Origin of the sequence: Janthinobacterium sp. NKUCC06_STL, from assembly GCF_019345455.1 — a bacterium.
Taxonomy (GTDB): Bacteria; Pseudomonadota; Gammaproteobacteria; order Burkholderiales; family Burkholderiaceae_D; genus Janthinobacterium; species Janthinobacterium rivuli.
The window spans coordinates 1-56991 of the sequence record NZ_JAHKQY010000014.1; the positions used below are offsets into that span (position 1 = coordinate 1).

At 62.9% G+C, this 56991-nt stretch carries 52 protein-coding genes and 2 tRNA genes (1 of these 54 only partly in view); 30 read left to right on the forward strand and 24 right to left on the reverse strand.

Annotation, left to right across the window (positions count from 1 at the left end):
* Window positions 1–288: 288 nt before the first annotated feature.
* The gene (locus KO539_RS27800; RefSeq protein WP_219313392.1) at window positions 289–1065 is read right to left on the reverse strand and encodes an enoyl-CoA hydratase; all 777 of its coding nucleotides are present in this window, start codon (window positions 1063–1065) and stop codon (window positions 289–291) included.
* A 76-nt stretch (window positions 1066–1141) separates the two neighbouring features.
* Between KO539_RS27800 and KO539_RS27805 the strand changes: the two genes are divergently transcribed.
* Both KO539_RS27805 and KO539_RS27810 read left to right on the forward strand, forming a co-directional pair.
* Window positions 1142–2443: an MFS transporter gene (locus KO539_RS27805; protein WP_374106498.1), complete on the forward strand. Its 1302-nt coding sequence runs from the start codon at window positions 1142–1144 to the stop codon at window positions 2441–2443.
* 136 nt (window positions 2444–2579) lie between these two features.
* A complete protein-coding gene (locus tag KO539_RS27810; RefSeq protein ID WP_219313394.1) occupies window positions 2580–3017 on the forward strand; it encodes a universal stress protein in 438 nt (145 codons plus the stop codon).
* Between the two features lie 32 nt (window positions 3018–3049).
* Here the strand turns inward: KO539_RS27810 and KO539_RS27815 are convergent, their stop codons facing one another.
* A complete protein-coding gene (locus KO539_RS27815; protein WP_035828600.1) occupies window positions 3050–4249 on the reverse strand; it encodes a murein transglycosylase A in 1200 nt (399 codons plus the stop codon).
* Window positions 4250–4325: 76 nt separating this feature from the next.
* Here KO539_RS27815 and KO539_RS27820 point away from each other — a divergent pair, with 76 nt between their 5' ends.
* The gene (locus tag KO539_RS27820) at window positions 4326–4472 is read left to right on the forward strand and encodes a hypothetical protein (protein ID WP_167468630.1); all 147 of its coding nucleotides are present in this window, start codon (window positions 4326–4328) and stop codon (window positions 4470–4472) included.
* Window positions 4473–4495: 23 nt separating this feature from the next.
* Here the strand turns inward: KO539_RS27820 and apaG are convergent, their stop codons facing one another.
* Window positions 4496–4870 (reverse strand): Co2+/Mg2+ efflux protein ApaG, encoded by a 375-nt coding sequence (gene apaG, locus KO539_RS27825; protein WP_035828598.1) that lies wholly within the window; start codon window positions 4868–4870, stop codon window positions 4496–4498.
* 166 nt (window positions 4871–5036) lie between these two features.
* Between apaG and rpe the strand changes: the two genes are divergently transcribed.
* From rpe to KO539_RS27860, 7 genes are all read left to right on the forward strand, one after another.
* Window positions 5037–5711: a ribulose-phosphate 3-epimerase gene (gene rpe / locus KO539_RS27830; protein ID WP_034753544.1), complete on the forward strand. Its 675-nt coding sequence runs from the start codon at window positions 5037–5039 to the stop codon at window positions 5709–5711.
* Complete coding sequence (locus tag KO539_RS27835) at window positions 5711–6415, forward strand: phosphoglycolate phosphatase (protein WP_219313396.1); 705 nt, start codon at window positions 5711–5713, stop codon at window positions 6413–6415. Before rpe ends, KO539_RS27835 begins: the two co-directional genes overlap by 1 nt.
* A 269-nt stretch (window positions 6416–6684) precedes the next feature.
* Complete coding sequence (gene trpE / locus KO539_RS27840; protein ID WP_176390744.1) at window positions 6685–8181, forward strand: anthranilate synthase component I; 1497 nt, start codon at window positions 6685–6687, stop codon at window positions 8179–8181.
* A gap of 1 nt (window position 8182) precedes the next feature.
* Window positions 8183–8746: an aminodeoxychorismate/anthranilate synthase component II gene (locus KO539_RS27845; protein ID WP_219313398.1), complete on the forward strand. Its 564-nt coding sequence runs from the start codon at window positions 8183–8185 to the stop codon at window positions 8744–8746.
* 65 nt (window positions 8747–8811) lie between these two features.
* Window positions 8812–9855, forward strand: coding sequence for an anthranilate phosphoribosyltransferase (gene trpD / locus KO539_RS27850; protein WP_176390745.1), 1044 nt, complete (start codon window positions 8812–8814; stop codon window positions 9853–9855).
* Window positions 9856–9888: 33 nt separating this feature from the next.
* Window positions 9889–10689 (forward strand): indole-3-glycerol phosphate synthase TrpC, encoded by an 801-nt coding sequence (gene trpC / locus KO539_RS27855; RefSeq protein ID WP_219313400.1) that lies wholly within the window; start codon window positions 9889–9891, stop codon window positions 10687–10689.
* A gap of 20 nt (window positions 10690–10709) precedes the next feature.
* Window positions 10710–11174 (forward strand): hypothetical protein, encoded by a 465-nt coding sequence (locus tag KO539_RS27860; protein WP_219313402.1) that lies wholly within the window; start codon window positions 10710–10712, stop codon window positions 11172–11174.
* On the opposite strand, the gene KO539_RS27865 is transcribed toward KO539_RS27860, so the two are convergent.
* From KO539_RS27865 to dkgB, 9 genes are all read right to left on the reverse strand, one after another.
* Window positions 11125–12327 carry a GGDEF domain-containing protein gene (locus KO539_RS27865; RefSeq protein WP_235211790.1) on the reverse strand — a complete coding sequence of 401 codons (1203 nt, stop codon included), beginning with the start codon at window positions 12325–12327 and terminating at the stop codon, window positions 11125–11127. The two genes, KO539_RS27860 and KO539_RS27865, sit on opposite strands and share 50 nt — an antisense overlap.
* A gap of 187 nt (window positions 12328–12514) precedes the next feature.
* Window positions 12515–14407 carry a M61 family metallopeptidase gene (locus KO539_RS27870; RefSeq protein ID WP_257626518.1) on the reverse strand — a complete coding sequence of 631 codons (1893 nt, stop codon included), beginning with the start codon at window positions 14405–14407 and terminating at the stop codon, window positions 12515–12517.
* 48 nt (window positions 14408–14455) lie between these two features.
* Window positions 14456–15034: an NTP transferase domain-containing protein gene (locus KO539_RS27875; protein ID WP_219313403.1), complete on the reverse strand. Its 579-nt coding sequence runs from the start codon at window positions 15032–15034 to the stop codon at window positions 14456–14458.
* A 13-nt stretch (window positions 15035–15047) separates the two neighbouring features.
* Window positions 15048–17321: a xanthine dehydrogenase family protein molybdopterin-binding subunit gene (locus KO539_RS27880; protein WP_219313405.1), complete on the reverse strand. Its 2274-nt coding sequence runs from the start codon at window positions 17319–17321 to the stop codon at window positions 15048–15050.
* A gap of 10 nt (window positions 17322–17331) precedes the next feature.
* Entirely contained in the window at window positions 17332–17790 is a 459-nt protein-coding gene (locus tag KO539_RS27885) for a (2Fe-2S)-binding protein (RefSeq protein ID WP_219313407.1), read from the reverse strand.
* A gap of 132 nt (window positions 17791–17922) precedes the next feature.
* Entirely contained in the window at window positions 17923–18639 is a 717-nt protein-coding gene (locus KO539_RS27890; protein ID WP_035824412.1) for a DsbC family protein, read from the reverse strand.
* A gap of 159 nt (window positions 18640–18798) precedes the next feature.
* The gene (locus tag KO539_RS27895; RefSeq protein WP_257626519.1) at window positions 18799–20007 is read right to left on the reverse strand and encodes an FAD-dependent monooxygenase; all 1209 of its coding nucleotides are present in this window, start codon (window positions 20005–20007) and stop codon (window positions 18799–18801) included.
* Window positions 20008–20109: 102 nt separating this feature from the next.
* Entirely contained in the window at window positions 20110–21039 is a 930-nt protein-coding gene (locus KO539_RS27900; RefSeq protein ID WP_219313409.1) for an LLM class oxidoreductase, read from the reverse strand.
* A 10-nt stretch (window positions 21040–21049) separates the two neighbouring features.
* Complete coding sequence (gene dkgB / locus KO539_RS27905) at window positions 21050–21874, reverse strand: 2,5-didehydrogluconate reductase DkgB (RefSeq protein ID WP_219313410.1); 825 nt, start codon at window positions 21872–21874, stop codon at window positions 21050–21052.
* Between the two features lie 186 nt (window positions 21875–22060).
* Here dkgB and KO539_RS27910 point away from each other — a divergent pair.
* A tRNA-Phe gene (locus tag KO539_RS27910) sits at window positions 22061–22136 on the forward strand.
* A gap of 253 nt (window positions 22137–22389) precedes the next feature.
* Window positions 22390–23403, forward strand: a complete 1014-nt coding sequence (locus tag KO539_RS27915) for a hypothetical protein (protein ID WP_219313412.1) — start codon at window positions 22390–22392, stop codon at window positions 23401–23403.
* Between the two features lie 155 nt (window positions 23404–23558).
* On the opposite strand, the gene KO539_RS27920 is transcribed toward KO539_RS27915, so the two are convergent.
* The gene (locus tag KO539_RS27920) at window positions 23559–24098 is read right to left on the reverse strand and encodes a DUF2058 domain-containing protein (protein ID WP_034753528.1); all 540 of its coding nucleotides are present in this window, start codon (window positions 24096–24098) and stop codon (window positions 23559–23561) included.
* A gap of 264 nt (window positions 24099–24362) precedes the next feature.
* On the opposite strand from KO539_RS27920, the gene KO539_RS27925 reads away from it, so the two are divergent.
* Window positions 24363–24668: a PsiF family protein gene (locus KO539_RS27925; protein WP_219313415.1), complete on the forward strand. Its 306-nt coding sequence runs from the start codon at window positions 24363–24365 to the stop codon at window positions 24666–24668.
* A 47-nt stretch (window positions 24669–24715) separates the two neighbouring features.
* Here KO539_RS27925 and KO539_RS27930 read toward each other — a convergent pair whose 3' ends face one another.
* A complete protein-coding gene (locus KO539_RS27930; RefSeq protein WP_219313417.1) occupies window positions 24716–25435 on the reverse strand; it encodes a hypothetical protein in 720 nt (239 codons plus the stop codon).
* 35 nt (window positions 25436–25470) lie between these two features.
* Window positions 25471–26772: a transcriptional regulator PtsJ gene (ptsJ, locus tag KO539_RS27935; RefSeq protein ID WP_219313520.1), complete on the reverse strand. Its 1302-nt coding sequence runs from the start codon at window positions 26770–26772 to the stop codon at window positions 25471–25473.
* Window positions 26773–26864: 92 nt separating this feature from the next.
* Between ptsJ and KO539_RS27940 the strand changes: the two genes are divergently transcribed.
* From KO539_RS27940 to KO539_RS27950, 3 genes are all read left to right on the forward strand, one after another.
* Window positions 26865–27692: a YggS family pyridoxal phosphate-dependent enzyme gene (locus tag KO539_RS27940; RefSeq protein ID WP_219313418.1), complete on the forward strand. Its 828-nt coding sequence runs from the start codon at window positions 26865–26867 to the stop codon at window positions 27690–27692.
* Window positions 27693–27780: 88 nt separating this feature from the next.
* Window positions 27781–30042, forward strand: a complete 2262-nt coding sequence (locus KO539_RS30640) for an EAL domain-containing protein (RefSeq protein ID WP_219313420.1) — start codon at window positions 27781–27783, stop codon at window positions 30040–30042.
* Window positions 30043–30134: 92 nt separating this feature from the next.
* Window positions 30135–32525, forward strand: a complete 2391-nt coding sequence (locus tag KO539_RS27950; RefSeq protein WP_219313422.1) for a S9 family peptidase — start codon at window positions 30135–30137, stop codon at window positions 32523–32525.
* Window positions 32526–32570: 45 nt separating this feature from the next.
* On the opposite strand, the gene KO539_RS27955 is transcribed toward KO539_RS27950, so the two are convergent.
* The gene (locus KO539_RS27955; RefSeq protein WP_219313424.1) at window positions 32571–33566 is read right to left on the reverse strand and encodes a cytochrome-c peroxidase; all 996 of its coding nucleotides are present in this window, start codon (window positions 33564–33566) and stop codon (window positions 32571–32573) included.
* A 208-nt stretch (window positions 33567–33774) separates the two neighbouring features.
* On the opposite strand from KO539_RS27955, the gene KO539_RS27960 reads away from it, so the two are divergent.
* On the forward strand, window positions 33775–34215 hold the full coding sequence (locus KO539_RS27960) for a hypothetical protein (protein ID WP_051959357.1): 441 nt from the start codon (window positions 33775–33777) through the stop codon (window positions 34213–34215).
* 20 nt (window positions 34216–34235) lie between these two features.
* Here the strand turns inward: KO539_RS27960 and KO539_RS27965 are convergent, their stop codons facing one another.
* A complete protein-coding gene (locus KO539_RS27965; protein WP_257626521.1) occupies window positions 34236–35006 on the reverse strand; it encodes a hypothetical protein in 771 nt (256 codons plus the stop codon).
* A 119-nt stretch (window positions 35007–35125) separates the two neighbouring features.
* On the opposite strand from KO539_RS27965, the gene KO539_RS27970 reads away from it, so the two are divergent.
* The 11 genes from KO539_RS27970 (at window position 35126) to gdhA (ending at window position 48374) form a co-directional block, all read left to right on the forward strand.
* Window positions 35126–35201, forward strand: a tRNA-Phe gene (locus KO539_RS27970).
* 286 nt (window positions 35202–35487) lie between these two features.
* Entirely contained in the window at window positions 35488–35838 is a 351-nt protein-coding gene (locus KO539_RS30645; RefSeq protein WP_219313426.1) for a collagen-like protein, read from the forward strand.
* A 123-nt stretch (window positions 35839–35961) separates the two neighbouring features.
* A complete protein-coding gene (locus KO539_RS27980) occupies window positions 35962–38346 on the forward strand; it encodes an acyl-CoA dehydrogenase (RefSeq protein ID WP_219313428.1) in 2385 nt (794 codons plus the stop codon).
* 180 nt (window positions 38347–38526) lie between these two features.
* Window positions 38527–39468 carry a hypothetical protein gene (locus KO539_RS27985; RefSeq protein WP_219313430.1) on the forward strand — a complete coding sequence of 314 codons (942 nt, stop codon included), beginning with the start codon at window positions 38527–38529 and terminating at the stop codon, window positions 39466–39468.
* A 129-nt stretch (window positions 39469–39597) separates the two neighbouring features.
* Window positions 39598–40959, forward strand: coding sequence for a tRNA 5-hydroxyuridine modification protein YegQ (gene yegQ, locus KO539_RS27990; RefSeq protein WP_219313432.1), 1362 nt, complete (start codon window positions 39598–39600; stop codon window positions 40957–40959).
* A gap of 183 nt (window positions 40960–41142) precedes the next feature.
* Entirely contained in the window at window positions 41143–42390 is a 1248-nt protein-coding gene (locus tag KO539_RS27995) for a DUF819 domain-containing protein (RefSeq protein ID WP_219313434.1), read from the forward strand.
* A gap of 328 nt (window positions 42391–42718) precedes the next feature.
* Complete coding sequence (locus KO539_RS28000) at window positions 42719–43441, forward strand: Stf0 family sulfotransferase (RefSeq protein ID WP_219313436.1); 723 nt, start codon at window positions 42719–42721, stop codon at window positions 43439–43441.
* Between the two features lie 51 nt (window positions 43442–43492).
* The gene (locus KO539_RS28005; protein WP_219313438.1) at window positions 43493–44533 is read left to right on the forward strand and encodes a polysaccharide pyruvyl transferase family protein; all 1041 of its coding nucleotides are present in this window, start codon (window positions 43493–43495) and stop codon (window positions 44531–44533) included.
* A gap of 1 nt (window position 44534) precedes the next feature.
* Window positions 44535–45836 carry a Rieske 2Fe-2S domain-containing protein gene (locus KO539_RS28010; RefSeq protein ID WP_219313440.1) on the forward strand — a complete coding sequence of 434 codons (1302 nt, stop codon included), beginning with the start codon at window positions 44535–44537 and terminating at the stop codon, window positions 45834–45836.
* Window positions 45833–46822 carry a glycosyltransferase family 2 protein gene (locus tag KO539_RS28015; RefSeq protein WP_219313442.1) on the forward strand — a complete coding sequence of 330 codons (990 nt, stop codon included), beginning with the start codon at window positions 45833–45835 and terminating at the stop codon, window positions 46820–46822. Before KO539_RS28010 ends, KO539_RS28015 begins: the two co-directional genes overlap by 4 nt.
* Window positions 46823–47030: 208 nt before the next feature.
* Window positions 47031–48374 (forward strand): NADP-specific glutamate dehydrogenase, encoded by a 1344-nt coding sequence (gdhA, locus tag KO539_RS28020; RefSeq protein ID WP_219313444.1) that lies wholly within the window; start codon window positions 47031–47033, stop codon window positions 48372–48374.
* Between the two features lie 112 nt (window positions 48375–48486).
* Here the strand turns inward: gdhA and KO539_RS28025 are convergent, their stop codons facing one another.
* Window positions 48487–49044, reverse strand: a complete 558-nt coding sequence (locus KO539_RS28025) for a flavin reductase family protein (protein ID WP_219313446.1) — start codon at window positions 49042–49044, stop codon at window positions 48487–48489.
* A gap of 175 nt (window positions 49045–49219) precedes the next feature.
* Here KO539_RS28025 and KO539_RS28030 point away from each other — a divergent pair, with 175 nt between their 5' ends.
* Window positions 49220–49849, forward strand: coding sequence for a head GIN domain-containing protein (locus KO539_RS28030; RefSeq protein WP_035824377.1), 630 nt, complete (start codon window positions 49220–49222; stop codon window positions 49847–49849).
* A gap of 42 nt (window positions 49850–49891) precedes the next feature.
* The gene (locus tag KO539_RS28035) at window positions 49892–50692 is read left to right on the forward strand and encodes an enoyl-CoA hydratase (RefSeq protein WP_219313448.1); all 801 of its coding nucleotides are present in this window, start codon (window positions 49892–49894) and stop codon (window positions 50690–50692) included.
* A gap of 1 nt (window position 50693) precedes the next feature.
* Here the strand turns inward: KO539_RS28035 and KO539_RS28040 are convergent, their stop codons facing one another.
* The 6 genes from KO539_RS28040 to KO539_RS28065 all read right to left on the reverse strand — a co-directional run.
* Window positions 50694–51431, reverse strand: coding sequence for an AIM24 family protein (locus KO539_RS28040; RefSeq protein WP_099378587.1), 738 nt, complete (start codon window positions 51429–51431; stop codon window positions 50694–50696).
* Between the two features lie 3 nt (window positions 51432–51434).
* Window positions 51435–52076: an AIM24 family protein gene (locus tag KO539_RS28045; RefSeq protein ID WP_034753503.1), complete on the reverse strand. Its 642-nt coding sequence runs from the start codon at window positions 52074–52076 to the stop codon at window positions 51435–51437.
* Between the two features lie 17 nt (window positions 52077–52093).
* Window positions 52094–52711 (reverse strand): AIM24 family protein, encoded by a 618-nt coding sequence (locus KO539_RS28050; RefSeq protein ID WP_035828590.1) that lies wholly within the window; start codon window positions 52709–52711, stop codon window positions 52094–52096.
* Window positions 52712–52868: 157 nt separating this feature from the next.
* Window positions 52869–56033 carry a S8 family serine peptidase gene (locus KO539_RS28055; RefSeq protein WP_219313450.1) on the reverse strand — a complete coding sequence of 1055 codons (3165 nt, stop codon included), beginning with the start codon at window positions 56031–56033 and terminating at the stop codon, window positions 52869–52871.
* A gap of 1 nt (window position 56034) precedes the next feature.
* The gene (locus tag KO539_RS28060; protein ID WP_219313452.1) at window positions 56035–56850 is read right to left on the reverse strand and encodes an NF038120 family PEP-CTERM protein; all 816 of its coding nucleotides are present in this window, start codon (window positions 56848–56850) and stop codon (window positions 56035–56037) included.
* Window positions 56851–56978: 128 nt separating this feature from the next.
* Window positions 56979–56991, reverse strand: the end of a protein-coding gene (locus tag KO539_RS28065; RefSeq protein WP_219313454.1) for a hypothetical protein. It continues 182 nt past the right edge of the window; only the last 13 of its 195 coding nucleotides appear in the window; its start codon lies beyond the right edge, outside the window; the stop codon is at window positions 56979–56981.

Sequence of the window (56991 nt, forward strand, 5' to 3'; positions counted from 1 at the left end):
TTTCATTATTTCTTGTGAACATTTGATATTTTAAGTTAGACGCCAATCCGAAGATTGACGCTGCACTTACATCAAATGCCCACACTTATCGACTGTTAATTGTTAAAGAACGGTATTCGGTGCTACTTTCGCGCTATCGACAAAGCGTTGTGTTTGTCAGCTGCGAAGAAGGAAGAGTATGAAGCAATTTGCTACGTCCGTCAACTCCTTCTTTTCTACTACCCAGCCCCTGAAGGCCGTCCCTTTTGTGTCGCAAACCAGTGCGTCTCATCGGGGAGGCGAATCATATCAAAGACCGTCGAAGTTTGGCAAGCGCTTTTCCAGGAAAGCGTGCATGCCTTCTTTTTGTGCAGGCGTACCGAAGGCGGCCTGGAACAGCCGGCGCTCATAGGCGACGCCATCGGTCAGGGTAGTTTCAAAAGCGCGGTTGACGCAATCCTTGATCATCATGGCCACCGAGGTCGGCATGGCGGCAATGGTCCTGGCGGCAGCCAGGGTTTCTTCCAGCAATTTATCGGCTGGCACCACGCGCGATACGAGGCCGATGCGTTCCGCCTCGGTGGCATCGATGGTACGCGCCGTCAGCAGCAGGTCCATGGCCTTGGCCTTGCCGATGGCGCGCGGCAAGCGCTGCGTACCGCCCGCGCCTGGCGTGACGCCGACCTTGATTTCCGGCTGGCCGAATTTGGCGCTGTCGGCGGCGATCAGGAAATCGCACATCATGGCCAGTTCGCAGCCGCCACCGAGCGCATAGCCAGCCACCGCGCCCACCACGGGTTTGCGCACGCGCAAGATATGCTCCCAGTTGCGGCTGATGTAGCCTTGGGTAAAGGTGTCCGGATAGGTGTAATCGGCCATGGCCGCGATATCGGCGCCGGCGGCAAATGCTTTTTCGCTGCCCGTGAGCACGATGCAGCCGATATTCTCGTCCGCATCGAACTTCAGCAAGGCGTCGCCCAGCTCATTCATCATGTTGTCGTTCAAGGCATTGAGCGCCTTGGGGCGGTTCAGGCGGATGATCGCCACTTTGTCCTGGATGTCGATGATCAGGTCTTCGTATTGCATAGTGTCTCCTCTCGATGAACGGTGCAACGATTGTAGCGGCTAACGGCAGCGGCGCGGCAGGTGCGCTGCTATTATTGTGAGTCCGATCATCTTTATCGAGCAGCGTATTTTCTCTCCCCTCTTCCAGTACTGCGCCCGTTACCTGCGCGGCGACGGCAGCGCCGCCAGCGTCAATTTCCGTCGCTTGTGGTTCAGCAACGGCCTCAATTGCTTCGGCGCCCAGATCACCTCGCTGGCCCTGCCCCTGTGCGCGGTACTGTTATTGCATGCGACGCCGGAACAGATGGGCGTGCTGGTCGCCTTGCAGGCACTGCCGTTCGCCCTGTTCGGCTTGCCCGTCGGCGTACTGCTGGACCGGCGCAGCAAGCACCCGATCATGCTGTTCAGCGAAAGCATGTCCGGCCTGGCCTTGGCCAGCGTGGCCGTTGCCTATTGGTGCGGCGTGCTGTCGATGCCATGGTTATATATAGTGGGGTTCATCATCGGCACGGGCTTCGTCGTCGGTGGCGGCGCCGAACAGGTGTTTCTGACTTTCCTGGTGGGCCGCGACGGCTTGATCGATGCGCAATCGAAATTTGCCGCCACCGAATCGGCTTCGCGCCTGATCGGCCCCGGCCTGGCCGGCGTGCTGGTGCAAGTGCTGTCCGCGCCTGTCGCCATCCTGTGCACGGCTTGCGGCTATCTGGTTTCCGTCTTTAATTTGCGCGCCATGAGCGTACGCGATCCGCGGCCAGCACCGTCAAGCAAGCACGCCTTGCGCGACATCGCCGATGGCTTGCTGTTCGTCTGGCGCGAACCGCTGCTGCGCGCGCTGGCCTGGGGCGCCGGCATCTGGCACTTTTTGTTTTACGCCAGCATGGCTTTGACGGTGCTGTTCGCCACGCGCGACCTGGGCATGAGCCCTGGCGTGCTGGGCATGACGCAGATGCTCGGTGGCGCCGGCGTCTTGCTCAGCGCCTTCATCGTCAAGCCACTGACGCGCCGCTACGGCGCCGGCCGCACCATCCTGATCGGCCTGGCATCAACCTCGCTCTGCTTTGCCCTGACACCCACGATACCCGCCGCGCTGTTTGGCAGCGCGGCCGCCAGCGCCGTGGCCTACGCCATATTGATGTTCTTTTTCGATTGCGGCGTGATGCTGTTCTTTATTCCCTACCTGGGCTTGCGCCAGAAGGTCACGCCCGACCCCATGCTGGGCCGCATGACGTCGACCATGCGCTTCCTGACGGTGGCGACGGCGCCGCTGGGCGCGCTGGCCGCCGGCTGGGTAGCGGAACACTTTGGCGTGCGCAATGGTCTGGCTTGCATCGCGGCAGGCAGCATTGTGTTGACGGTCGCGATGGTGTGGGGCACGCCGCTGCGTAGCGTGCGCACCTGAAGCGGTGAACGGGCATACACTGGCAAAAGATTGCTTTGGGACACTATTCACGCCAAAGCCTGTGAGGTTTGATTTACATCAAGGTTTTAATTGATGTAAATCCATAAGCTGTCTTATATCACTTGAGGAGCACGCTATGTATAACACCATCTTATTTCCTACCGACGGTTCGCCGTTGTCCGACAAAGCCGCCGAGACCGCCCTCGCCTTCGCCCAATTGAACAAAGCCAAGCTGGTCGCCATCAGCGTGGTGCAACCGTTCCCGTTCTCGCCGATGGCCGACGGCGGCATCGTGCTCGACGCCAGCCTGTATGAACAGCAGATGCAGGAAGCGTCGCAACGCGCCATCGACAAGATCGGCGTAGCGGCAAGCGCCGCCGGCGTGCCTTTCGAAGGCGTGGTGGCCGTGTCGCCGAGCCCGCATGATGAAATCGTCAATGCGGCGCAAACCTACCATTGCGACATCATCCTGATGGCTTCGCATGGCCGCAAGGGCTTGAACAAGCTGTTCGTGGGCAGCGAAACGCAAAAAGTGCTGGCGCATACCCATCTGCCAGTCATGGTCTTGCGCTAAGCGACACCACGAACTGCCCGGCGCCGCTTTCCCTAGCGCGCCGGCGCCTGTTTCGGCAACAACACCCACACGGCGCCGCTCTGCTTCATGCGGCCCGCATTCTCGGCCGCTTCCGCGCCAAAACCAAAGAAATAATCGACCCGGATCGGCCCGCGAATGGCGCCGCCCGTATCCTGCGCCATCACCAGGCGCTGCATGGGAATCTCGCTATTGGCTTGCGTGGTGGACAGGAACACGGGCGCACCCAGCGGCAGGAAGCGCGAATCGATGGCCACCGAGCGCTGCGGCGTCAGCGGCACGCCCAGCGCGCCCTTTGGCCCCACTTTCGGATCGGGCAGGCGCTCTTCCTTGAAGAACACATAGCTGGGATTGGCGTTGAACAATTCATCCTTGCGCGTGGGGTGGCCGGCGATCCACGCCTTGATGCCCTGCGCGGACGCCTGGCTCAGGGTCAGCTCGCCCTTGTCGACCAGGTAGCGGCCGATCGATTTATACGGGTGGCCGTTTTGATCCGCATAGGCCACGCGCACGGTTTCCTGCGTATCGGTCAGCTGCACGCGCCCCGATCCCTGTACTTGCAGGAAGAAGGCCTCGACTTCGTCATCCACCCACAGCAATTCCTTGCCCGTGACGGACGTGGCGCGCTCGATGTCGGCGCGGGTGGCGTACGGCACCACCTTCTTGCCGACCAGCTTGCCCCGCAAGCGCATGTTTTTCAGTTCCGGATACACGCCGGACAAATCCACCGAGACCAGGTCATCGGGCACCTTGTACAGCGGTGTCTGGTATGGGCCGCCGCGCTTGCGCGCGCCGTGCAGCAAGGGTTCGTAGTAACCGGTCACCAAGCCAGTATTGGCGCCATCGGCGGCCACCACTTGATTGGGCACAAAGAAAGTCTCGAAAAACAGGCGAATGGCCTTGTCGCTGTCCGCATTCACCTGGCGCGCGATCGTGCACGATTCCTTCCAGTCCGGACGCTTGACCAGCACGCCGCACGATGCCATGAACGCGGGCCAGGCGGCGCGCATGTCGTCGCGGGCCCAGCCAGGCAAGGCGGCAAACTTGGCCGGCACGAAGGTGGGCGCCGCCACATCCGTGGCATCCTTGGCGTCGGCCGGCTTGGCCGGAACCGGCTTGACGACGGTCGGCGCGATGGGCGGCGCCTTGCCGCTGGCAGCGGGCGGCGCGGGCGGCGTGGTACAGGCGGAGAGAGCAAGCGCGACGGCGCCGATTGAAACGGGTAGACTACCGCGTGTCAACAGACGGCGGGTAAATACTAAGCTGCGGGTAAATAACATAGGAGTGCGTATGTGGATCTTGATGATAGAGGCGCTGGTGGCGTTCTTCTTGCTGGCATTTATAGTCTGGTGGACCATGTATTCGGGCAAAAAGCCCGCACCGCCGGCGCGCAAGCAGCTCAGTGAAGAACAGGACGCCACTGAAAAACTGAAGTAAGGGGGCAAGCCCCCGGCGTTTCCTTAATGCAGGGTGCGCGGCACCGACAGCACGAATTCGGGAATCAAAGCTTCAAACTGATGACCATCTTCGGCCACGCAAAAGTATTCGCCGTGCATCGAGCCTTGCGGTGTGCCCAGCATGGTGCCGCTCGTGTATTCGAACTGCTCGCCCGGCTGCAGCAGCGGCTGGTGGCCGACGGCGCCCAGGCCGCGCACCTCTTCCACCTTGTTGTTCGCATCCGTGATGACCCAGTGGCGCGAAATCAGTTGCGCGCCCGCCGTGCCCGTGTTGACGACGCGGATCGTGTAGCTGAACACGTGCCGCCCCTGGTCCGGTGCCGATTGCTCGGGCAGGTATTGCGTCTTGACCGTTACCGTAAATTCATAAGTCGCCATCGTCATTCCTATTCAGACATTGCCAGTCATATTGTGTGTCGCGCGCGACGCATAGGCCATCGCGCGATGCGTATTCTGTGTTTCCCCATGCTTCAATGAGGCATGGTAACGGCGTCAGGCGTAAAATAGCGCATCTTCGCATTTTCTATCCTTTGGCTACTTCACCATGACAACATTCCGTATCGCTCCCAGCATCCTGTCCGCCGACTTTGCCCGCCTGGGCGAGGAAGTGCGCAACGTCGTTACCGCCGGCGCCGACATCATCCACTTCGACGTGATGGACAATCACTACGTGCCGAACCTGACCATCGGCCCGCTGGTATGCGAAGCGATCCGCCCGCACGTGCAAGTGCCCATCGACGTGCACCTGATGGTCAAGCCTGTCGATCGCATTATCCCGGATTTCGCCAAGGCTGGCGCGAACATCATCACCTTTCACCCGGAAGCGTCGGATCACGTCGACCGCTCCTTGCAACTGATCCGCGACAATGGCTGCAAATCGGGCCTGGTATTCAACCCCGGCACGCCGCTGCACTACCTGGAACACGTGATGGACAAGATCGACATCATCCTGATCATGTCCGTCAATCCCGGCTTCGGCGGCCAGTCCTTCATTCCGCAAGCCTTGAAAAAAATCGCCGAAGCGCGCCGCATGATTGACGAATCGGGCCGTGACATCATGCTCGAAGTCGATGGCGGCATCAAGATCGACAACATCGCCGCCGCCGCCGCCGCTGGCGCCGACACCTTCGTCGCCGGCTCGGCCATCTTCGGCAAGCCCGACTACAAAGCTGTCATCGACGCCATGCGCGCCGAGCTGGCAGCCGTCAAGGGCGCCTGATGCAAGCGGGCACGGTGAAAGACCACGTACTGGCTGGCGTGCGCGCCGCCATCATCGACCTCGATGGCACGATGCTCGACACCGTGCCCGATTTTCATGTCGCCATCAATGGCATGCGCGCCGAACTGGACCTGGCGCCCATCAGCGCCGACGCCATCAAGCTGATGGTCGGCAAAGGCTCGGAAAACCTGATCCGCACCGTGCTGGCGCTCGACTTCGATGCGGCCGGCGTGGAACAGCATTTCGAGCAGGCGATGGACGGCTACCAGCGCCACTACCTGGCCATCAACGGCCAGTTCAGCACCCTGTACCCGGACGTGGAAGCGGGACTGGCGGCGATGCAGGCGGCGGGCCTGCGCCTGGCCTGCGTCACCAACAAGCCCATCGCCTTTGCCCTGCCCCTGCTGAAACTGAAAAACCTCGACCAGTATTTCGAGATCGTCTACGGCGGCGATTCGCTGCCGAAGAAAAAACCGCACCCGATGCCGCTGCTGCAAGTGTGCGCGGACTTCGACCTGGCGCCATCCAAAGTGGTGGCCATCGGCGACTCTTCGAATGACGCGCAAGCGGCCAGGGCTGCGGCTTGCCCCGTCTTGACGGTACCGTATGGCTACAATCACGGACACTCTATACACGATACCGATTCCGATGGTATAGTAAAGACACTGCTCGAAGCAGCCCGTTTTATTAGCATGCAAAACTAACCGGCATACTGACCAAACCCAACACCATATCGTGAACACGTTTCTCATCAAAAAACACAATGTCACCCAAACCGGCTCGATTGAGGCCTGGCTTTGGCGACGCTGGCAATCCTGGCAGGCCTAAGGGCCGAGCCGTTACGATTGCTGCCGGCTGCACACGCGTCCTTTGCGCATTTTGCGCAAGTTCCATGTACCGGCAAGTTTTTTGATAACCCACCGCAGGGTTTGTGCACTATGCACACTCATACCCTGACGGCATGGAGAGAAACATGACCGAACTCGAATTCAAATCGCTGGCCCAGCAAGGCTACAACCGCATCCCCCTGATCGCGGAAGCGTTCGCCGACCTGGAAACGCCGCTCACCCTGTACCTGAAACTGGCACAGGCCCAACAAGGTGGCAAGAATACCTTCCTGCTCGAATCCGTCGTCGGCGGCGAACGCTTCGGCCGCTATTCCTTCATCGGCTTGCCCGCCACGACCGTATTGCGCAGCTATGGCAAGCGCACGGAAATCGTCAAGAACGGCGTCGTGATCGAAGAGCACGAAGGCAATCCGCTCGACTTCATCGAACAGTTCCAGTCGCGCTTCAAGGTGGCCCTGCGCCCCGGCATGCCGCGCTTCTGCGGCGGCCTGGCCGGCTACTTCGGCTACGACACCGTGCGCCACATCGAGAAAAAGCTGGCCGGCGGCGCGCCGAAAGATGACTTGAAGCTGCCCGACATCCAGCTGATGGTGACGGAAGAACTGGCCGTCATCGACAACCTGTCCGGCAAGCTGTATTTGATCGTTTACGCCGACACCACGCAGCCCGAATCGTTTTCGAAAGCGCAGCAGCGCCTGAAGGACTTGCGCATGATGCTGCGCCGCGGTGTCGATGCGCCCGTCACCAGCGCTTCCGTGCGCACGGAAACCATCCGCGACTTTTCCAAGGAAGACTACCTGAAGGCCGTCGCCAAGGCGCATGAATACGTGATGGCGGGCGACCTGATGCAGGTGCAAATCGGCCAGCGCATCCGCAAACCGTATGTCGATTCGCCGCTGACCCTGTACCGCGCCTTGCGTTCGCTCAACCCGTCGCCGTATATGTACTTCTATAATTTCGGCGACATGCAAATCATCGGCGCCTCGCCGGAAATCCTGGTGCGCAACGAGAAGACGGCGGACGGCGGCAAGAAAGTCACCCTGCGCCCCATCGCTGGCACCCGTCCGCGCGGCGCCACGCCAGAGCGCGACGCCGAACTGTCCGCCGAGCTGCTGGCTGACCCGAAAGAGATCGCCGAGCACGTGATGCTGATCGACCTGGCGCGCAACGACATCGGCCGCATTGCCGAGACGGGCAGCGTGCAAGTCACCGACCGCATGGTCATCGAAAAATACTCGCATGTGCAGCACATCGTCTCGAACGTGGAAGGCACCCTCAAGAAGGGCCTGTCGAACCTGGACGTGCTGCGCGCCACCTTCCCCGCCGGCACCCTGACGGGTGCGCCGAAAGTGCGCGCCATGGAAGTGATCGACGAGCTGGAAATCACCAAGCGCGGCATCTACGGCGGCGCCTGCGGCTACCTGTCGTTTGGCGGCGAAATGGATGTGGCCATCGCCATCCGTACGGGCGTGGTCAAGGACGGCATGCTGTACGTGCAGGCCGCGGCCGGCATCGTGGCCGACTCCATCCCCGAAATGGAATGGCAGGAAACTGAAAACAAGGCGCGCGCCGTGCTGCGCGCCGCCGAACAAGTGCAAGATGGCCTGGATGGAGGGTTTTAAGATGCTGCTCATGATCGACAACTACGACTCCTTCACCTACAACATCGTGCAGTATTTCGGCGAGCTGGGCGAAGACGTGCGGGTCTACCGCAACGATGAAATCACGATCGAACAGATCGAGGCGCTGAACCCGGACCGCATCTGCATCTCGCCCGGTCCGAAAGCGCCGGCACAGGCGGGCATTTCGGTGGAAGTGCTCAAGTACTTCGCCGGCAAGAAGCCGATACTCGGCGTGTGCCTGGGCCACCAGGCCATCGGCGAAGCGTTTGGCGGCAAGGTCATCCGCGCCAAGCAAGTCATGCATGGCAAGACTTCCCTCATCGCGCATACGGGCGTGGGTGTCTTCAAGGACATCCCCAGCCCCTTCACAGTGATCCGCTACCACTCTTTGGCGATCGAACGCGCCTCGCTGCCTTCCTGCCTGGAAGTGACGGCGTGGACGGACGACGGCGAAATCATGGGCGTGCGCCACCGGGAATACGATATCGAGGGCGTGCAGTTCCACCCCGAATCGATCCTCTCGGAGCACGGCCACGCCCTGCTGAAGAATTTTCTCGAGCGCTGATTTTCCGCGCACGCCACGGCGTGCCATCAGTGTCCTCCTGCGCCATCATTGAAGAAGGAAGCATCATGCCGATCACACCACAAGAAGCCCTGCTGCGCTGCATCGAACACCGCGAAATTTTTCACGACGAAATGCTGTACCTGTTCCGCCAGATCATGTCCGGCGAAATGTCGCCCACCATGATCGCCGCCCTGACCGTGGGCTTGCGCGTGAAAAAGGAAACCATCGGCGAAATCGCCGCCGCCGCGCAAGTGATGCGCGAGTTTTCCACCAAGGTGCCCATGGCCGACACCACCAACCTGCTCGACATCGTCGGCACGGGCGGCGACGGCGCGCACACCTTCAACATTTCCACCGCCTCGATGTTCGTGGCGGCAGCGGCCGGCGCGCGCGTGGCCAAGCATGGCGGGCGCAGCGTCTCGTCCTCGTCCGGCAGCGCCGACGTGCTGGACTCGCTGGGCGTCAACATCAACCTGCAGCCCGAGCAGATCGCCCAGTCGATCGCGCAAACGGGCATCGGCTTCATGTACGCGCCGAACCACCATGCGGCCATGAAGCATGCAGCGCCCGTGCGCAAGGAGCTGGGCGTGCGCACGATTTTCAATATCCTCGGGCCGCTGACGAATCCGGCCGGTGCGCCGAATATTCTGATGGGCGTGTTCCACGCCGACCTGGTCGGCATCCAGGTGCGCGTGCTGCAGCGCCTGGGCGCGCAGCATGCCATCGTCGTGTATGGCCGCGACAACATGGATGAAGTGTCGCTCGGCGCCTCTACCCTCGTGGGCGAGCTGGTCAACGGCGAAATCCGCGAATATGAAATCCATCCCGAAGATTTCGGTTTGCAGATGATCGCCAGCCGCAACCTGAAGGTGGCCGATGCCGTCGAATCGAAGGCGAAGATGATGGAAGCGCTGCGCGGTGAACCCGGCGCCGCCGCCGACATCGTCGCCCTGAACGCGGGCACGGCGCTGTACGCGGCCGGCGTGGCCAGCTCGATCGAAGACGGCCTGGCGCGCGCGCGCACCGCCGTCAGCTCGGGCGCGGCCCTGGCAAAACTCGATCAATTCGTGCAGGTCACGCAGCAGCTGGGCACACCAAAGCAAGCGTAAGCCCTCCGCCCTCCTTATAGAATAGCGACCATCATGTCCGACATACTCGATAAAATCCTGGCCGTAAAAGCCGATGAAGTGGCCAAGGCCAAAGCCCACCGCAGTCTGGCCAGCCTGCGCGGCGACGTGGAAAGCGACAGCGCCCTGCGCGCCGGCCTGCGCGGTTTTGAAGCAAGCCTGCGCCAGCACATCGCCGACGGCAAGCCCGGCATCATCGCCGAAGTCAAAAAAGCCTCGCCCTCGAAAGGCGTGATCCGCGCCGACTTCCGCCCTGCCGACATCGCCGCCAGCTATGCCCAACACGGCGCGGCCTGCCTGTCCGTGCTGACGGACGAGCAGTTCTTCCAGGGCAGCGTGGAGTATCTGCAGCAGGCGCGCGCCGCCTGCGCCATTCCCGTTCTGCGCAAGGATTTCATGGTCGATATGTACCAGATCTATGAAGCGCGGGCCATGGGCGCCGACTGCATCCTCCTGATCGTCGCGGCGCTCGACCATGGCCTGATGGCCGAGATGGAAGCGTGCGCCCACGAACTGGGCATGGGCGTGCTGATCGAAAGCCACGACGGCGAAGAATTGACGGCGGCCCTGAAACTCAAGAGCGCGCTGATCGGCATCAACAACCGCAACCTGCGCACCTTCGAAACTTCACTGGACACGACCATCAATCTCTTGCCGCGCATCCCGCAAGACAAATTGATCATCACGGAATCGGGCATCCACAGCACGGCCGACGTGCAACGCATGCGCGACGCGCACATCCACAGCTTCCTCGTGGGCGAAGCGTTCATGCGCGCGCCAGACCCGGGCGTGGAGCTGGAACGCCTGTTCAGTTAAAGCATGGTAGTCTGGCAGGCATGAGACACGCGATCACCGTCCTTGCCGCCGCCAGCCTGCTGGCAGCCTGCCAGAGTACGCCGCCACCAGCGGCGAACACGCCCACGTCCACGCCCCCTCGCACGCCAGCCGCGATACAGCTGGCCGCCAGCATCGACGCCTACAAATCGCTGGTGGCGCAGCAGATCATGGCCGCCAACGGTGCATACACGTTCAGCGGGCGCCTGCCGCCCATGCTGCCGGCCATCGTCGTGCTCGACCTAAGCGTGGGGCCGGACGGCGAACTGAAAAACGTGCACGTGCACCGTTCGCGCGACGGCGAAGCATCGGCCGCCGCGCTGGCCGCCGTGCGGCGCGTGCAAGACGCGTTTCCGCCGGCCGGGCACCTGATGCGCCGCCATGCCAAAACCTTCGATTTTTCCGAAACCTTTCTGTTCAACGACCAGTACCGGTTCCAGCTGCGGACCTTGTCCGGTCCGCAGTAACCGCGGCGGTATCGAGTTCGATGCGGTCGCGTCCCCGCTCCTTGGCCAGGTACAGGGCCGCATCGGCGCGCGACAGCAGCTGTTCCAGTCCTTCCACCACCGATGCCTGGCAAGCGACGCCGATACTGACCGTACACGGCGGCAGCCCCGCATGACTGGGTTCGTGCAGCAAGGCGCGGATGCGTTCGGCCACGCCCAGCGCATTATGCGCCGGCATGTCCGGCATCAGCACGACGAATTCCTCGCCGCCGAAACGCGCCACGCAATCCGATTCGCGCAAGGCGCTGCCGATGACGGCGGCCACGTGCGCCAGCACCTGGTCGCCCACCGCGTGACCGTAGCGGTCATTGATCAATTTGAAGTAATCGAGGTCGATGCTGAGCAGTGTCAGCGGCAAACGGCGACGCCGCAGATTGCCCGTCTCGCGCGCATAGGCGTCGCCAAAGCCGCGCCGGTTCAGCACCTGCGTCAGCGGGTCATGGGTCGAGCGGCGCTCGAGTATCTGCTGCAGGCGGCGCGTCGCCACCGTCATGAAGCCCACCGTCAGCAGCAACGCCATGAAATTGGCGACCGCCAGATAGATGCCGGCCGGCGTGCCTGCCACCGTCAGGTTCACGCTGGCGCCGCCATGCAGCAAGGCCGACATGCCGCGCACCAGCACCACCAGGGCTTGCATCAGCATCAGCACGCCAAAGAAAAAACTCGAGAAATGGCGTTCGCCATGACGCCACACCAGTTGCACCTGGCGCGCATAAAACAGGAAGACCAGCAGGGAAAAGACCGCCACGCGCGCCGAGAAATCGGGGCGCGCCAGCAGCCACCAGCTATTGCCGGCGATGGCCAGGGCAAGTATCAGCAGATAGGCGCGGCGGCTGGGCGCCAGGCCAAAGAATTTCTCCGTGCCCAGCATCGACAGGCCGATGCCGGCCACCAGCGCCGCATTGGCCGCGATCATCGACAGGGCCGGCGGCAGTACCTCGCGGGTGCCAAACAGCAGGGATGCGCATACCAGCAGCAGCAAACCGGCCGCCCAATGCCCCAGGCCATGCACCTCGCGCCGGAAACTGCGATACACCGAGAACATGACGATGCTCATGGCCCCGCACATCAGGGTCGTCATCAGCATGATGGTTCGGGGATCGAGGGTTTCCACGTTGGGCGCGATCTAAAATAAGCAGTTCGGCAATTTTAGTTTAGTTAAAGAAAAATTAGTTCATTTGCAGTAAATATGATGGCTATCCGCAGCTGCCGGCGGACGAGTTGCATTTGAGAAATTGCAGTCTGAAATAGAAAACCGGCCAGTGACGGCCGGTTTTCTGTCTTGCCGCGTGACGAACAGCTTATACAGCGCTAGGGCGCTTCGGCCCCGTGGCTTTCTTTGGCGCCGGCAGCAGGGTCAGGCTGACGCCGGGCACGCGGTCGCCCTGCAGCACGGCCGCAAACGTCATCAGCTCGTCGCGGCGGAAGGCGTGGATGGCGACTCTGGCGCCGACGGCGTAACGGCCCAGCAAGGTGTCCAGGTTGCTGCCCGTCACGCGCAAGCCGTCGACGGCCACCAGCACGTCGCCCGCCGACAGGCCGGCTGTGTGGGCGGCGCCACCCTGGTGTACCTGCGCCAGTTTGGCGTCGTTGCCGTCGCGCCCCAGGTTGACGTCCAGGCTGGCTTTTTCCGCCTTGCGCGCGTCGCTGTATTTCACGCCGAACGGCGCCAGCAGGCGCGCCAGCGGCACGTCGTCCGTGCCGCGGATGTAGCGCTCGAAGAATGGCTTCATGCGCGTACCGATAATCTCATCGAACAGGGCTTCGACTTCGGCCGGCGTCACGCCACGCGCTTTACCTTTGTAGAAATCGCGGCCATAGCGCTGCCACAATGCCTGCATCACGTCGTCCAGCGATTTGTCGCCATTCGTCTTCGTGCGGATCGTCAGGTCGAAGGCCAGCGCGATCAGCGAACCCTTGGTGTAGTAGCTGACGATGGCGTTCGGCGCGTTTTCATCCTGGCGGTAGTACTTGCCCCAGGCGTCGAAGCTGGAATCGGCCACGCTTTGCTTGCTGCGGCCGCTGCCGCGCAAGACGCTGTTGACGGTTTTTCCCAGCAGTTTGAAATAGGCCGCTTCATCGATCAGGCCAGCGCGCACCAGCATCAGGTCGTCGTAATAGCTGGTGAAGCCTTCGAATAGCCACAGCAGCGGCGAGTAGCTTTCCGCCTGCAGATTGTACGGCGCAAAGGCGGCCGGCTTGATGCGCTTGACGTTCCAGGTGTGGAAGTACTCATGGCTGCACAGGCCGAGGAATTTCAGGTAGCCGTCGCCGATTTCCGTGCTGGTCGACGCTGTCGTTGGCAAGTCGGCGCGGGCGCAGATCAGCGCCGTCGAGGCGCGGTGTTCGAGGCCGCCGTAACCGTCGCCGACGGCCATGGTCATGAACACGTAACGGTCCATCGGCGCTTTCTTGGTCTTCGGCTCGAAGAAGGCGATCTGCGTTTCGCAGATGGCTTTCAGGTCGCGGCACAAGCGGTCCAGGTCCAGGTTCGGCACCTTGCCCGTGACGACGATATCGTGCGGCACGCCATGCGCGGTGAAGGTGGCCAGCGCGAAGTCGCCCATCTCCACCGGGTGGTCGATCAGCTCATCGTAGTTGGCGGCCTGGTAGCTGCCGAAGCCATAGCGCTTCGCCTTGAGTTCCGGCAGGGTGGTGGCCACTCGCCAGGTCTTGCAGGCCGCATCCTTCGGCTGCACGATGTGCACTTCATGGGCGTCGGATTCCTGGCCCAGCACGCGCAGGAACACGCTGGTGCCGTTGAAGAAGCCGTGATTCTGGTCCAGGTGGGCGGCGCGCACGGACAAATCCCACGCATATACGTCATATTCGACCGTCAACGGGCCCTTGCACGGAGCGGCTTGCCACGAGTGCTTGTCCAGTTTGGTCAGCGCCACGGCCTTGCCCTCGGACTCGGCGCGGATGCTGACGATGTTGCGCGAAAATTCGCGGATCATGTAGCTGCCCGGAATCCAGGCCGGCAAGGCAAATACCTGGCCGATGGCGGCCGGCGACTTGACCGTCAACGTCACCTTGAACATGTGACCGGCCAGATCAAGAGCGGCGATGCTGTAGATGATGCCGGCGGCCGGCGTGGTTTTCACTGCGGTTTTCGCCGCGGCTTTGCTTGTGGCTTTGCCGCTTGCCTTGGCTCCCGCCTTGGCGGTGATTTTTTGAATCGGTGCTTTCTTCATGTTTTCCTCGTGTCTGGCCTGTCTTCCCGGGAACGCCACTGCCCCGCCTTACAAATCGTCAGGTGTATCAATATCGCGCAAGATGCCGCTGTCGTCCACTGTCACTTCGCACACGGCATGGCTGTTGACGATGCTGCGCGCACCCTGGTCGCCATCGAGCGCCAGCAGCAGCGGCAAGTGAACGGCGCTGAACGCGACAGGATTGCCGCGCCGTCCCTGGAACACGGGCACGGCGATGCGCGCGCCATCGCCGATGGCGTGCGACAAGGCGGCGATTGTAGCCGCTTCCACGTAAGGCATGTCGCCCAGGGCGATCAGCCAGCCCGGCGCGCCGCGCACATAGTCGATGGCGCAGGTGAGCGAAGCGGCCATGCCCGTGTCGGCGTCATGGCAGACGCGCACCTCGCAGCCCAGCGCACCGAGCGCACCCGCCACCTGCGTGTCGTCTGCGCGCACCACGGCCAGCACGCGCGGCAGGGCCGCCAGCATGTTCCTGGCCGCCGCCACCACCACCGGCAAGCCCGCATGCGGGCCTTCCGTCAACGGCTGCAATAATTTGTTCTGCACGCCGGAAGGGTCGAACCTGCGTCCCCTTCCGGCTGCCAGCAAGATGCCGACCGTACTCAAAAAACTACTGCCGTCATGCGGCCGCCAGGTCGAACGGCAGCTTGCGCAGGCGCTTGCCCGTCAGCGCAAACAGCGCATTGGCGAATGCAGGCGCCAATGGCGGCACGCCCGGTTCGCCCATGCCCGTCGGCGCGTCGCCCGACGGCACCAGGTGCACCTCGATCACCGGCATGTCTTGCATGCGCGGCACGGGGTAGTCGCCAAAGTTCTGCTGCTGCACCACGCCATCCTTGAGCGTGATGGCCGCGCCGGGGATGGTCATGCCCAGCGCCATCAACGCGGCGCCCTGCACTTGCGCCTCGATCGTCAAGGGATTGACGGCCAGGTTGCAATGCACGCCCGCCCATACCTGGTGCAGCTTGGGCGCACCTTCCACCACGGACGCCGTCACCACGTAGGCGACGACGGAATTGAACGACTCGTGCATGGCCACGCCCCAGGCTTGTCCCTTCGGCAGCTTCTTCTTGCCATAGCCGGACTTGGCCACGGCCAGGTCCAGCGCGGCGATGTGGCGCGTGTGCTTCGCGTCGATCAGCTGCTTGCGGTAGGCGACGGGGTCCATCTTCGCCACGTGCGCCGCCTCGTCGATCAGGGTTTCCATCACAAAGGCCGTATGCGTCGAGCCGACGGAGCGCCACCACAGCACCGGCACGTTCGCCTTGGCCGTGTGCACGGACAGCTTCATCGGCAGGGTGTACGGCTCGCCCATGCCTTCGACCATGGTGCCATCGACGCCATTTTTCACCATGAAAGCCTCGAACGGCGTGCCGGCCATGATGGACTGGCCCACGATGGTGTGGTCCCAGGCCACGATCTTGCCCTTGGCGTCGAGGCCAATCTGCGCGCGGTGCACATGCGACGGCCGGTAGTAGCCACCCTTGATGTCATCCTCGCGGCTCCACATCAGCTTTAACGGACCGCTCTTGCCCGCCGCCCGGTATGCCTTGGCGACGTTGACGGCTTCCACCACATAGTCGGACGAGGGCACGGCGCGCCGGCCAAAGCCGCCGCCCGCCATCATCGTGTGCAGGGTTACTTGTTCCGGTTTCAGGCCGGACGTGGCCGCGATCGCCGCCTGGTCGCCCGTCTGGAATTGCGAACCCACCCACATCGTGCATTTGTCCGCCTGCAGGTCGACGACGCAGTTGAGCGGCTCCATCGGCGCGTGCGCCAGATAGGGGAATTCGTAGACGGCTTCGATCTTTTTCGGCGCCTTGGCCAGCTTGCCCATGTCCGCAGGCCTGGCGATGGTGCCCGGCGTTTTCGCCAGCGCCTTGAAGGCGGCCAGCTGCTTGTCGCTGCTGACCTTTTCCACGGCGCTGCTATCCCACTCGATCACCAGCGCGTCACGTCCCTGCTTGGCAGGCCAGTAACCGTCGGCAATCACCGCCACGCCGCTGCCGCCACGGTCGGTCTTCACTTCCAGTACCTCGAGCACGCCCTTGATGGCTTTCGCCTTGCTGGCGTCGAATGTCGCCACCTTGGCGCCAAACACGGGCGGACGCGCCACCATGGCTACTTTCGCGCCAGGCGGCTTGAAGTCGATGCCGAACTGCTGTTTTCCCGTGGATTTGGCCGCCGCGTCCAGGCGTTTCACGGGTTTGCCGATGATGACAAAGTCGCGCGGGTCTTTCAGCTTGACGGTGGCGGGCACGCTCTGGCGCATGGCCGCGTCGGCAAATTCGCCATACGTCGCTTTTTGTCCGCCGGGGCCATACAGCACGCCCTTGGCGGCGCGCACCTGATCGGGACTGACTTTCCACTGCGCGGCGGCGGCGCCCACCAGCATGGCGCGCGCCTTGGCGCCGATTTCGCGGTACTGTGTAAACGAGTGGGCGATGCTGCCCGAGCCGCCCGTCATCTGCATGCCGTAGGCGGCATCCTTGTATTGTTCTCCGGCGGGCGCCAGGGCGCCGTGCACGAGACTCCAGTCGGCGTCAAGTTCCTCGGCGATCAGCATGGGCAAGCTCGTTTGCACGCCCTGGCCAAATTCCAGCCGGTTCACCTGCACCGTCACCGTGTTATCGGGGGCGATGTGCAAAAACGCGTTCGGCGCATACACGGGCTTGGCGGGCGCGGCATCGGCCGCCTGCGCCAGCTTGCCTGCGCCCGGCAGGAAAAAGCCCAGCATCAAGCCGCCGCCGGCCACCGCGCCAGCCTTCATGAAACCGCGCCGCGACACCCCATCGGCCGCGCCAGCGACAGCCACCGGCGCCGCTGCCAGCGCCGCGCCCAGGGTCACCCCGCCATGCTGCAATGCTTCCTGATTCAACCATTCGATACGCATGCCGTTCTCCTCAGGCCAGGGTCTTGGCCGCGTCCTTGATGGCTGCGCGGATCCGTTGATAGGTGCCGCAGCGGCAGATATTGCCGCTCATGGCGCCGTCGATGTCTACATCGCTGGGCGCCTTGTTGGTGCGCAGCAGCGCCGTGGCGCTCATCACCTGGCCGCTTTGACAGTAGCCGCATTGCGGCACGTCGTGGCGCACCCACGCCGCTTGCACGGCCTTGCCCACCTGGTCGTTTTCCATCGCTTCGATGGTGGTGATCTTTTGCGTGCCGACCGAGGAAATCGGCGTGATGCACGAGCGGATCGGCTGGCCGTCGAGGTGCACCGTGCAGGCGCCGCACAGGGCCGCGCCGCAACCGAACTTGGTGCCCGTCATGTTCAGGTTATCGCGCAACGCCCACAGGATCGGCGTGGATGGATCGGCGTCGACTTGCGTGTCGCGTCCGTTGATATTCAAGGTAATCATCTGCTGCTTCCCCTTTTTTGGATTGTTATGGCGTCTACGAACAACACTTGATGATACGACAGCGAAAAAAAACGCAAAAAAAAACGCGCCTTGCGAGGGCGCGCCGTCCAGCCTTCCTGGCGACAGCCCGGATTACTTAATGGTCGAGAATTTCTGTTCCAGCGTTTTCGCATCGACCGCGCCCGGAATGCGGCTGCCGTCGGCAAAGAAGATGGCTGGCGTGCCCGAGACACGCAATTGCTGGCCCAGGGCCAGGATTTTTTCATGCGGGTTGGCGCACGTGGCGGCCACCGTGGCCGGCGCCTTGCCATTCAACATCCAGTCATCCCAGGCCTTGTTGCGGTCCGGCGCGCACCAGACATTGCGCGACTTGACGATGGAGTCCGGCGACAGGATGTTGTACATGAAGGTGTAGACGGTGACGTTGTCGATTTCCTTCAGGGCGTTCTGGCGGAAGCGCTTGCAATAGCCGCAGTTCGGATCTTCGAACACGGCGATCACGCGCTTGCCATTGCCCTTGACGGTCTTCATGGCGGAATCGAGCGGCAGGTCGGAGAACTTGATGCGGTTGACTTCATCCAGGCGCACCTTGGTGAGATCCTGCGACGTCTTGGCATCGAAGACGTGGCCGACGAACAGGTACTGCGCGCTCTTGTCCGTGTACAGGATGTCGCCACCCGTACGCACTTCGTACAGGCCGCCGTACGGCGTTTCCTTGACCGAATCGACCTTGGCGCCTTCGCCCAGGCGCGGCTCGATCAGCTTTTTGATGTTTGCTTCCGTCGGCGTTTCCGCGCCGGCGCACGACATCATCAGGCCCGAGGCCAGTACCAATGCGATTCTGCTCATTTTGATCACTATCACTTCTCCACTTGTAACGCCCGGCGAAACTGGCAGGGGGCCCGGCGCCGTTATCTCTTTAATAAAACGAGCGCCGCAGACCAGCTGCGGCGACCTTGAATTTTCACTAATGCCATTATCCGGCGATATCTTAAGATACGCTGATATTTACGGATGCCCCAAGGCGTGCGCAATCATTTTTCGCTTCAGGGCAGGTAATTTATCCAGCAAGTTTAATCCCAAATTGCGAACCACGCGCAACGGTTCCAGATCGGCGCCAAATAATCGCGCCAGGCCATCGGTGGCCAGCTGCATCAGCAGCACGTCTTCCTTGCGCGCGCGCGCATAGCGGGCCAGCACGCGTTCATCGCCGATGCCGCGGTGCGCTTCGCGTTCGCTGATCGTCTTGACCAGCTGCGCCACGTCGGCAAAACCCAGGTTCATCCCGTGGCCGGCCATCGGGTGCACCACGTGAGCGGCGTCGCCGACCAGGGCCACGCGCGGCGCCACCATGGCGTGCGGGCGCATCAGGGTCAGCGGAAACGCGCGCACCAGTTCCGGCTGCAAGGGCGTGAGTTTGCCCAGCTTGTCCTGGCAATACGCGGCCAGGCGCGCGGCCAGGGCGTCGGCCGGTTCGGTCATCAAGGTATCGGCCAACGCATCGGGCGCCGACCAGACGAGAGAAACGCGGTCGCCCGGCAACGGCAGCAGCGCGACGATGCCTTCGCTGCCCGTAAACCACTGGTGCGCCGCGCCATGGTGCGGCTTTTCGCAGGCGAAGTTGCTGACCACGCCGCGCTGGCCATACGAGCGGTAATCGAGGCCGATGTCGCACTGGCCCCGCACCCACGACTGGGCGCCATCCGCGCCCACCACCAGCGCGCAGGTGATGGTGTCGCCGCCATCGAGGTGCACGATGGCCGAGTCATTCGTCCATTCCAGACGGCTGGCGCGGCCCTGCAGCACGCTGACGTTCGGCGCGAATTTGAGGGCGGCGTCCAGCGCCTGGCCCAGGTTGCGGTCTTCGACGATCCACGCCAGGCTGCCCACATGGGCGCCGTAGGCGTCGAAACCGAGTCCGCCCGCCTGCGCGCCGTCGCCGTTGACCAGCATGGCGTCGACTGGCGCCACCCTGTCAGCCTCCAGGGCGCCCCACACCTTCAACGACGACAGCAAGTCGTGCGCCGTGTGATTGAGCGCATACACGCGCACGTCCCAGCTGGCTTCGACCGGCCTGGCGGCCAAAGGGGATGCCGGCACCGGCGGGTTCGCCGGAGATAACAGGGTGACGCTTTGTCCTGCCTGGGCAAACGCCAGCGCCGTGGTTTTCGCGATGGCGCCGTTGCCGACGATGCAAACGTCGCTGTGACTATGCATGAAGCGCCGCATGGTAGGGGGAGTGGGACTGTTCATGCGGCCATTATAGCGTTTGCCCCACCTGTTTCAGATAGTCCCGAAGTACGGGACGCGTGCCCCAGATCAAGCGGTTCCATGAAAGACGGGCAGCACGTGGTCCGCGATCTCCTGCATCGTCTCGGCCAGCGGGCGGCGGTTCTGCCGCAGCTGCAGGCCGATATGCCGCACGCCGGCCGCGCGCATGGCGTGCAGCTCCGCGATCAGGCCATCGCGTCCGGTGCGCCCGCCGAAGCGGAAGCGCTGCAGCGGCAGGTTCGGATCCTCATCCAGGTCCAGGTGGATGAAGCTGACATACGGCTTGTCCTCGCCGGCCACGGCGCGCCATTGCGCCGAACGCCGCGCATGATCGTCCGGCGTGCCCGGATAGGCGAGCCAGCCATCCATCTGCGCGCCGATCCACGCGGGCGACTGCTGCGCCAGCCCCGCCACCAGCAGCGGCAAGGGCGCGGCCGGCTTGGGCAGCAGACGGATGCCGGGCGGCAGGCGCATCTCGCCCCAGTCGCGCAGCATGGCGACCTGCTCGCGAAAGGCGGCGCCGCGCTGGTCGAAATCGCGGCCAAACACGGGATACTCGACGGGCCGGTCGCCGCTGGCCACGCCCAGCAGCAAACGCCCGCCGCTCAACTGGTCGACGCTGGCCGCCGCTTTTAACGTCAGCACCGGCTCGCGCAGCGGCAGCACCACGGCCGCCGTGCCCAGCAAGATATTGTCCGTGATACCGGCCAGGTAGCCGAGGTAAGTAAACACCTCGAAGACCTGGGCCGCGTCGCCGAACGACGGGTCGTACAGGGGCACGTCGCGCAGCCACAGGGCGCGGAAACCCAGGCGGTCGGCCAGCTTTGCCAGCGCCGCATGCTGTTTCAGATCCGGCTCGCCCGGCACGCGGCCGGACGCCGCATGCGCATGGCGCCCCGTGGACGACCAGTCGTTATCGAGCGGCAGTTCCAGGCCGATACTGAAGCCACCCTGCCCCAGCTTTTGCATCGCAGTCATGGGCTTCACCTCAATCCCACTGCGGCGCCAGGCCGTCCGGGTTGGCCAGGCGTTCGCCACGCTCCAGGGTCGCCATCTGCGCCATCTCGTCCGGCGACAGGGTGATGCGCTGGAAATGCAGGTTCGCTTCCAGGTTGGCGCGCCTGGTCGACGACGGAATCACGGCAAAGCCCTGCTGCAGCGACCAGCTCAGCGCCACTTGCGCCGGCGTCACGCCGTGCGTGGCGGCGATGGCAGCGATCACGGGATCGACCATCACCTTGCCGTACGCGAGCGGCATGTAGGCCGTGATGTGGATGCCCTGGCTGCGCGCGAAATCGATGGCCTTGCGGTTTTGCAGGAACGGGTGGATCTCGATCTGCTGCGTGGCGATTTCTGCCGCGCCCACCGTATCGATGGCTTGCCGCAGCTGCGCGTTGGTGAAATTCGACACGCCGAGGGCCCTGGTCAGCCCCTGCGCCTTCGCCTCAGCCAGCGCCGCCATGTAGTCGGCCACGGGAATGGCGTCCTGCGGCGACGGCCAGTGAATCAGGGTCAGGTCCAGCTGTTCCAGCCGCAGCTTGTGCAGGCTGTCTTTCAAGCTGGGAATCAGCTTGTCGCGCTGCAGGTTCTCGATCCAGATCTTGGTGGTGACGAACAGCTCATCGCGCGGGACGGCGCTGGCGGCGATCGCCTGGCCCACTTCCGCTTCATTGCCGTAGATTTGCGCCGTGTCGATATGGCGGTAGCCGACATCCAGACCCGTGGTGACGGAATCGATGACGACCTGGCCCTGCAGGCGGAAGGTGCCCAGGCCGATTTCAGGGATGGCGGTGTGATTGGTGGTGGCGTTCATGCGGCAGTCCTCTCAAATACATGTCGATGGCCACACTATGCGCCCATCCTTTGTTGAGAAAAATACCGTTTATATCAAATCATATTTGACCTACGCGCAAGTAATGCAATGCCGATCCGGGAAATACAGGAAAAGTCGCCGCCGGCTCTTGCATTCCCGTTTTGGTCTGCTATAATTCGCCACCTTGGCCTGGTAGCTCAGTCGGTAGAGCAGAGGATTGAAAATCCTTGTGTCGGTGGTTCGATTCCGCCCCGGGCCACCAAGAATTCGTTATACGCTCAAAAACGCCACCTTCGGGTGGCGTTTTTGTTTGTGGACTGCGCCAATTCACCGCAGCATCCCCCTCTTCCGGCCGCATGCCGGCATCCTCCCCTCATCCGATACGGTATTTCCCCTCCAGCGCATGGCCCGGCGGCCTGACGCGAGACGCCAGTACCCCGATACCGGCAGATATTCCCCATGGGAAACATGTTAAAATTAAATAAATATTAACACCGGCATCAAGGATGATGAAAATGAAAAAATGGTTCTTGCTGGCTGCCACCAGCGCACTTGCAGGCATGGGCACGGCACAGGCCACGCAAGTGGCAGAGCAAGTGAAAGGCCCATCGAGCGCAACGCCTCAGGAACAGAAGAGTGCCGTCCTCCACAGGCCATGGGAACGAAAGGTGGAGGGGGAGAAATTTTCCATGGAGATGCTCGACAGCGACCGCCTCGATCCGGCGTATCCAGGCTTGCCGCTGGGCGCGGTCATCGAGGCAGTCAAAAAATTTGTGCGCGAGAAAAAGGGGGAGTTTGAATCGACGGCTGACTACAAGCGCAGAATGGCGGCAGCGCTGAACGAAAAAGTGGTGGCGGATTCGAGCTTGAATGATGCACTGGCCTTTGTTGTTTCCGTCAAAAAAGACGGAGCATATTCCGTTGGCATTGGGTACGATTTCAATGCGGATACGGGAATGGTGAAGCTGTATGTCTTTCCCCGCACACGAGACTTGAATGGCATCGGCGCGCCTGACTATGACATCAACAAGCCTTCCTATAAAGGACTGGACCAATTTGACTTGAGTTCCAAATTGAACTCGAAAGGCCGTTATAAAGGACGCAGCACCTATCGCGGCTACTATCGCGGCTACTATCCCATTGAAGAAACGTACACATCCACGATGGGCGTTGCCGTCAATCGCATCCCATTCCTGGATATTGACCGGGGCTACACCCAATACATAAAACCTGCATTCCAGTTTACGCTGGAAAATGCCGTCGCGGCAAAAGAATTGCCGGTCTTGAAGGCGATGATCGTGATGCAGCTGGCATCGCCTTACATTGCCTACGACTACGAGTCGTCCGATTCAACACCACAACAAATCGACGTGACTACGACAGATAGAGTATTTCTTACTGGGAATATCTTGGGCATCGTTTTTTACTCCGGCATCACTGGCGAAATCCTGGGGCGATTACCAGCGTCATTTGGCCTGCCTGCTGCCAGGCAAGCCACGAATGAGAGAAGCGCGCCCGCAGCGCAGTAATGGCAACTGTCCAGATACCGGCCTAGCCTTGCATCTCCCCGTGCCTTGCTTGCGCCGGGTAACAGAATTTGCCGCGCCAATAAAAACGCCAACCTTCGGGTTGGCGTTTTTATTGAATCGAGCAAGGCTGCCGGCTGCGGCCAGCCCCGTCGTTCTTACCACATCAAATCATCCGGAATCTGGAACGCCGCATACGGATCATCCTCATCCACTTCCGTGCTGGCCTGTTTCACGCGCACGACGATGGCGGGGTCGCGTTCGGCGATCTTGTCGGCGATGATGCGCGGCACCAGTTCCACGGCGCCGCCCAGGCAGACGATCACCAGACGGCCCGCCACCAGATGGGCTTGCACGGCGGCCGTCACGTAGATGCGCTCGATCTTGTTGTTGAACGTAAAGTTATACGGCACGTCGCCGTTGTTGCCCTTGCTCTGGCGGTTCTTTTGCACCATTTGCGCGATCTGCGCCACGATGGCCTTCTGGTTGGCGGCCGCGTCGCGCTGGGCGTTCAGTTCGCGCGCGCGTTCCGCGTTCTTGCGCTGGGTCTCGAGCGCGGCCAGGCGTACTTCGTCGACGCTTTGCGTGCCGCTCTTGCGCTCGTCCTTTTTTTGCTTGCTCTTGTCCTGGTTGGCCAGTTTGACCTTCTTCTTGTCGACCAGGCCGGCCTTTAAAAACTGCTCTTGCAACGAGACCATAACTACTCCGTATTGAGGGTGCGCCGGCCAAGGCAGCGGCATCGGCCGGTGGAAAGACGCTAGCATAGCAAAAAACAGGGGCGCTGCCGCCGTAACATGGCTGCCCGGGCCAGCCGGGGAGCGCCTTGTGCCTGCCAGTAACAAAAAGACACACTCGAGTGGAAATTTTGTTGATAAATGTCATATAGTTAGTTACGTTCTGCATATCGGCATTGCCTGCCGATTGCATGTCCCCTTCCACTGACTGCGCCTAAAGGATTTACCATGAAACAATTCATCGCCCTCTGCATCGCCGCCGCGTTTGCCAGCACCGCCTTTGCCGCCGCACCGGAAGCGGCGCCCGTCGCCAAGACGGCGCAACAGTCAAAAATGACGACCTGCAATGCGGACGCCGCCGGCAAAAAAGGCGATGAGCGCAAGGCCTTCATGAAGGAATGCCTGAGCGCCAAGCCGGCACCGGCCATGACACAGCAAAACAAGATGAAGGCGTGCAATGCCGACGCCAAGGACATGAAGGGCGATGCCCGCAAGGCTTTCATGAAGGAATGCCTGAGCGCGCCGAAGAAATAAGCGCCTCGCCGCTTGCCCCACAACGCCAGCATCATGCTGGCGTTTTTTTATTGCGCTGCGTACGCCTGCATCAGCCGGTCGAGGAAAACAAACAGCTGGCCGTTCATGGCTTGCCAGTCATGGGCGCGCAGGGTGGCTGGCTGTTGCACGAAGCGGTGCGACGCCAGCGTGGCCAGCTCTGCTTCCGACGCGGCGATCAGCAGCTCGACCACCTCCGGCGTGAACTCCATATGGCACTGGAAGCCGTACACCAGATTGCCGTATTCGACGATCTGGCGCGGGCAGCCTTCGCTATAGGCGATGACCTTTGCGTTGCCGGTCAGGCCCGGCATGTCGCTGTGCCAATGCCCGCTTTCCAGGACATCGCCGACATGCTTGAACTTGTCGTTCTCCCGCCCTGCCTCCGTCAGCATGATGGGAAACTTGCCGATCTCCTTTTCAGGGCTGTGCGCATGGGGCGCTCCCAGGGCCGCGCCGATCAGCTGCGCTCCCAGGCAAACGCCGACCACGGCCTTGCCCGCCGCGACGCATGCGGCTATCAGGGCCTGTTCGGCTGCGGCGTCGAAATGCGGGCATTCCTCGCGCGTCGTCGACGGCGACTGCGGTCCGCCCATGACGACCAGCAGGTCGATGTCCGCGATGGAAGGGGGCAGCGGCTCATGGGCATGGACGCGGGAATACGTGGCCTCGTGGCCCCGTTCGCGCACCCAAGTCTCGTAGGCGCCCGGCGCCTCGAATGCTTCATGCACGACGAAATGGACTTTCATGATGTTCCCTTCTGTGACGAGTAACTAAATAAAAACTATGGCCGGCCCAGCACCTGGGCCAGCACTGCGGCGAACGCCTGCGCGCCCGCTTCATCGATGGTCGACACGGTAATCCGCAATCCCTGCGCCGGCGCCTGTACGCCGAAGGCTTCGCCGCCGCGCACCAGCCAGCCATGCCGGGCCAGCGCCAGCACGGCCGCCTGGCTGCTGTCCGGCAGCGGCAACCACAGGTTCAGGCCATCGGCGGGACTGGCGCAGACCAGGCCGTGCGCCGCCAGCGCCGCCGCCACCATGTCGCGGCGGCGCGCATAGTCGGCGCGGGCCAGGACCACTTGCGCGGACACGTCGGGCGACGACAGGCAGGAACTCACGGCATCCTGCAAGAGATGGCTGACCCAGTTCGTGCCGGGCGCCAGGCGCAGGCGCAGGCGCTGGGCCGTCTGCCCGTCGCTGGCGACAACGGCCAGGCGCAGGTCGGGGCCGAAGATCTTCGACACGGAACGGATCAGCGCCCAGCGCCGGGCCGCAGAGGGAATCACGTCCTGGTAGCCGGCCGTGGACAGCAGCGAGAAATGGTCGTCGACGATGACCAGCACGTGCGGGTAAGCGGCCAGCACGGCGCGCAGCTGGTCCGCGCGCGCCGCGCTCAGGCTGCAACCGGTGGGATTGTGCGCACGGGGCGTGACGATAATGGCTTGCGCGCCTTGCGCCAGCGCCCGCTCCAGCGCCCCGGCCTGCATGCCCTCGGCATCGACCGCCACACCAACGGCGTGCAGCCCGGCGCTGCGCAAGGTGTTGATGCTGCTGACGAAACACGGGTCTTCCACGGCCACCTTGTCGCCCGCGACCAGATACGCCCCCAAGAGGCGCTCGACCGCATCGACCGCCCCATTCGTCAGGGTGATGTCGTGGCCTTCGGGGCAATCGCCGTCCAGCCAGCGCCGCGCCAGGGCTTCCAGTTCCGGATCCACGGTAGCCTCGCCATACAGGCGCGGACGGTATGGCTTGCGCGCCAGGGCCGCGCCGACATCGGGCAGCCAGGCCAGGTTCGGATTGCCGCCGCCCAGGTCGGCCAGCGGCGAGCCGGGCAGCAAGCCTTCCTGCTCGCCGGGATCGCGCTGCGCGCGGATGGCCGTGCCCAGGCGCCCTTGCGTGACCGCGATGCCGGCCGTCACCAGGCGCTGGTACGCCAGCGACACGGTATTGCGGTTGACGCCCAAGGTCGCGGCCAGCTCGCGCACGGTCGGCAGCTCCTGGCCCGGCGCCAATTCGCCCGCCTGCGTCAGCGCGCGGATGCTGTCGAACAGCTCCGCCGCGGTTTTCCCTGTGATTTTCACGATAGTCTCAGTCATGGTATATTTTGGCATAGGACAATAATACATCACCGCGGCGACTCTTGCCGCCCATAAAGCGAATACAAGGCTGACACATGCACAACGACACTCCCCTGCTCACTCCCACCATGCACGAACAGCATGGGCGCTGGCCGCAAGCCGTGTCGGTGGACGACTTCCGCCGCAACCTGGCGGCAGTGCATGCGCGCATGGCGGCCGCATGCCAGCGGGTCGGGCGCGATCCGGCCGGCGTGCGCCTGCTGCCCGTCAGCAAGACCAAGCCCGAAGCGAGCCTGCGCCTGGCGTACGCCGCCGGTTGCCGCATGCTGGGAGAAAACAAGCCGCAGGAGGCGGGCCGCAAATGGGAAGCGATGGCGGATCTGGCCGACCTGCAATGGTCGGTGATCGGCCATTTGCAGACCAACAAGGCCAAGCTGGTGGCGCGCTTTGCCAGCGAATTCCAGGCGCTCGACAGCCTGCGCGTAGCCGAGGCGCTGGAGAGGCGCCTGCAAGCGGAAGGGCGCGGGCTCGATGTGTTCGTGCAAGTGAACACCTCGGGCGAAGCCAGCAAGTACGGCTTGCCGCCGGACGAGGTGGCCGCTTTCCTGCGCCAGCTGCCCGCCTTCCCGGCGCTGCGCGTGCGCGGCCTCATGACCCTGGCGCTGTTGTCGGCGGAAGCCGTGCACGTGCGCCGCTGCTTCGTGCTGCTGCGCGAACTGCGCGACCGGCTGCGCCAGGACGTCCCGCATGGCATCAGCCTCGACGAGCTGTCGATGGGCATGTCCGGCGATTATGAAATCGCCATCGAAGAAGGCGCCACCGTCGTGCGTGTCGGCCAGGCCATCTTCGGCGCGCGCGACACGCCCGATAGCCACTACTGGCCGGCAGCGGAAGGTGGTCGCGCCGTCAATCATGCCGAATGATCAAGATGACATGCTGAAAGATACCGCGTAATATTTTTACCATACTGCTCAGCTCGGCAGCAGAGCTCACTGGTGAAAGGACGGCAGCGTGGCCGCGTCAAACGATCTCGCGCACTGGCGCGGACAGATTTTTGCGCGCCTGCTGCAGGCGGTGCTGCTGCTGGGCATCGTCACTGCCATTCCCAGCGCCCTGCTGGCCGCGCGCGAAGCTATCTGGTCCATAGTCATCCTCGACGTGCTGGCCATCGGCTGGATCGGCCTCATCTGGCATTGGCGCGCCATGCCCTACCGCTGGCGCGTGTGGCAATTTCTCATCGTCGCCTACCTGGTGGGCGTGGGCCTGCTCCTGAAAATCGGCCCCGTCAGCCAGATCTACATGATGCTCATGCCCGTGCTGGCGGCCCTGCTGCTGGGGATGCGGCCCGCCTTGTCGACCCTGGCCCTGACGTCGCTGACCATCTTTGTCCTCGGCCTGCATCCCGACGTCGCCCTGCACGTGCAGGGCGTGCCCGACTCCCCCGTGCTGCGCGCGCTGATCGTGGCCCTGAACTTCCTGTTCATCGCCGCCGTGCTGACCCTGTCCTGCGCCTTCCTGCTGCGCCACCTGGAACGCAGCAGCCAGGCCCTGTCGCAGCTGAATGCCGACCTGCGCTTGACGGCCACGGCGCTGGCCCGCCTGAACGACATGGTCATGATCGCCGAAGTGGCCGATGCCCCCGACTCCGGCACGGTGCCGGCCACGCGCATCATCTTCGTCAATGACGCCTTCGAGCGCAGCAGCGGCTATGCGCGCGCCGACGTGCTGGGCCGCAGCCTGCTGTTTCAACAAGGCGACGCCACCGATACGGACGAACTGGCGCGCATCGCCGCCGCCATGGCCCAGGCCCAGCCGGCCAGGGCGGAATTGCTGAATTACAACAAGGCCGGCAAGGCGTACTGGGTCGAGGCGGAACTGGTGCCGTTCACGGATGCGGACGGCAAGCAGACGCACTGGGTGGCCGTCGAGCGCGAAATCGACGAGCGCAAGAAATCGGAAGCGGACATCCACCGCCTGGCCTTCTACGACGTGCTGACGGGCCTGCCCAACCGGCGCCTGCTGATGGATCGCATCGCTCACCTGCTGGCCGCCGCGCCGCGCGACCAGTCCATCAGCGCGCTGATGTTCATCGACCTCGACCACTTCAAGCACATCAACGATGCGCGCGGCCACGCCACCGGCGACGCGCTGCTGCGCCTGGCGGGCGAACGGCTGGCGCAGCTGATGCGCAAGGCCGACACGGTGGCGCGCATCGGTGGCGACGAATTCGTCGTGCTGCTGGCGCACCTGGCCGATGACCTGGACAGCGCCGCCCGCGCGGCGGCCCAGGTGGCCGAGAAAATCCGCGCCGCCATCGCGCGCGACTTCGATATTGAGGGGCAGTCCTATCATTGCAGCGCCAGCATCGGCGTGACCCTGCTGCCGAAAACGGGCCAGCAGGCGCACGACCTGCTGCGCGAAGCGGACATCGCCATGTACCGCGCCAAGGCGGAAGGGCGCAACGGCATCGCCTTCTTTGAGGCGGCCATGCAGGCGGGCGTGGAGCGCCGCCTGACCCTGGAACGGGCGCTGGCGCGCGCCCTCGATGCCAGTCAACTATGCATGCACGTGCAGCCGCAGGTCGACCGCCACGGCCGGGTGACGGGCGCCGAATTGCTGATGCGCTGGCCGCAGGCGGACGGCAGCCATATCGCGCCCGGCATCTTCATTCCGATTGCCGAGGAGTCGGGGCTGATCATCAAGCTCGGGCACTGGGCCCTGCGCGAGGCGTGCCGCGCGGCGACCATGCTGGCGCAGGCCGGATCGCCCGTCGCCCTGTCGGTGAATGTCAGTCCGGCCCAGTTTCGCCAGCCCGATTTCACCGCCCGCGTGCAGGCGGCGCTGGCCGAACACGGCACGCCGGCCGGCGCCCTGATCCTGGAACTGACGGAAGGTTTGCTGATCGACCAGCGCGACGCCTCGCTGGCGCGCATGCGCGAGCTGGCGGCCCTGGGCATCCGCTTTTCCATCGACGATTTCGGCACCGGCTATTCCAGCCTTGCCTACCTGACCTCGATGCCGCTGTATGAACTCAAAATCGACAAGCGCTTCATCGACGACACGCCGCGCGATGCGCGCGATACGGCCATCGTGCAGGCGATCCTGGCCATGGCGCGCCACCTGGGCTTGCGCGTCGTGGCCGAAGGCGTGGAAACGCAGGAGCAGGCGGACTTCCTGCTCGCCCACGATTGCGACGGCTTGCAAGGCTATCTGTATGCGCGGCCCATGCCGCTAGCCGACTTTCTCGGCTGGCTCGCTCACAATCAAGCTTAGCTTTACGACATTTCCTGTACGAAACTCCTCCGCTAGAATACCGGCCTCATAGCCTGTACCTTCACCATCCCCTTTGATTAAAGCGATCCCCGATGCGTCTGGTTCTACCTCTGCTGCCGCTGCTGCTCTCTCTGCTGCCCGCCGCCCATGCGGCCCCTTCCTCCACCGCCACCGCGCCCACGCCGATCACGCTGGACCAGGCCATGGCCGATCCCGACTGGATCGGCACGCCCGTCGAAGCGGCATGGTGGGGCTGGAATGGCCAGCTCTACTACAAGCAAAAACGCCTCGGCTCGCCCCTGCGCGACACGTATCAATTGCCAGGCGCGAACGCGAAACTCAATAGCGGCAAGCAGGTCGACGATGCGCAGCTGGCCAACCTCGATGGCCAGCAAATGGTCGTCAACCGGGCCGGCACGCGCGCCATCCTGCTGCGCAACGGCGACTTGTTCGAGCGCGACCTGAAGAACGGCGCCTTGATCCAGATCACGCGCGGCGTGACGGCCATCAGCGACCCGCAATATTCCAGCGACGGCGGCGCCGTGCAATACCGCAGCGGCAGCGACTGGTTCAGCTGGAGCCGCGCGGAGCGCCTGAGCGCTCCCGTCGCCCTGCTGCGCGCGGCCAAGGACCCGGACGCCAAGCCGGAAGCGGACGCCCTGCGCGAATTGCAACTGCGCCTGATCGTCAACCTGGCGCGCCAGAAGGATGACCGCGACGCAAGCCGCGAACGCCGCCATGAAGAGCGCCGCCTGGACGCCACGCGCGCGCCGGAACCGATCTACCTGGGAGAAAAAGTCACCATTTCCGGCAGCGCCCTGTCGCCGGATGGCCGCTGGCTGCTGTTCGTCACGCAGGACAAGGCCGCCGAAAAGGGCAAGCTGGGCAAGCTGGCCCGCTACGTCACGGAAACGGGCTACCCGGAAGCGGACGACGAGCGCACGCGCGTGGGCCGCAACATGCCGATCGCGCAAAGCCTGAAGCTGGCTGACCTGCGCACGGGCCAGGTGCGCGAGATCGCCTTTGACAACCTGCCCGGCATCGCCACCGACCCGCTGGCGCTACTGCGCGCGGAACAGAAACTGCCGCCGTTGAAAGGCAACCGTCCCGTGCGCATCGACGCCCAGCGCGACGGCATCGCCTGGACCGATGACGGTTCCAAGGTGGCCGTGCGCATCCGCGCCATCGACAACAAGGACGGCTGGCTCGCCAACGTCGACCTGGCCAACGGCGCCCTCGTGCCCGTGCACCGCATCAGCGACGCGGCCTGGGTCAACCGCCGCGCCGAGGAATTCGGCTGGCTGCCCGACAACGCCACCCTGTGGTATCTGTCCGAGGAAAGCGGCTACGCCCACCTGTACGCGAAAACGGGCGCCGCACCGGCACGCGCCTTGACCAGCGGCCAATGGGAAGTGAGCGCCGTCGAATGGAGCCGCGACGGCAAGAACGCCTATTTTCTATGCAACCGGCAGGCGCCCGGCACGTATGAAGTGTGCGCCAGCACGGCGAAAGAGGGCGGCGCGCGCGAAGTCACGAATTTGAAAGGCGTGGAAAACTTCGGCCTGTCGCCCGATAACGGCAAACTGCTGCTGCGCTATTCCACCAGCTATATGCCGGCCCAGTTGGCCAGCGTTTCTGTCTCTGGCGGCAAGGCGAACATCCTGACCGATACACGCAGCGACGCCTTCAAGGCGCGCAACTGGGTCATGCCGGAACTGGTGCAAGTGCCGTCCACGCATGGCGCGGCGCCGATCTGGGCCAAGCTGTACCGGCCAAAGCAGCTGGAAGCGGGCAAGCGCTACCCGATCGTCATGTTCGCGCACGGCGCCGGCTACCTGCAGAACGTCACCGAGCGCTATCCCGTGTATTTCCGCGAACAGATGTTCCACAACTTGCTGGTCGAGCAAGGCTACATCGTGCTCGACGTCGACTACCGCGCCTCGCTCGGTTACGGCAGCGCCTGGCGCACGGCCATCTACCGCCAGATGGGCCACCCGGAACTGGAAGATTTTATTGACGGCGCCAATTGGCTGGCGCAGCAGCACCAGGGCGACATCCGGAACGTGGGCATCTATGGCGGCAGCTATGGCGGCTTCATGAGCCTGATGGCCCTGATGCGCGCGCCGGACATCTTCAAGTCGGGCGCCGCGCTGCGCCCCGTGACGGACTGGACGACCTACAACCACGAGTACACTGCGAATATCCTGAACACGCCGGACATCGATCCGCAAGCCTATAAAATCTCGTCGCCGATCGAATATGCGGACAAGCTGACGGGCAACCTCCTGATCGCCCATGGCATGATCGACGACAACGTGTTTTACCAAGACTCCGTGCGCCTGTCGCAGCGCTTGATCGAGCTGAAAAAGGATAACTGGGAAATGGCCAGCTACCCGATGGAGCGCCACGGCTTCGTGCAGCCGGAAGCGTGGTATGACGAGTACCGCCGGATTTACCAATTATTCCAGCGTACGCTGAAGTAACTGGTGTCGGGGTCAGACCCGCCGGGTCTGACCCCAGGCAAGCACTCAGTCAAACGGCACCGGCCGCGGCGTCGTATCCGACGATGGCGGCAGGATCGGCAGCACGATGTGCGGCTGCTTGCCCGTCAGGGTTTTCAGGAAAGCCACCAGTTTCGCGTTTTCGTCGGGCGTAAAGGTGCGGCCCAGTTGCAAGCGGCCCATCACGTCGACGGCTTGCGTCAGGGTCGCCGCTTCGCCATCGTGAAAGTACGGGTAGGTCAGCTCCACGTTGCGCAGGGTCGGCACCTTGAAATTGAAACGGTCCGCATCCTTGCCCGTCACGGCCGAGCGTCCCTGCGCCGTCATCGCCGTCTTGTACGGTTCCACCACGCCCATCTTCTGGAAAGTGTTGCCGCCCACGGCGGGGCCGTTATGACAGGCGATGCAGCCGCTCGATTTGAACAGCTGGTAGCCGGCCAGCTCGTCTTTCGTCAGCGCGCTTTTCTTGCCTGATAACCATTGATCGAAGCGGGAACCCGGCGTCACCAGCACTTCTTCAAAAGCAGCGATGGCGCGCGTGACTTGCTCGATGGTCAGCTTGTCCTGGCCAAAGACTTGCCGGAACTCCGCGCGGTAGGCGGGAATCGAGGCCAGCACGTCGATGGCCAGCTCGTGCGTAAAAGCCATCTCGCCGGGATTGGCGATGGGGCCGCCCGCCTGCTCCTGCAAATCCTTGGCGCGGCCATCCCAGAATTGCGCCACGTTCATGCTGGAATTGAGCACCGTGGGGGAATTGATGGGCCCGCGCTGCCAGTTGTGGCCGATCGAGGTCTTGATATTGTCCGTGCCGCCCATGCTCAGGTTATGGCAGCTGTTGCAGGAAATAAAGCCCGAGCGCGACAGGCGCGGATCGAAAAACAGCTTCTTGCCCAGCTCGACCATGGCTGGATTGGCCACCTTGGCGGCAGTAATCGGCTGGATCGGTTCCTTTTCCGCGGCATGCAGGACGCCGCCAAAGGCCAGACTGGTGATGAAGAGGAAGGGTGAGAGGGTGCGGCGCATAGTCTAACTCCTGGAAACATTCCCGAATCGGCGGCGCGCGCCGGCGCGGGAATGCAGCGCACCGGCCCGGTTGCCACCCGTACATCGCAGGTTGGATGTTGATTTATATTAACTTTGACGGGTTGACAATGGAAATGACCGGGATCAAGGTTCTGGCCAAGTGCGAATCGCGCTTGCCATTTACGCAAGCCTGGCACATGATAAGGACATGCAAACGCCAACCTACCCTACCCTGTTGCCCCTGCTGCGCGCCGCGTGCGCCAGCTTCCTGCTGCTGGCCGCCAGCGCCTGCGGCAGCGCCCCCACGCAAGATGATGCGCCGCCCGCCCCCGGCAATGCCGGCTTGCTGGCGCAAATCCAGGCGGAAGTGGGCGCCGCGGCCTGCGATTCCACCCAGCAATGCCAGACCATCGCCATCGGCGCCAAGGCTTGCGGCGGCCCCGAGCGCTACCTGGCCTGGTCCAGCAAAAGCAATGACGGCAAGAAACTCAAGGCACTGGCCCAGGCACAAGCCGAGGCCAGCCGCAAGCAGCAGCAGGCGGACGGCATGATGTCGACCTGCTCCATCGTCACGGATCCGGGCGCCACCTGCGAGGCAGGGCGCTGCGTGCTGCAAAAGAGCGGCCTGGGCGGCAGCGCCGCCATGTAATCGAGTGCTACTGCAACACGTCAGGGCTGCAGCTGCAAGGTCTTGACGATCTTGCTTTCCACTTTCTCGCCCGCGCCCGACATGGCATTCTTGCTCTCCTTGCGCAGCAACAATAAATGGTCGCCGCTGACGCCATATTGGCGCGTCTCGTCCGTCTTTTGCGTAAAGCTGATGACGACAAAGGCGCGCCCGCTCACATCCACGTGGAAATGGCTGGCCAGCGGCGTGCCATCTGCTGCGATCCACACATCGAGGCCGCCGTCGAACTTCTTCACATACTTGCGGTCTTTCTCAGGCACTTTGTCGAGCGACAAGGTAAAGCTGAGCAACCGCGCCGGCTTGCCCTTGTAGCTATCCATTTTTTCGCCGCTGAACACGGCCTCCTCGATCTCGCGCGACAGGGCATCCGCCGCCGACACCATGGAACGCAGTTCCGTTGCCTTCATTTCCCCCAGCGCAAAGCCGATCGGCGTCTTGACCTTCGGATCCTTCACCCTGGCGCGCTGCTCGGCCTCCACTTTCGCCAGCAACTCCTTGCCGTAGAGTACCTGCAAGCCCGCCGACCCGCCCTCGACAGTGACAGTGGCCTGGCCGCTATCCTCTTCCGCCGCCTTGCCCTCGCCCTCGCGGCGCCAGGATTTCGATTCGACCTGCGCCTTGATCGGCATCTGCCCCTGCAAGCGCGCCAGCGCCGCATTCAGCTCGGCCAGCCCATCGGCCCGCGCCGCGCCACAAAACAAACTGAACAAGCCCGCCACCGCCAGGCCCTGCACTCCAATACGTCGCTGCATCGCCACATCCCTTCAGCTCATACAAGGATGCCAAAACACCATGTTTTGGCCATCTGTTGCATTTGAACACAGCCAGCTCTGGTCAGGTGGAAAGTCTTTCTGCTATAATTCGCCGCCTTGGCCTGGTAGCTCAGTCGGTAGAGCAGAGGATTGAAAATCCTTGTGTCGGTGGTTCGATTCCGCCCCGGGCCACCAAGAATTCAGCATTAAATATCAAAAAGCCAACCTTCCGGTTGGCTTTTTTGTTTGTCTTTGCCCAAAACATCCCCCTCCCCACCGCTATGTACGCAAACGTACGGACTGCAGGCGCGCAATAGCCCATGCTGCAGGCAGACCACACACCCTTCCCGCCGCCAGCGCCCTGCGCGACACGGCGCAACGGCCACCTGGCCAGTTCTCCCCGCCACACCGCCATGCGAAACTCGCGCCCGACGCCGTCGAGCCGTTCCGTACATTACGGCACACTGCCAAAGGATGCATCATGAAAACTACCCTGATATTGCTCGCGCTCGCCTCTACCCTTGCCTTGACCGCTTGCCAGCGCGAAGCACCACCCGCGCCTACCGTGGTGCAAGTCGTTCCCGGCCCTGCCGGCGCGCCTGGTCCTGCCGGCGCTACCGGTGCCACGGGCGCAGAAGCCCCTGCCGGCGCGACCGGTGCCACCGGCGCCACGGGCCAGACCGGCGACAGCGGTGCCGCCGGATATGACGGCGCCAAGGGCGCCACTGGCGCACAAGGCAACGACGGTGTTCAAGGCAACGATGGTGCCAAGGGCGACGACGGCGCCAAAGGCAAGACGGGCGACACGGTGATTGTCGTTCCACAACGCTAATACGCCTCACGCTTCACACCACAACGCCAACCCATGCGGTTGGCGTTGTGCGTATGCGCTGTACCGCACAGTAACATCGGCCGCATCGGACTACCCTATCCTCATTACACAGGGAGATATCGCATGCTGACGATCATACTGCTGGTGGCCCTGCTGGGCTTGGCTTTGCTGTTCGCGCCCGGCCCCGTGCGCCGCGCCCTGCTTGCCCCGCACTTGCTGGCCTTGTTCAAGCGCATCATGCCAACGATGTCCGACACGGAACGCGACGCGCTCGAAGCGGGCACCACGTGGTGGGATGCCGAGCTGTTTTCCGGCCAGCCCGACTGGCCAAAACTGCTGGGCTATGGACGCGCCGCGCTCACGGCCGAGGAGCGCCACTTTCTCGAGCATGACGTCGAGCGGCTGTGTGAACTGGTCAACGACTGGGAAACGCAGCAGGCGCAGGATTTACCGCCGCAAGCCTGGGACTACATGAAAAGCCAGGGTTTCCTCGGCATGATCATTCCCAAGCAATACGGCGGCAAGCAATTCTCCGCCTACATGCACTCCCAAGTGGTGATGAAGCTGTCGAGCCGCTGCTCGGCGCTGGCCGTGACCGTGATGGTGCCCAATTCGCTGGGGCCGGCCGAACTGTTGTTGCACTACGGCACCGAAGAACAGAAAAACCATTATCTGCCGCGATTGGCCGCCGGCACGGAGATTCCCTGCTTTGCCCTGACCAGCCCGTACGCGGGTTCCGACGCGGCCGCCATTCCCGACCTGGGCGTCGTGTGCATGGGCATGCATGAGGGCCGCGCCACCCTGGGTTTCCGCCTCACGTGGAACAAGCGCTACATCACCCTGGCGCCCGTGGCCACCTTGCTGGGCCTGGCATTCCAGACCAGCGATCCCGAGCATCTGCTGTCCGACAACGATGCGCCCGGCATCACCTGCGCGCTGATCCCCGCCAGCCACGACGGTGTCGTGATCGGCCGCCGCCATCACCCCTTGAATGCCGCCTTCCAGAACGGCCCCACCTCCGGCAACGATGTCTTCATCCCCATCGACTGGGTCATCGGCGGCCAGGCGCAAGTGGGCAAAGGATGGCGCATGCTGATGGAATGCCTGGCGGCCGGGCGCGCCATCTCTCTGCCCTCATCCAGCGTGGGCATGGGCAAGATGGCCGTGCGCGGCACCGGCGCGTATGCGGCCGTGCGGCGCCAGTTCAACATGCCGATCGGCAAGTTCGAAGGGGTGCAGGAAGCGCTGGCCCGCATGGGCGCCAACCTGTACCTGATGGATGCGGCGCGCACCCTGGCCGCGCACGCCGTCGACCTGGGAGAGAAGCCGGCCGTCATTTCCGCCATCGTCAAATACCACGTCACGGAACGGGGACGCGCGCTCGTCAATGACGGCATGGACATTCTCGGCGGCAAGGGCATCTGCGTTGGCCCCAACAATTTCCTCGCCAGCGCCTACCAGCAAATCCCCATCGCCATCACGGTCGAAGGCGCCAACATCCTCACGCGCAGCCTGATCATCTTCGGCCAGGGCGCCATCCGCGCGCACCCGTATGTGCTCAGGGAAATGGCCGCCGTAAGCGAAAGCGACGGCCGCAAGGCTCTGCGCGATTTCGATGCGGCCTTCTTTGGCCACGTGGGCTTTGTGCTGGGCAACCTGGCCAGGGGATTGTGGTACGGACTGGGCGGCGCGCGCCTGGCAGCCGCGCCCGACGCCGGCGCGCCCGCACTGGCGCCCTACTACCGCGCGTTGACGCGGCTGTCGACGGCGTTTGCCGTCATGACGGATATGTCGATGTTCGTGCTTGGCGGCGAACTCAAGCGCCGCGAACGGCTGTCCGCCCGGCTGGGCGACGTGCTGGCGCAACTGTACCTGGCCTCGTCCGTGCTGAAACGCTACGAGGATGATGGCCGGCCCGAGGCCGACCTGCCCTATGTGCACTGGTCGCTGCAAGATGCGCTGGTCAAGGCGCAGCAGGGTTTGACGGGCGTGCTCGACAATTTCCCCGCGCGCGTGCTGGCCATGCTGCTGCGCACCCTGCTGTTCCCGTTTGGCCTGCCCCATCGCCCACCGTCCGACGAACTGGGCAGTGAAGTGGCGCTGGCCCTGCAAACGCCGGGCGCCAACCGCGAACGCCTGCTGGCCGATGGCCATGTGGCCAGCGACGCGGCAGATCCCGTGGCTTGCGCCGAGCGGGCGCTGGCCCTGCTGCCCGACGTCCTGCACATCGAAAAACGCCTGAAGGATACACCCGAAGGCGCGGCCCTGCGACACCTGCCGCAAAGCCTGTCCGCCATGCAACAGTGGCTGGCGACGGCCAAGGCCGCAGGCTCGGTCAGCTGCCAGGAGCACAATACCTTGCTGGAATATGCGCGTTTGGTCGACGGCTTGATACAGGTCGACGATTTTGCGCCGGAGACGATGCGACAGGCACATGGCAGTGACACCAGCCCGATCGTGCATGTCCTTGGTGGAGAATCTCCTGCTGGTGAAAACCGTGCCGCCTAACTGGAAAATCTTCTTTCTGGCTATTGGGCACTAATGATGCGGACAAATAGTCTAATTGCCCGACTGCGCCGGTTTTTATGTTGAAAGCCAACTCAAGGATTCCTTTAGCGACATACCCAGGGGCACAATTCTCAAGGTGGCAGCTAGAATGATTGCTCGAGGCCAACAAAAGGAACTGTAATGGGTATCAAAATGAACACAGCACTCGATAGTGCTGGCATTGAATGGACCGCCGAAATTTATTCGAAGGGAAAAGGCACGGAGCCCCTTCGTTGCTCCCATTGCTCTGTTCACGTCACCCATCAGAATGCACATACGCGGGAGCGGGACGACAAACCTTATCTGGTATCTGCTTATTTCCGTTTGCTTCCTGGCGGCCATCATGCAGAAGGATGCAAGCATGCCATCAACGACAAGGTCAAATCGATAGCAAACGAATCGACGGGGCTCTTTGAAAGCATCCGCAATGGCCAATACCGGCTGCGCCTAGTCATGATCAGAGACGCATTGTCAGAACTGAGCAAAAAAGCAACGAATAGTGACGAAAAATCTGCAAACGGCAGTAGCAAAACATTTGAAAGTTCACGAGGAAAACTTCCCGCCTATATCAACTCGGCCAAGCGTGTGCTGCAATTACGTGCACTCTGCGATGAGGACGAAGAGATTGCGATGTATCTGGAATTGATATTCGAAGGTAACACGACCGTACCATGGTCTCATTTCTATTTCGAGACAGAGCGCCATCTTGATGCCTACAGAAATGCGATACGCAATACAGTACAACACCCTATCGCCTTGCATGGCACGGTCAAATCGAAGCGCATTGGCATAGGCAAGAATCAAACAAGCAATGTATTGAACCTCACAAAAAACAAATACCTTGCGGATGCCAATGATCCGGAAATTGGTATCGGCGTCGAAGCCAGTGTCTGGTGCGAGAATGCTGACTGGCTGGCAAAACTCAATACTGGTGATGAGGTTGTAGTCTTCGGTATGTGGAAGGCAAAAGCAGGAGAGATATTAGCGTCGAGCAAACCGGAGCAGTACCGTTTCAAATCATTCATTACTCATAAACTATCGCTCTGGCCAGCTCTCGCGACACAAATTACACGCGTATCTTAGTTAAAAACGACCGTCTGTTTCGACGCAGGAAAATGCATTCCCATGGTGTCGAATTAGTGCAATTTCTTGACGTTAGGCAATGCAATATGGGGCCAGCCAGCATAAGATCGCCGGCTTTGCCCATCCCCCATGCGCCACGCTCCCGAACTCCTCCTGCCTGCCGGCTCCCTGGCCAAGATGCACGCCGCCTTCGACTTTGGTGCCGACGCCGTCTACGCGGGCCAGCCGCGCTACAGCTTGCGCGTGCGCAATAACGACTTTTCGACTTTGCAAGCCTTGCAGGAGGGCATTGATGGCGCCCATGCGCGCGGCAAGCAATTCTTTGTCGCCAGCAATATCTTCGCCCACAACGCCAAGCTGAAAACGTATTTGCGCGACATGGAGCCGGTGATCGCCATGCGCCCCGACGCGCTGATCATGGCCGACCCCGGCCTGATCATGATGGTGCGCGACAAGTGGCCGGACGTTCCCGTGCACCTGTCGGTCCAGGCGAACGCCGTCAACTGGGCCGACGTGAAGTTCTGGCACCGCATGGGCCTGACGCGCGTGATTTTGTCGCGCGAGCTGTCGCTCGACGAGATCGAGGAAATCCGCCAGCGCTGCCCGGAAATGGAACTGGAGGTATTCGTCCACGGCGCCCTGTGCATCGCCTATTCGGGCCGCTGCCTGCTGTCCGGCTATTTCAATCACCGCGACCCGAATCAGGGCACGTGCACGAATTCCTGCCGCTGGGATTACAAGGTGAAAAATGCCACCGAAGACGCCAGCGGCGACCTGGGCGGCATGCAGGTGGTGCCGCTGGAATTTCACCAGGCGCTGGCCGAGGCCGACAACAATGCGTTTTCCGCCCTGCATCAGCAGCCGCGCCACCCGCTGGCCGATCAGCCATACTTCATCGAAGAAGCCCAGCGTCCGGGCCAGCTGATGCCCATCCTCGAAGACGAGCACGGCACCTACATCATGAATTCGAAGGACTTGCGCGCCGTCGAGCACATCGAGCGCCTGGTGAAAATCGGCGTCGATTCGCTGAAAGTCGAGGGCCGCACCAAGTCGCTGTACTACGCGGCACGGACAGCGCAAGTCTACCGCCAGGCCATCGATGATGCCGTCACGGGCAAGCCCTTCGACATTGGTCTCTTGGGCCAGCTGCAAGGCCTGGCCAACCGCGGCTATACGGATGGTTTCTATCAACGCCATCATACCCAGGCGCACCAGAACTACATGCGCGGCGCGTCCGAGGCGGACCGCAGCCAGTACGTGGGCGACGTGCTGGGCGTGACGGACGGCTGGGCGCGGGTGGACGTGAAAAACCGCTTCGCCGTGGGCGACCGCATCGAGGCCGTGCATCCGGGCGGCAACCGCGACTTCACCATTACCCGCATGCTCAGCGACGACGGCAGCGAGATCCAGGTGGCGCCCGGCAGCGGCCACTTCGTGCGCATCGAACTCGACGGTGCTCTCGACAAGGCCTTGCTGGCGCGCTATTTGTAACCGCCAGTCTGGCGGCGGCAACGGCAAACCAGTCCGCAAGTGTTTGATTTGACAAGAAAAATTTCCGCTGGCATGGCCTAAACAATTTGTTTAGGCTTCAACATTACTATACGATACGGCCACCCGCGCCCGGGGGCCTGATCGGCATCCCGTGCGTCCCTGACACGTTCACCGGAATCCCCGATGCCACCTGCCACACCTGCCCTGATCACCAATGACGCCGTCGTCCTCGGCCTGCTCGCCATGACCCTGGGGGCCGTCTTCTGGAGCGCCTCGCGCCCCGACGGCTTCTGGAAAAAGTTCTACACGTACATTCCTTCCCTGCTGATGTGCTATCTGATCCCGGCACTGCTCAACACCTTCGGCATCATCGATGGCAACGCTTCCGGCCTGTACGCCGTGGCGCGCGATTACCTGCTGCCCAGCGCGCTGGTGCTGCTGTGCGTGGCCATCGATTTCGGCGGCATCATCCGTCTCGGCCCCAAGGCCATCATCATGTTTTTGACGGGCACGCTGGGCGTCATGCTGGGCGCCCTCGTCTCGTTCGAGGCGCTGCGTTTGATCCACCCGGAAACAGTGGCGGGCGATACGTGGCGCGGCATGACGACTGTCGCCGGCTCGTGGATAGGCGGCGGCGCCAACCAAGCGGCCATGAAGGAAGTGTTTGAAGTGGATGCCACCCTGTTCGGCCAGTTCGTCGCCGTCGACGTGCTGGTGGCCAACGTCTGGACGGCCGTGCTGCTGTTCCTGGCCGGCCGCGCGGGCGCCTTCGACCGCTGGACCGGCGCGGACTTATCCGCCATCAATGCACTCAAGGACAGCATCGAAAGCTACCGCACGCAACACGCGCGCATCGCCACCCTCACCGACATCATGATCATCCTCGGCGTGGGCCTGGGCGTGACGGGCCTGTCGCATTTCCTTGCCGGCCCCATCATCAGCTGGATCAACACCCTGCCCGCCGCCTGGCGCTTGCAGGACTACAGCCTGACGTCGAACTTCTTCTGGATCGTCGTGCTCGCCACCACCTTCGGCTTGCTGCTGAGCTTTACCCGGGCGCGCAGCCTGGAAGGCGCGGGCGCCTCGACCATCGGCTCGGCCATGCTGTACGTGCTGGTGGCTACGATCGGCATGCACATGGACCTGAAAGCCCTGTTCGACAAGCCTTTCCTGTTCCTGCTGGGCCTGATCTGGATCGCCGTGCATGGCGGCCTGATGCTGCTCGTCGCCAAGCTGATCCGCGCACCGCTGTTCTTCATGGCCGTCGGCTCGCAGGCGAACATCGGCGGCGCCGCTTCCGCCCCCGTCATCGCCAGCGCCTTCCACCCGGCCCTGGCGCCCGTCGGCGTGCTGCTGGCCGTGCTCGGCTACGCGCTGGGCACCTACGGCGCCTACATCACGGGCTTGATCTTGCGCGGCATGGCGGGGTGACGCTCCTGGCAGCACAATGACGACAACGCCAGCCTGCGGGCTGGCGTTGTCGTTTATGGGCTGCTCAGCTTACTACCAGCCACCACTAGTTGCTGGAGGGAGACACAATACATAAATAAAATACAACTTTATGAATGAAAGGGCATGAAGTGGGATAGTATTTTAAAGCAACATAATTTCAAGAAAGTAATTTTTGCTTTAAACGCATCCTATCGCACGCAACAAGGCTCAGTTAGCCTCTCCGCCACTCATGAATGAACGTCTCCCCACTCCGTTGGCGAATGCCAGGTCAGTATGGACCAGCAACACGCGCCCAACGCCCGCTGAAATGCGTGAGCTCGCCTACGATACAACGTCATCGTCGCTGCCCGATAAAAAACTGCTGGTCTGCGCTGCACCTCGCGCATCGAGCAAGCGACTGGCCCGCCTGTTGCTCGGCGCGGGCATGGGCGTGCCGCTGGAATATTTCAATGACAACAGCATACAGGCGCTGACGGAGCGTTGGCAGATCAAGCAACAGGATTACCTGGCGCATATGTATGCCAGGCGTTCCGCAAATGGCGTGTTCGCGTCGAATATCCAGTTTCCCCAGATTCAAAAGTGGCCCCATGCACACGATTTTGCTGCCCTGTTCGAAGGCGCAACGGTCATTCATTTGATCCGTGACAACAAACTCGCCCAGGCAGCGTCCCTGGCGACCTGCATGGTCACGGGGCGCTGGGGTTTCGAAGCCGCCACGGTGACAAAAAATTACTCGACCTGGCGCCTGAAACTGGCGGCGCGCAAGGCCATGCAGCTCATTGCCGAGGATGAACAACTTTGGCAGAACTGGTTCAGGCAACGGGGTATCGAACCGCTCGTCATCAGTACCGAACGTGTCAACCGGCACGATCTGACGCTGATCAATGAGATTGCCGGTTTGCTCGGCGTCAGCGCCGATGTGGCAAGTGCCCAGCGCATGCTGGACGTGGATCAGGGCGCCTACCCGGGCGATCCGGAACTGAAATCGCGCTTTCGCGCCCTCATCGAAGAACTCGCGGCACGCAGCTAATCCGCGCCCCCGGCTTCGCCACCTCGTTAAACACATAGAACAGGACGAACATTGAATATCTTTATGGTGCGGCCCACCACGCGCAACATCGGAAACGATCTCATCGGCTATGCTACCGCCGAGCTCCTCTACGAAGTGTTCGGAGAAGCCACCAATGTCGTCAGCATTCCCGCCTTGAAGGGACCGCAGTTTGGCGGCCTGGTAGCGCGCCAGATCTATGACATGAACCGTCTCGCCGACGCCGTCATCGTGGGCGGCGGGAATCTGTTTGAAAACGGCCAGCTGTCCTATGATGCCCAGGCCGTCAATGCCTTGCGCCGGCCGATGATGCTGATGGGCCTGTCCCACGGCCGCATCACGGGGCGCGACGGGCAAATGGAAGACCGCACCGATGCGCTCAGCCCGACTGCGATACGGCACTTGGTCGAGCACGCCAAGGTGGCCATGGTGCGCGACACGGGCTCGCAAGAAATCCTCGCCGACCTTGGCGCCAAGGTGACGGTCGGAGGCTGCCCCACGCTGTACTTGCCGCCGAATGCCGAAGGCGAAGCGGCCACGGGCGGCGTGATCATTTCAGTCCGTCACCCCATGCGCATGAGCGTTCCTGCCACCTTGCAGTGGCGCATCGCAGAAGACCTGCGCCGCCTGATTGCCGCCCTGCGTGCCGAATATGCGCAACCGGTTTATCTGGCCTGCCACGACTACATCGATCTCGAATTCGCTGCCGGTTTCCCGGAAGCATCGCCCATGTACTTTGACGAGGTCGGCCGGTACATCGAGGCGCTGCGCACCTGCAAGCTGCACGTCAGCTACCGCCTGCATGGCTTCCTGCCGTGCCTGGCCATGGGTTCGCACAGCATCAATCTGTCGTATGACGAACGGGGCCGCTCGATGCTGTCGACCATCGGCATGGCGTCGTGGGATGTCGATCTGATGCAAAGTGGCGACTGCGTGAGCGCCATCATGGACCGCGCACGCTCGGCCGCGCAATATCACCGCGCCCGCCAGGACGCTCTGCCGCTGATACAGGAGTTGCGTCAGATCACGCTGCGCGGCTTGCAGACCTTGCGCACCCTGGCAACGGAGCAATGAGATGAGCTTGCCATCCTCGTCCCAGGGCGTGTGGCTGAAATGCCACGTCCGCGACCTCTCATCCTGGGAGTCGATGACCGAGCGCGTGCTCAGCGAGCTCATTTCCACGGTCGGGCAAATGAAAGGCGCCGCTGCGGCCCAGCTGCTGCGCCAGCATGGCATCGAGCGCCTGCACGAAGTCATCGACACCGACGATGTGGCGTCCTTGCGCAACCAGGTACTGGAGCGCCTGCGCCAGCCCTTGCTGGCCATGGCAACGGCCGTCGGACGCCAGGTCCTGGGCTGGGATGGCGACTTCTATGTGGACGACTATTTGATCCTGCGCATCAACTTCCCTTATGAAGTGGCCCGCAAGACCAATCCATCGAGCGAAAATCCCGGCATTGGCAGGCTCAGCGCTAGCGTGCGCGACAAATTCCAGACGCGCAAGGTCATCGACCCCGTGTATGCGCCGAAAGCGTATCACCGCGGCCACCCGCCCGCCGCCTGGGCGCATGGTCCGCACATCGATAGCTGGGCCGGCCACTCCCGCGACGGGCGCAATATCTGGTGGGCCATCGGCGAAGTGCCGGCGCAAGCGGGCATGGTGCTGTATCCGGAATTGGCCAACGTCCCGCTGCCCTGCGAGCGGCGCACGCTCTATCTGCAAGCGGGCTACCGCCTGCCCGTGCCCACCTACCTGCCCCTGGCAGCAGGCGAGATGCTGGTCTTCGATCCCGAAGTGCTGCACGGCACGCATCTGAACACGACCGATGCCACGCGCGTGGCCATTTCCATGCGCCTGAACGCTTCCAGGCCAACGTTCGATCCCGCCTGCTTTTATTCGCGTGAATTCTGGCGCCGGGCCACCGATATCGAGCAGGGCCATGATGAAGTCCTGCATCTGCAACGCGAAGACAACTTCGGTGCGCCCGTTGCCAGCATCCCCGTGCAGACGCCGCCTGCCGTTCCCGTCATCGCTGGCCAGCTCGACCAGACAAGCGGCCTCATACATGGCCAACTGCCTGCCGCCGGGCCGGATACGCAGCGCATCATCGTCGATGCCGCGCCATATCGCATCATGCTGGTACACACCCGCGACGGCACCCGTGCCTACGACGCGGCCTGCCCGCATTACGGTGTAGACCTGGCCGACGGCGGATGTGACAGCGATAAAGTGTATTGCCCGGCCTGTGCCATCTCGTTCGACTTGCAAACAGGAAAATCATCGTGCCCGTCATTGACACTGCAACCGTATGAAGTCCGGCAAGACGGCGCAACCGTACGCATCCGTGTTGCGCCGCCTGCGGCCGTGGCGACATGAGCGCAGCGGCAGTCAGCGTCATCATTTGCACCAGGAACGGCTGGTCGCGGGGATTTCTCGACGACACCTTGCAGTCCTTGCTGGCCCAGTCCCGGCCCGCGCAAGAAATCCTGCTGATCGATGACGCCAGCAGCGATGGCACGGCCGCCTACGTCCGGCAAGCCTACCCGCAAGTGACCGTCCTGCCGAATGCCGGCAAGGGACTGGCGGCGGCCCGGAATACGGGCGTGGCCGCGGTGCGCTCTGCATGGGTGGCATTCATTGACGATGACGACATCTGGCGCCCTGAAAAACTGGCCGAACAACTTGCACAGGTACAAGCATCTGAAACGCCGGATGCGATTGTGTATGCCTCACAAATTGCCACGCTTAACAGCCATGGCGGCAATCCCGTGGCTTGGGCAACGCCACGCCAGTTTGCCTCCTGGCCGGCCTGTCTGCTGGGCTCGCCTATTCAGCCATCCGGCGTGCTGCTCAGCAAAAAATTACTTTCCCGCATGGGGCCCTTCAACGAACAGATACAGGAAGGTGCCGCCTACGATTACTGGATACGCTGCCTGAGCGCCGGGATGTCCATCCGCTACAGCACCAATATCCTGCTGCATTATCGGCAGCATCATCCGCAGATGACGGCGCCGGCGCGCAGGCTCGAGCATTTCCTGAATATCGACGCCATTGTCGCGCCCTATCTCGAGCGGCTGGCGCCGGCGCTGGCAAAGCGGGTCCGCTGCGCGCGCCTGCTGAACAATTTGCGTTCCCTGCTGGGCCATACCGGCATCTCGGCGGCCGTGCGCTACTGGCGCGCCAGCGTGCCGCGCCCGGCACCCGGCGTGCGCTCCGTTTGCTATTTCCTGCTCGATACCGTCGCATGCCGGGCGCCGCACCGGATCCGCCACACACTGCGGCAGCGCGCCATGCAGCTACTGATCGGCAAGAAAACGTCCTTGCCCGAACTGCGCCCGGAACGCTCCGGGCATCCGATGTAAAGGGCAAAAACGCCAGCGCTTCCGCTGGCGTTTTTGTTTTTTCGGTCAACTTCCCTACCAGACCACTGCCTGTTTTGACATGCCGGCCAGCTGGAAAATGCGCCCCGCAATGTAGCAGAAACCCCTCAGAACCAAATTTCCGCACCATTTTCGTGCGAAATCTGCGATGATAGTTGCCCAAATAACCGATTACCTCCATGGAATTCTGATGAAATACGCATCTGCTCACGAGTATGTCCAGCATGTCGCCGCACGCAATCCAGGTCAACCCGAGTTTCTGCAAGCCGTCACCGAAGTCATGGAGAGCTTGTGGCCGTTCCTGGAACAGCACCCGAAATACGCGGAACAAGGCTTGCTGGAACGCTTGATCGAGCCGGAGCGCGTGGTGATGTTCCGCGTGTCGTGGGTCGATGACCATGGACAAGTGCAAGTCAATCGCGGCTACCGCATCCAGCACAGCATGGCCATCGGACCGTACAAGGGCGGCATCCGCTTCCACCCTTCCGTGACCCTGTCCGTGCTGAAATTCCTCGCCTTTGAGCAAACATTCAAGAATGCCCTGACGACCTTGCCGATGGGCGGCGGCAAGGGCGGCGCCGATTTCGATCCGAAGGGCAAGAGCCCGGGCGAAGTGATGCGCTTCTGCCAGGCCTTCGTCAGTGAACTCTTCCGCCATGTGGGTTCGGACACGGACGTGCCGGCCGGCGACATCGGCGTGGGCGGGCGCGAAGTGGGCTATATGGCCGGCATGATGAAAAAGCTCAGCAACCGCGCCGACTGCGTGTTCACGGGCAAGGGCGCCAGCTTCGGCGGCTCGCTGATGCGCCCGGAAGCGACGGGCTACGGCACCGTGTATTTCGCCGAAGAAATGCTGAAAACGCGGGGCCGCTCGTTCGAAGGCATGCGCGTGTCCGTGTCCGGCTCGGGCAACGTGGCGCAATATGCAGTGGAAAAGGCCATGGCGATGGGGGCGAAAGTCATCACCGTCTCCGATTCCAGCGGCACCGTCATCGACGAAGACGGCTTTACGCCGGAAAAGCTGGCCATCCTGATGGAGGTCAAGAACCATTTGTATGGCAGGGTCAGCGACTACGCTGCGCGCACGGGCGTGCGCTTCGAAGCGGGCGTGTCGCCATGGCATGTGCCGGTCGACATCGCCCTGCCCTGCGCCACGCAAAATGAACTGAACATCGACGATGCGCGCACCTTGATCGCCAATGGCGTGCAATGCGTGGCCGAAGGCGCCAACATGCCCACCACCATCGAGGCCGCCAAGGCCTTCGAAGCGGCTGGCGTGCTGTATGCGCCGGGCAAGGCCAGCAACGCGGGCGGCGTGGCCACGTCCGGCCTGGAAATGAGCCAGAACGCGGCCCGCATTTCCTGGCCGCGCGAAGAAGTCGATGCGCGTTTGCTGCAGATCATGCAAGGCATCCACGCCGCGTGCAAGCAATACGGCACGCGCGCCGATGGCACGGTCAGCTATGTGGATGGCGCCAATATCGCCGGTTTCGTGAAAGTGGCCGATGCCATGCTGGCGCAGGGGGTGATCTGACCGCAGCTTGGATGAGGCGTAGGTCGGATTAGCGCACAAGCGCGTAATCCGACGCCATCGTTGGCACGGCTGGTGGTGGTGTCGGATTACGGCGCCTTGCGCCTAATCCGACCTACGACATCTCCGGCTTCATCAAACTCTTGCGGCTGATGGTCCTGCCCGACACCATGAACTCGCCGTTGCCGCGGTAATGCAGGGTTTCCGGCAGCTTGGGCGACGTAGCCACGTGGGCTTTCACGCACTCGAAGATGAAGAAGCCGCCTTTCGGATTGCCCGACACCTGCGCCAGCTTGCATTCGAAGTTGGCGTAGCACTCGGCGATCAGGGGCGCGCCCACCTGCTCGGCCGGCTGGGCCGTCAAGCCGAAGGCCGTGAATTTATCCGTGTCTTCGCCGCTGCAGTTGCCGATGGCGACCACCTGGTCGACCATGTCGGCCGTGGGCAGGTTGATCACGCACTCCATGCTGCGCTTGATCATTTCATAGCTGTGGTTCGCGTCGGAAATGAAGCAGCCCAGCAAGGATGGCGTGAATTCCATCAGCATGTGCCAGGCCATGGTCATGACGTCGCTTTCGCCCTGCCACGTTGAACTGACAAGCACCACCGGCCCCGGTTCGAGGAAGCGCCGGATATCGGCGACGGGATAATCTTCTTTGTGGTAATTTTTCATCTGGTCTCCAGGACGCGGTACGCCACAGCATAGCCCAACGGCGCCTTGCCGGGCGCGCGGCTGGCTGGCGGCGCCGTGTCATCCGCGCCGCGATTTGTGCAGTTCATCGCAAATTTCTCCCCAATGGAGATGTTGCACAATAGAATACACTGATCAACTACTCAAGGAAACCGCCATGCGCCCTCTGTTCCTGTTGTCAGTCCTGTCCCTCGCCTGCCTGTCCACTCTCGCGCATGCCGACGAGCAAACCCGCACGGTAGCCGCCTTCAACGCCATCGACATCCGCGGCCCCATCAGCATCGAAGTCGAATCGGGCAAGGAGCAAAGCCTGCTGCTGCGCGGCGACCAGAAATTCCTCAGCGGCGTGATCACGGAAGTAGTCGATGGCGAGCTGAAAATTTCCATGAAGGACAAGGACATCAAGAAAACGGATGGCGACCCGCGCATCATCATCACCATGCCCACCTTGCGCAAGCTGATCGCGGAAGGCGCTGGCGAAAAGATATTGACCAAGCTCAATGGCCCAAGAGTCGACATCAGCTACAAGGGCGCGGGCCGCCTGGCCGCCGATGGCCAGGTCGACTGGCTGCGCCTGAAGGCGCAAGGCGTGGGCGAAGTCGATACGAAAGCCTTGCTGGCGAAAAACGTCGACGTCAATTTCGAAGGCATCGGCTCCGTCAAGGTGTATTCCTCGGGCGAACTGAACGCCGTGGTGCGCGGCATGGGCGAACTGACCTATTACGGCAAGCCGAAGATCGTGCACAAGTCGATCGCCGGCATCGGCAGCGTGAATGCCGCCAAATAAGATTTCCTAGAACAACAAGGCCATCAGGCCACTGGAGACCGCATGACCGCAACACATGACACGCAAGCACCGCTGGTACTGCGCGAAGACGAGGGTGGCCTGGTCACCCTGCGCCTGAACCGTCCGCTGCAATTCAATGCGCTGTCGGAAGCCATGCTGACCGCGCTGCAAGAGGCCTTCGATGCCATCGGGCAGCAGCCGCACGTGCGCTGCGTGGTGCTGGCCGCCGAAGGCAAGGCCTTTTGCGCAGGCCACGATTTACGCCAGATGCAGGCCACGCGCCAGCTTGCGTATTATCAAACCCTGTTCGCGCAATGTTCGCGCGTGATGCAAGCCATTCAAACCTTGCCCGTGCCCGTGATTGCCCGCGTGCATGGCATCGCCACGGCGGCCGGCTGCCAGCTGGTCGCCAGCTGCGACTTGGCTGTGGCGGGCGCGTCCGCGCGCTTTGCCGTCTCCGGCATCAACGTGGGCCTGTTCTGCGCCACGCCATCGGTGGCCCTGTCGCGCAATGTGTCGCCCAAGCGGGCCTTCGACATGCTGGTGACGGGCCGCTTCATCGACGCCGACACGGCCGCCGACTGGGGTCTGATCAACGAAACGGTGGCCGACGCGGCGCTCGACGAGGCCGTGGCGCGCCTGGCGCAGCAGATCATGGCGAAAAGCCCGACGGCCATCCGCTACGGCAAGCAGATGTTCTACCGGCAGCGCCAGCTGCCGCTGGACGAGGCATATGCGTATGCGGGCGACGTGATGGCGCGCAATATGATGGAAGAGGATGCAAACGAAGGCGTGAGCGCCTTCCTGGAAAAACGGCCGCCCAGCTGGGCGGCCGTCAAGTAGCTTAACGTTCCTGCTTCATCTGCTGCTGCACAGAAAGACTCAAGGTACCCAGGTCTTCCTTGCCCAGCAGCGGCAATTGCGCCAGCAGCTGCATCAGGGCGGAACTGCCCGTCACGTCCAGCTCGGATGACTGCACCAGCACCGTGCCGGCGCCCGTGAAGTCGATCTGCTTTTCCTCGCCCGACAGGGTAAAACCCGTGAGCGCGCCGGCGGCCGAAGCCCAGCCCTGCACGTGGGCGTAATCGTAGTGATACGAGGGGCTGGGGCAATCAGCCCAGCCCAGCACGGCCTGCTCGTCCACGCGGCACGGCAACTCCAGGAAATGCACGGGGCCGTTCGACGAGGCGATCACTTTACCCGTGCCGATCATGGTCAGATAGCCGGGCAAGGTCGATTCCTGGCAAATCACATCCTTGGTAAAACCCAGCAGGTTTTTCGCGCGGATGGTCATGTTGGCGTTGTCCAGGTCGTAGCACGCCAGGTCGTTGCCGTTGTCGCCCAAAATCAATTGCCCCTGGCCTTGCGCCACGACAAAGTGGTGGATGTATTTCGGCGCGTTGAAGGCGTTGCGCACGATCAGGTCGAGCACGCTGCTGCCCATGGCTTCGAAGCGCAGCTCGCCATAGAAGGCGATCATCTTGCCCTTGCGAATGAAGATCTGCTCCTTGACGTCGATGACATACGAAAAACGGTTCAGGTTATCGTTCTTCGGCAAGGTATCGGGATTGTAAATCGTCATGGCTTACCTTTCGCTCGCTTGGATGTAGACCGTGCCCTGGCCCGTAAATTTCACCTGGTACGATTCGCCGGACGCCTGGCCAACGAAGGTTTTCCAGTTCAAGTCCGTGACGATGGTCGAGCTCAGCTGCCCCGTGTGGCCGATATACGCTTGCGGGTCGACAAACACGGGCACGTCCGGCGTGACGGGCAAGCCGATGGCGTTACCATCGGACAAAATCGCCACGTCGCCCGTGCCCTGCAAGGTGGTGGTAAACAGCCCTTGGCCGGAAGCCATGCCGCGCACCACGCCCTGCACGCCGCCCTGGTTGCCAAGGAACATGGTGCCGGCCGTCAGGCGCGCATCGAAGGCCAGCAGGGAGTCGCTTTCCACATAGAAAGTTTCGCCGCGCACGGGGACGATGGTGACGAACAGGCCGCCCTGCGCGTAAAACACGCTGCCCGTGCCACGCGCCGACATCATGGCGTAGCCTTCATTCGTGACGGCGCGCATGGCCAGGCTTTGCACGCCCTGGCCGGCCAGGAAGGAGCGGCTGAACGCCACGTCGCCCTGGTAGGACACCATGGCGCCCTTGCGCGCGAACACTTCTTCATTGCCGAGTTTGACCTCAAGCATCTTTTCATTGATCTGCTGATAGACAGGCATCGCGGGTCCTCGCTAACTTAACGTTCGGCGGGCTGGATGAACACCACGCCCTGGCCTGTGAATTTGTGCTGGTACGATTCGCCCGAGCTCTGGCCGATCATCGTGCGCCAGTTGACATCAAAAACGAATTCCTGGCGGATATCGCCCTTGAAGCCGACGAAGGCGTCCGGGTCCACGCGCAGCGGGTGCGCCGGCGTCACTTCCAGCATGATCAGGTTGCCGCGCGAAATGACGGCCAGGTTGCCGTGGCCTTCGACGGTGGTGGAAAACAGGCCCTGGCCCGAGCTGGCGCCGCGCAAGCCGGCAAAGCTGGTGCCCGTCTTCAGGCTCGTGTCGTAGGCCAGCAGGCTGCTGCTTTCGATGGTCAGCTTTTCGCCGGCCAGCGCCATGACGGTGATCTCGGCCGCATTCTGCGCGAAAAACACCGTGCCCGTGCCGGCGGCCTGCATCACCTGCATGCCTTCGTTCGTCACCTTGCGCTTGAGCGCGCCGAAGAGGCCCTCGCCACCAAGCAGGGACTTTTCAAATTTGATGGCGCCCGTATAGGCGACCATCGCGCCGGCAATCGCCAGCACTTTTTCATCCTGCAGGCGCACTTCCAGCAGGCGGTCGGTATTGGTGCGGAAACTGGTCACGCGCGACTCCCCAAGAATGCCAGGGCACAAAGCCATGGCTATCCGACAAGATACCGTTGGCTCTGCCGGCACGCAAGCGCTATTCCTGGCGAACGGGGGGTTCCCATAAAAAAAAGGCGTGCCCGGAGGCACGCCTTGCGTTCACGCAAATAACGGTTTATTCCGCCAGCACCGGCCTGGCGCCGCGCGCGTTCTGGAACAGCGGCACGGGATCATTGGTATTGACCTCGACCACCGTCACGCCCTGCACCACGCCAGCTACCTGGTAGCCGACGGCGCCCAGGTGGCGCGTGCCTTCGGCCAGGTTGGACCAGCTCAGCGAGACAGTTGCGGTGCCGCCCGTGTAGGCCGTGCCCGGCATCAGCGCCTTGAAGCCGCCATTCGACAAGCCCGGCGCCAGCACCCACGACGACAAGGTGTAGTCGGCCTGGCCGTTTTGCGGCGCAAAACCGATCACGCACACCTTGTAAGTGCCAGCGGCCGGCAGACGCAGTTCCACCTGCTCATTGGAACTTTCGTTACCGCTGCTGCCGACCAGCACATTGGCGGCGTTGTAGACCTCCATGTCCATGTCGGTATTCGCGCCGCCCGTCGTTTCCGCATCGTAGGTGGCAAAGCGCGCCGCCAGGGTACCGGCCGGGATCACCACGTTGTGCACGTTCACACCCGTGGCGCCGCCCGCCTTGCAGGCAGCCGATGCGGCAGCGCCCGTCGCCGCCTGGCCGATCGTGCGCGCCTGGCGCACGGCTTCGACCATTCCCGACTTGACGCCGACCAGCGCGCCCGAGAAGCCCGTGCCCAGGGTCAGCACCTTGCTCCCCGTGGCCGCTTCGCTGCTGACCAGTGGAATGGCGGCCAGCGCGGTGCCGCGCGCCGTCAGCGGGCTGCGCACCGTGTGCGTGCCATCCGTCCAGCTCAGGGCGCCGTAGGTCCAGGTATTGGCCGGCGCCGTGGTGCGCGTCAGCTTGACCTGGTACTGGCCCTTGGCGCCTGGCGCCAGGCTCAAGCTGGTTGGCGTCACCGCCACCGTATAGCCTGGCAGGCTGGCCGAGACGTTGTAGACGGCGCTGCTGGCGCCCACGTTGGTCACCGTGCGCGTCAGGGTTTGCGTGCCCAGCACGTTGGCTGCCGTCAGCGATGCCAGGTTCAGGTTGTAGGCAGCGATACCGCCGATGGCCTGGCAGGTGGCGGCGCTGTAGACCTTCAGGTTCAGGCCGCACAGGAAGCGCGCATAGTCGATTTCCGACATGTCGTACACGAGGCCCGGATCGGCCGCGCTGTTCGGCGCGATGTGGCCGGCGCCCTGGCCCCACGGCAGCTGGCCCGAGTTCTTCGCCGTGGCATCCCACGACACGGAACCGTTCAAGCCGTCCGAATAGGTGCTGAAGGCCGTCGTCATCAGCGCCGACTTGATGGCCGCGGGCGACCAGTCGGGATGCTGCTGCTTGAGCAATGCCGCCACGCCGGCCACGTGCGGGCTGGCCATCGAGGTGCCGGAATAGAAATCCCACTCGGCCGCCGGCGCCACGCCGCCTGCCGCCACGGCATCGCGCTGCGCCGGGGTCAGGTCGGCCGTCACGCCGGCCAGCACGTTGGTGCCGGGCGCCGACAGGTCGGGTTTCAGGATGTTCGCGTTGGCCACGTTCGGCCCGCGCGAGGAACGATCGCTGACGATCGGCGCCTGCACCGTCGTGTCGGGAATCGTATGGATTTCACCCAGCGCCGCCGTGCCATCGGGGTTTGCAGCCATGAAAGCCTTCAGCGCGTCGCCCTGGGCCTGCGCCAGGTGCACGGTCGACAGCGCGTGCGCCTGGTTGATGATGGTGTTGGCGCCGCCGGCCACGTTGGCGATGATCACGCCCGCCGCGCCGGCCGTCCTGGCATTCGCGCTCTTGTTGACCAGCACGTTGCCGCCACGGTCGCACACGAGTATCTTGCCCGCCACTTTCGCCGGATCCAGATACGCCGAGGTGGCATCGGCCACGCCAAAGCAGCGCAGCAGATTGAGGTCCGTCGGCAGCACGCCGGCCAGGCCCGCGTCGCGCGACTGGATCAGCGGCAGCGCCGGCGTATTCGCATTGCTCGATGCGCCTTCCAGCTTGCTGCCATTGCTGAGAATGACGTTGGCAGCGTACAGGCGGTTGTGGGTGGAATTGGCGACCGTTGCCAGCCACGGGCTGATGTGCGACACGGGCGCCGGCACGTCGGGTGCGGGCGTGGCCGGGCCGGAATTGCCGCCCGACGTGGCGACAAACACGCCAGCTGCCGCCGCGCCCAGGAAGGCGACTTCCGTCGGTTCGTCGAAGGCGCCGCCGCCCGCGTTCGGGCCGATGGAGAAGTTGATGACGTTGACGCCATCCTTGACCGCCTGGTCGATGGCGGCCACGCTGTCGGCCGTGGCGCAACCGTTGCGGCCCGTCGATGCTGCCGTCCAGCAGACTTTATAGGCGGCGATGCGGGCGCGCGGCGCCATGCCGGACGCCTTGCCCAGCGACACGCCGTTCGAGGTGGCCAGGGCGCCGTTGTTGCCGCCGGCCGTGGACGCCGTATGCGTGCCATGGCCGCCGTGCCCCGTCAGGCCGGCGACGGAATCGCGCGGCGACAAAAATTCCGTCCAGTGCAGCGCCGACGTGGCGGCGCGGTAGTAGCGCGCGCCGATCAGCTTGTTGTTGCAATTTTCGGCGCTAAAACCTTCACCCGTCTGGCAAGTGCCCTGCCAGCTGGCCGGCGGCGCGCCGTACACGACATTGCCGCCGCTGTGGCTGGGCACGCCATTTTCGTCGAGGCGGTCGGCAAAGGCCGTGTTCTCGGGCCAGATGCCGCTATCGACGATGCCGATGATGATGTCTTCACCGGCGTGCGCCTTGCCGCCCAGCTGCTCCCAGATGCCGCCCGGCTTGTCCAGGCCCAGGAAGCTGGGCGTGTAGCTGGTGTCGAGCTGCAGGATGGAATCGGCGCTGATGCTGGCCACGCCGCTGTTTTTCTTCAGGGCCCGCACTTCATCGTCCGTCAGCAAGGCGGAAAAGCCGTTGAAGACGACACTGTACTGGTGCGTGATTTGCGCCGCGCTGACGGTGCCGGCCACGGCGGCCTGCTTGGTGTCGAGGTAGCTCAAATAGGCCTGCACATCGGCGGCGCCCACGTTGATGCGCGCGCCCGGCGCCGGTCTGGTGGCGGCCAGGCCGTCGACCTGGCCCGTGTAGGTGGCGGCCGGCTTGTCGACCAGCTGCACGATGTAGGAGCGGCGTTCCTGCGCCTGCGCCGCTTGCGCCAGGCTGGCGGCCAGCAGAAGGATGCCGAGTGAAACGGGACGTAATCTCATCTCACGCTCCTTGCACGTTGGCTGCGGCGAACTTGCCGCTGCGGCGGCGCGACAGCATGCCGATGGCGCCCAGGCCGGCCAGCATCAGCATGTAGGTCGACGGTTCCGGCACGGCGCTGACATTGATATTGTCGAGCGCAAACTGGCCCTGGTTAAAGGCGGGGAAATCGATGGAATTGCTGCATGCGCCCGTGTCATTGAAAATGCAGGCATTGAAGGTCAGGCCCGTAAACGCGTAGTTGCTGAAACCGCCCAGCAGGGAGGCGCTCTGGAAAAAGTAATTGCCATCGCTGCCCTGGCCGGGAAACGCCAGCGAGGTGCTGATCACCTGGCCGTCGCTGAGGGTGCCGCTCAGCTGCAGCTGGCCCCAATTCTGGTTCGGCAAGCCGGAGACAGGCGCGATGAAGGAATAATCGAAACCGGCTAGGGTGAATGCCTGGTGGTCGGCACGCGCGAAGTTCACGCCGCCATCGTTGAGGATAGCCAGGTAGTTGCCGCTGGCGCCCTGCGGGCAGGCGGCGATATCGCACGACGAACCCGCGCGGCCATCGAGAATGGCGCCCACGCCGCTGACGCCGCCGCCGGCCGCCGTGGTCGGATCGGCCAGGAACAGCAGGTTGTAGCTCGACGTATTGAGCGTCTGGCCGCTTTCATACACGTCGGGGCGCAAGTTGTCGAAGGTCAGGACACCGGCCATGGCCGGTGCCGAGGCCAGCACGGACAAGGTGGCCAGCGCGGCAAGGATGGTGGCGCGACCGCGGGTAGCGGATGTATTGGCGGTGGCGGGCGATACCCGCGCATGTGATGAACGATGCATTCTATTCCCTTGATTGTTGTGGATAGATAGGTCGGCAGGTCTGGCGCCCGCTTTCAGCTTTTTCACAAAAGTGTCAACAAATATAGCAAATCGCATAAAACAAATATCATATTTTTAATATCATTTATTTATTTTTTATCT

What these genes read in the sequence shown, in the direction of transcription:
- KO539_RS28040 (WP_099378587.1), bottom strand. Translation starts at nt 51,431, where the DNA reads ATGACGATTTACAATCCCGATACCTTGCCGAAGAACGATAACCTGAAC.
- KO539_RS28030 (WP_035824377.1), top strand. Translation starts at nt 49,220, where the DNA reads ATGCGCCCTCTGTTCCTGTTGTCAGTCCTGTCCCTCGCCTGCCTGTCC.
- KO539_RS27860 (WP_219313402.1), top strand. Translation starts at nt 10,710, where the DNA reads ATGAGACACGCGATCACCGTCCTTGCCGCCGCCAGCCTGCTGGCAGCC.
- KO539_RS27985 (WP_219313430.1), top strand. Translation starts at nt 38,527, where the DNA reads ATGGGTATCAAAATGAACACAGCACTCGATAGTGCTGGCATTGAATGG.
- KO539_RS27955 (WP_219313424.1), bottom strand. Translation starts at nt 33,566, where the DNA reads ATGCGCCGCACCCTCTCACCCTTCCTCTTCATCACCAGTCTGGCCTTT.
- KO539_RS27870 (WP_257626518.1), bottom strand. Translation starts at nt 14,407, where the DNA reads ATGAAGAAAGCACCGATTCAAAAAATCACCGCCAAGGCGGGAGCCAAG.
- trpD (WP_176390745.1), top strand. Translation starts at nt 8,812, where the DNA reads ATGCCGATCACACCACAAGAAGCCCTGCTGCGCTGCATCGAACACCGC.
- KO539_RS27915 (WP_219313412.1), top strand. Translation starts at nt 22,390, where the DNA reads ATGAAAAAATGGTTCTTGCTGGCTGCCACCAGCGCACTTGCAGGCATG.
- KO539_RS28055 (WP_219313450.1), bottom strand. Translation starts at nt 56,033, where the DNA reads ATGAGATTACGTCCCGTTTCACTCGGCATCCTTCTGCTGGCCGCCAGC.
- KO539_RS28060 (WP_219313452.1), bottom strand. Translation starts at nt 56,850, where the DNA reads ATGCATCGTTCATCACATGCGCGGGTATCGCCCGCCACCGCCAATACA.
- KO539_RS28035 (WP_219313448.1), top strand. Translation starts at nt 49,892, where the DNA reads ATGACCGCAACACATGACACGCAAGCACCGCTGGTACTGCGCGAAGAC.
- KO539_RS27800 (WP_219313392.1), bottom strand. Translation starts at nt 1,065, where the DNA reads ATGCAATACGAAGACCTGATCATCGACATCCAGGACAAAGTGGCGATC.
- KO539_RS27930 (WP_219313417.1), bottom strand. Translation starts at nt 25,435, where the DNA reads ATGAAAGTCCATTTCGTCGTGCATGAAGCATTCGAGGCGCCGGGCGCC.
- KO539_RS27920 (WP_034753528.1), bottom strand. Translation starts at nt 24,098, where the DNA reads ATGGTCTCGTTGCAAGAGCAGTTTTTAAAGGCCGGCCTGGTCGACAAG.
- dkgB (WP_219313410.1), bottom strand. Translation starts at nt 21,874, where the DNA reads ATGAACGCCACCACCAATCACACCGCCATCCCTGAAATCGGCCTGGGC.
- KO539_RS27980 (WP_219313428.1), top strand. Translation starts at nt 35,962, where the DNA reads ATGCTGACGATCATACTGCTGGTGGCCCTGCTGGGCTTGGCTTTGCTG.
- KO539_RS27890 (WP_035824412.1), bottom strand. Translation starts at nt 18,639, where the DNA reads ATGAGCAGAATCGCATTGGTACTGGCCTCGGGCCTGATGATGTCGTGC.
- trpE (WP_176390744.1), top strand. Translation starts at nt 6,685, where the DNA reads ATGACCGAACTCGAATTCAAATCGCTGGCCCAGCAAGGCTACAACCGC.
- KO539_RS27820 (WP_167468630.1), top strand. Translation starts at nt 4,326, where the DNA reads ATGTGGATCTTGATGATAGAGGCGCTGGTGGCGTTCTTCTTGCTGGCA.
- KO539_RS27835 (WP_219313396.1), top strand. Translation starts at nt 5,711, where the DNA reads ATGCAAGCGGGCACGGTGAAAGACCACGTACTGGCTGGCGTGCGCGCC.
- KO539_RS30645 (WP_219313426.1), top strand. Translation starts at nt 35,488, where the DNA reads ATGAAAACTACCCTGATATTGCTCGCGCTCGCCTCTACCCTTGCCTTG.
- KO539_RS28045 (WP_034753503.1), bottom strand. Translation starts at nt 52,076, where the DNA reads ATGCCTGTCTATCAGCAGATCAATGAAAAGATGCTTGAGGTCAAACTC.
- KO539_RS27940 (WP_219313418.1), top strand. Translation starts at nt 26,865, where the DNA reads ATGCACAACGACACTCCCCTGCTCACTCCCACCATGCACGAACAGCAT.
- KO539_RS27925 (WP_219313415.1), top strand. Translation starts at nt 24,363, where the DNA reads ATGAAACAATTCATCGCCCTCTGCATCGCCGCCGCGTTTGCCAGCACC.
- KO539_RS27950 (WP_219313422.1), top strand. Translation starts at nt 30,135, where the DNA reads ATGCGTCTGGTTCTACCTCTGCTGCCGCTGCTGCTCTCTCTGCTGCCC.
- KO539_RS27900 (WP_219313409.1), bottom strand. Translation starts at nt 21,039, where the DNA reads ATGACTGCGATGCAAAAGCTGGGGCAGGGTGGCTTCAGTATCGGCCTG.
- KO539_RS28000 (WP_219313436.1), top strand. Translation starts at nt 42,719, where the DNA reads ATGCGTGAGCTCGCCTACGATACAACGTCATCGTCGCTGCCCGATAAA.
- KO539_RS27810 (WP_219313394.1), top strand. Translation starts at nt 2,580, where the DNA reads ATGTATAACACCATCTTATTTCCTACCGACGGTTCGCCGTTGTCCGAC.
- yegQ (WP_219313432.1), top strand. Translation starts at nt 39,598, where the DNA reads ATGCGCCACGCTCCCGAACTCCTCCTGCCTGCCGGCTCCCTGGCCAAG.
- KO539_RS28025 (WP_219313446.1), bottom strand. Translation starts at nt 49,044, where the DNA reads ATGAAAAATTACCACAAAGAAGATTATCCCGTCGCCGATATCCGGCGC.
- KO539_RS27995 (WP_219313434.1), top strand. Translation starts at nt 41,143, where the DNA reads ATGCCACCTGCCACACCTGCCCTGATCACCAATGACGCCGTCGTCCTC.
- KO539_RS27895 (WP_257626519.1), bottom strand. Translation starts at nt 20,007, where the DNA reads ATGCATAGTCACAGCGACGTTTGCATCGTCGGCAACGGCGCCATCGCG.
- KO539_RS27960 (WP_051959357.1), top strand. Translation starts at nt 33,775, where the DNA reads ATGCAAACGCCAACCTACCCTACCCTGTTGCCCCTGCTGCGCGCCGCG.
- KO539_RS27885 (WP_219313407.1), bottom strand. Translation starts at nt 17,790, where the DNA reads ATGATTACCTTGAATATCAACGGACGCGACACGCAAGTCGACGCCGAT.
- rpe (WP_034753544.1), top strand. Translation starts at nt 5,037, where the DNA reads ATGACAACATTCCGTATCGCTCCCAGCATCCTGTCCGCCGACTTTGCC.
- KO539_RS28015 (WP_219313442.1), top strand. Translation starts at nt 45,833, where the DNA reads ATGAGCGCAGCGGCAGTCAGCGTCATCATTTGCACCAGGAACGGCTGG.
- KO539_RS27965 (WP_257626521.1), bottom strand. Translation starts at nt 35,006, where the DNA reads ATGCAGCGACGTATTGGAGTGCAGGGCCTGGCGGTGGCGGGCTTGTTC.
- trpC (WP_219313400.1), top strand. Translation starts at nt 9,889, where the DNA reads ATGTCCGACATACTCGATAAAATCCTGGCCGTAAAAGCCGATGAAGTG.
- KO539_RS27880 (WP_219313405.1), bottom strand. Translation starts at nt 17,321, where the DNA reads ATGCGTATCGAATGGTTGAATCAGGAAGCATTGCAGCATGGCGGGGTG.
- gdhA (WP_219313444.1), top strand. Translation starts at nt 47,031, where the DNA reads ATGAAATACGCATCTGCTCACGAGTATGTCCAGCATGTCGCCGCACGC.
- apaG (WP_035828598.1), bottom strand. Translation starts at nt 4,870, where the DNA reads ATGGCGACTTATGAATTTACGGTAACGGTCAAGACGCAATACCTGCCC.
- KO539_RS27845 (WP_219313398.1), top strand. Translation starts at nt 8,183, where the DNA reads ATGCTGCTCATGATCGACAACTACGACTCCTTCACCTACAACATCGTG.
- KO539_RS28010 (WP_219313440.1), top strand. Translation starts at nt 44,535, where the DNA reads ATGAGCTTGCCATCCTCGTCCCAGGGCGTGTGGCTGAAATGCCACGTC.